The organism is Citrobacter sp. Cpo100, from assembly GCF_030332595.1.
Classification (GTDB): Bacteria; Pseudomonadota; Gammaproteobacteria; order Enterobacterales; family Enterobacteriaceae; genus Citrobacter; species Citrobacter portucalensis.
Genome location: NZ_JAOWHM010000037.1, coordinates 399,577 through 457,247, shown reverse-complemented (window position 1 = coordinate 457,247; position 57,671 = coordinate 399,577). Strand labels below are relative to the sequence as shown.

The 57,671-nt window shown below is 52.3% G+C and carries 50 protein-coding genes and 1 pseudogene (1 of these 51 running past the window's edge); 27 read left to right on the top strand and 24 right to left on the bottom strand.

The features are described from left to right. Positions 1-129 precede the first annotated feature (129 nt). The 3 genes from OGX96_RS17735 (at position 130) to OGX96_RS17725 (ending at position 2,628) form a co-directional block, all read left to right on the top strand. A complete protein-coding gene (locus OGX96_RS17735) occupies positions 130-1,845 on the top strand; it encodes an ABC-F family ATP-binding cassette domain-containing protein (RefSeq protein WP_286583753.1) in 1,716 nt (571 codons plus the stop codon). A gap of 220 nt (positions 1,846-2,065) precedes the next feature. After that, positions 2,066-2,344 carry a type II toxin-antitoxin system RelE/ParE family toxin gene (locus OGX96_RS17730; protein WP_048216313.1) on the top strand — a complete coding sequence of 93 codons (279 nt, stop codon included), beginning with the start codon at positions 2,066-2,068 and terminating at the stop codon, positions 2,342-2,344. After that, positions 2,344-2,628 carry a HigA family addiction module antitoxin gene (locus OGX96_RS17725; RefSeq protein WP_003833018.1) on the top strand — a complete coding sequence of 95 codons (285 nt, stop codon included), beginning with the start codon at positions 2,344-2,346 and terminating at the stop codon, positions 2,626-2,628. The genes OGX96_RS17730 and OGX96_RS17725 overlap by 1 nt, the downstream gene beginning before the upstream one ends. 41 nt (positions 2,629-2,669) lie before the next feature. Here OGX96_RS17725 and OGX96_RS17720 read toward each other — a convergent pair. From OGX96_RS17720 to fdnG, 4 genes and pseudogenes are all read right to left on the bottom strand, one after another. Continuing rightward, positions 2,670-3,270 (bottom strand): annotated as a pseudogene (locus OGX96_RS17720) (inorganic diphosphatase); the annotation flags it as partial. A gap of 129 nt (positions 3,271-3,399) precedes the next feature. Further along, a complete protein-coding gene (fdnI, locus tag OGX96_RS17715; RefSeq protein WP_003020054.1) occupies positions 3,400-4,056 on the bottom strand; it encodes a formate dehydrogenase-N subunit gamma in 657 nt (218 codons plus the stop codon). After that, entirely contained in the window at positions 4,049-4,933 is an 885-nt protein-coding gene (gene fdnH / locus OGX96_RS17710) for a formate dehydrogenase N subunit beta (RefSeq protein ID WP_003833024.1), read from the bottom strand. Before fdnH ends, fdnI begins: the two co-directional genes overlap by 8 nt. Before the next feature lie 13 nt (positions 4,934-4,946). After that, positions 4,947-7,994, bottom strand: a complete 3,048-nt coding sequence (gene fdnG, locus OGX96_RS17705; RefSeq protein ID WP_198802216.1) for a formate dehydrogenase-N subunit alpha — start codon at positions 7,992-7,994, stop codon at positions 4,947-4,949. A 288-nt stretch (positions 7,995-8,282) separates the two neighbouring features. On the opposite strand from fdnG, the gene yddG reads away from it, so the two are divergent. The 3 genes from yddG to OGX96_RS17690 all read left to right on the top strand — a co-directional run bounded on the left by yddG (position 8,283) and on the right by OGX96_RS17690 (position 11,235). Next, entirely contained in the window at positions 8,283-9,164 is an 882-nt protein-coding gene (yddG, locus tag OGX96_RS17700; RefSeq protein ID WP_048214181.1) for an aromatic amino acid efflux DMT transporter YddG, read from the top strand. Between the two features lie 461 nt (positions 9,165-9,625). Then, the gene (gene ompD, locus OGX96_RS17695) at positions 9,626-10,711 is read left to right on the top strand and encodes a porin OmpD (protein WP_048214180.1); all 1,086 of its coding nucleotides are present in this window, start codon (positions 9,626-9,628) and stop codon (positions 10,709-10,711) included. Between the two features lie 83 nt (positions 10,712-10,794). Continuing rightward, positions 10,795-11,235 (top strand): GFA family protein, encoded by a 441-nt coding sequence (locus OGX96_RS17690; RefSeq protein ID WP_003833032.1) that lies wholly within the window; start codon positions 10,795-10,797, stop codon positions 11,233-11,235. A 3-nt stretch (positions 11,236-11,238) separates the two neighbouring features. Here the strand turns inward: OGX96_RS17690 and OGX96_RS17685 are convergent, their stop codons facing one another. Beyond that, the gene (locus OGX96_RS17685) at positions 11,239-12,723 is read right to left on the bottom strand and encodes an MFS transporter (protein WP_198802226.1); all 1,485 of its coding nucleotides are present in this window, start codon (positions 12,721-12,723) and stop codon (positions 11,239-11,241) included. A 117-nt stretch (positions 12,724-12,840) separates the two neighbouring features. On the opposite strand from OGX96_RS17685, the gene OGX96_RS17680 reads away from it, so the two are divergent. From OGX96_RS17680 to OGX96_RS17650, 7 genes are all read left to right on the top strand, one after another. Beyond that, positions 12,841-13,419 carry a TetR family transcriptional regulator gene (locus tag OGX96_RS17680; protein WP_057068227.1) on the top strand — a complete coding sequence of 193 codons (579 nt, stop codon included), beginning with the start codon at positions 12,841-12,843 and terminating at the stop codon, positions 13,417-13,419. Positions 13,420-13,631: 212 nt separating this feature from the next. Further along, positions 13,632-15,017: a NarK family nitrate/nitrite MFS transporter gene (locus OGX96_RS17675; RefSeq protein ID WP_008784805.1), complete on the top strand. Its 1,386-nt coding sequence runs from the start codon at positions 13,632-13,634 to the stop codon at positions 15,015-15,017. Between the two features lie 96 nt (positions 15,018-15,113). After that, complete coding sequence (locus tag OGX96_RS17670; RefSeq protein ID WP_286583748.1) at positions 15,114-18,854, top strand: nitrate reductase subunit alpha; 3,741 nt, start codon at positions 15,114-15,116, stop codon at positions 18,852-18,854. Then, complete coding sequence (gene narH / locus OGX96_RS17665; protein ID WP_008784807.1) at positions 18,851-20,395, top strand: nitrate reductase subunit beta; 1,545 nt, start codon at positions 18,851-18,853, stop codon at positions 20,393-20,395. The genes OGX96_RS17670 and narH overlap by 4 nt, the downstream gene beginning before the upstream one ends. Further along, positions 20,395-21,090: a nitrate reductase molybdenum cofactor assembly chaperone gene (gene narW / locus OGX96_RS17660; protein WP_198802228.1), complete on the top strand. Its 696-nt coding sequence runs from the start codon at positions 20,395-20,397 to the stop codon at positions 21,088-21,090. Before narH ends, narW begins: the two co-directional genes overlap by 1 nt. Beyond that, positions 21,087-21,767, top strand: coding sequence for a respiratory nitrate reductase subunit gamma (narI, locus tag OGX96_RS17655; RefSeq protein WP_003833047.1), 681 nt, complete (start codon positions 21,087-21,089; stop codon positions 21,765-21,767). The genes narW and narI overlap by 4 nt, the downstream gene beginning before the upstream one ends. 99 nt (positions 21,768-21,866) lie before the next feature. Next, the gene (locus tag OGX96_RS17650) at positions 21,867-22,760 is read left to right on the top strand and encodes a PhzF family isomerase (RefSeq protein WP_198802230.1); all 894 of its coding nucleotides are present in this window, start codon (positions 21,867-21,869) and stop codon (positions 22,758-22,760) included. A 58-nt stretch (positions 22,761-22,818) separates the two neighbouring features. On the opposite strand, the gene nhoA is transcribed toward OGX96_RS17650, so the two are convergent. Next, positions 22,819-23,664: an N-hydroxyarylamine O-acetyltransferase gene (gene nhoA, locus OGX96_RS17645; protein ID WP_286583745.1), complete on the bottom strand. Its 846-nt coding sequence runs from the start codon at positions 23,662-23,664 to the stop codon at positions 22,819-22,821. 157 nt (positions 23,665-23,821) lie between these two features. Between nhoA and OGX96_RS17640 the strand changes: the two genes are divergently transcribed. After that, positions 23,822-24,394, top strand: a complete 573-nt coding sequence (locus OGX96_RS17640; protein ID WP_003833054.1) for a flavin reductase family protein — start codon at positions 23,822-23,824, stop codon at positions 24,392-24,394. 213 nt (positions 24,395-24,607) lie between these two features. Next, on the top strand, positions 24,608-26,584 hold the full coding sequence (locus OGX96_RS17635; protein ID WP_057068212.1) for an alkyl/aryl-sulfatase: 1,977 nt from the start codon (positions 24,608-24,610) through the stop codon (positions 26,582-26,584). Positions 26,585-26,621: 37 nt separating this feature from the next. Here the strand turns inward: OGX96_RS17635 and pptA are convergent, their stop codons facing one another. Both pptA and OGX96_RS17625 read right to left on the bottom strand, forming a co-directional pair. Next, entirely contained in the window at positions 26,622-26,849 is a 228-nt protein-coding gene (gene pptA / locus OGX96_RS17630) for a tautomerase PptA (protein WP_032943490.1), read from the bottom strand. Between the two features lie 34 nt (positions 26,850-26,883). Next, positions 26,884-27,888 (bottom strand): LacI family DNA-binding transcriptional regulator, encoded by a 1,005-nt coding sequence (locus OGX96_RS17625; protein ID WP_198802235.1) that lies wholly within the window; start codon positions 27,886-27,888, stop codon positions 26,884-26,886. Between the two features lie 319 nt (positions 27,889-28,207). On the opposite strand from OGX96_RS17625, the gene OGX96_RS17620 reads away from it, so the two are divergent. Both OGX96_RS17620 and OGX96_RS17615 read left to right on the top strand, forming a co-directional pair. Beyond that, on the top strand, positions 28,208-29,404 hold the full coding sequence (locus tag OGX96_RS17620) for an L-talarate/galactarate dehydratase (protein WP_198802237.1): 1,197 nt from the start codon (positions 28,208-28,210) through the stop codon (positions 29,402-29,404). A 74-nt stretch (positions 29,405-29,478) separates the two neighbouring features. Then, positions 29,479-30,789: an MFS transporter gene (locus OGX96_RS17615; RefSeq protein WP_008784815.1), complete on the top strand. Its 1,311-nt coding sequence runs from the start codon at positions 29,479-29,481 to the stop codon at positions 30,787-30,789. A gap of 69 nt (positions 30,790-30,858) precedes the next feature. Here OGX96_RS17615 and OGX96_RS17610 read toward each other — a convergent pair whose 3' ends face one another. After that, positions 30,859-31,476 carry a glutathione S-transferase family protein gene (locus OGX96_RS17610; RefSeq protein WP_198802239.1) on the bottom strand — a complete coding sequence of 206 codons (618 nt, stop codon included), beginning with the start codon at positions 31,474-31,476 and terminating at the stop codon, positions 30,859-30,861. A gap of 112 nt (positions 31,477-31,588) precedes the next feature. On the opposite strand from OGX96_RS17610, the gene OGX96_RS17605 reads away from it, so the two are divergent. After that, entirely contained in the window at positions 31,589-32,509 is a 921-nt protein-coding gene (locus OGX96_RS17605; RefSeq protein ID WP_198802241.1) for a LysR family transcriptional regulator, read from the top strand. 98 nt (positions 32,510-32,607) lie between these two features. Continuing rightward, entirely contained in the window at positions 32,608-33,597 is a 990-nt protein-coding gene (locus OGX96_RS17600; RefSeq protein WP_198802244.1) for a zinc-dependent alcohol dehydrogenase family protein, read from the top strand. A 35-nt stretch (positions 33,598-33,632) separates the two neighbouring features. Here OGX96_RS17600 and OGX96_RS17595 read toward each other — a convergent pair whose 3' ends face one another. The 7 genes from OGX96_RS17595 to OGX96_RS17570 are packed head-to-tail and all read right to left on the bottom strand — an operon-like array spanning position 33,633 to position 40,249. Beyond that, complete coding sequence (locus tag OGX96_RS17595) at positions 33,633-34,406, bottom strand: amino acid ABC transporter ATP-binding protein (RefSeq protein WP_008784819.1); 774 nt, start codon at positions 34,404-34,406, stop codon at positions 33,633-33,635. Continuing rightward, entirely contained in the window at positions 34,390-35,316 is a 927-nt protein-coding gene (locus tag OGX96_RS17590) for an amino acid ABC transporter permease (protein WP_008784820.1), read from the bottom strand. The genes OGX96_RS17595 and OGX96_RS17590 overlap by 17 nt, the downstream gene beginning before the upstream one ends. A gap of 9 nt (positions 35,317-35,325) precedes the next feature. Then, a complete protein-coding gene (locus tag OGX96_RS17585; protein WP_003833076.1) occupies positions 35,326-35,835 on the bottom strand; it encodes a GNAT family N-acetyltransferase in 510 nt (169 codons plus the stop codon). Positions 35,836-35,845: 10 nt separating this feature from the next. Beyond that, complete coding sequence (locus tag OGX96_RS22725) at positions 35,846-36,778, bottom strand: ABC transporter substrate-binding protein (RefSeq protein WP_502872647.1); 933 nt, start codon at positions 36,776-36,778, stop codon at positions 35,846-35,848. Positions 36,779-36,790: 12 nt separating this feature from the next. After that, positions 36,791-38,104, bottom strand: coding sequence for an LLM class flavin-dependent oxidoreductase (locus OGX96_RS22720; protein ID WP_502872646.1), 1,314 nt, complete (start codon positions 38,102-38,104; stop codon positions 36,791-36,793). A gap of 25 nt (positions 38,105-38,129) precedes the next feature. Then, the gene (locus OGX96_RS17575) at positions 38,130-39,251 is read right to left on the bottom strand and encodes an amidohydrolase (protein ID WP_286583738.1); all 1,122 of its coding nucleotides are present in this window, start codon (positions 39,249-39,251) and stop codon (positions 38,130-38,132) included. Then, the gene (locus tag OGX96_RS17570) at positions 39,251-40,249 is read right to left on the bottom strand and encodes an MsnO8 family LLM class oxidoreductase (RefSeq protein WP_198802246.1); all 999 of its coding nucleotides are present in this window, start codon (positions 40,247-40,249) and stop codon (positions 39,251-39,253) included. The genes OGX96_RS17575 and OGX96_RS17570 overlap by 1 nt, the downstream gene beginning before the upstream one ends. 514 nt (positions 40,250-40,763) lie before the next feature. On the opposite strand from OGX96_RS17570, the gene OGX96_RS17565 reads away from it, so the two are divergent. Then, entirely contained in the window at positions 40,764-42,305 is a 1,542-nt protein-coding gene (locus OGX96_RS17565; RefSeq protein ID WP_198802248.1) for a methyl-accepting chemotaxis protein, read from the top strand. A 280-nt stretch (positions 42,306-42,585) separates the two neighbouring features. Beyond that, positions 42,586-44,028, top strand: a complete 1,443-nt coding sequence (gene ansP / locus OGX96_RS17560; protein ID WP_048235338.1) for an L-asparagine permease — start codon at positions 42,586-42,588, stop codon at positions 44,026-44,028. Between the two features lie 41 nt (positions 44,029-44,069). Here ansP and OGX96_RS17555 read toward each other — a convergent pair whose 3' ends face one another. From OGX96_RS17555 to OGX96_RS17540, 4 genes are all read right to left on the bottom strand, one after another. Further along, the gene (locus tag OGX96_RS17555; protein WP_003020157.1) at positions 44,070-44,291 is read right to left on the bottom strand and encodes a YgdI/YgdR family lipoprotein; all 222 of its coding nucleotides are present in this window, start codon (positions 44,289-44,291) and stop codon (positions 44,070-44,072) included. 137 nt (positions 44,292-44,428) lie between these two features. Continuing rightward, positions 44,429-45,490 (bottom strand): 7-bladed beta-propeller protein YncE, encoded by a 1,062-nt coding sequence (yncE, locus tag OGX96_RS17550; protein WP_003833093.1) that lies wholly within the window; start codon positions 45,488-45,490, stop codon positions 44,429-44,431. Positions 45,491-45,742: 252 nt separating this feature from the next. Beyond that, on the bottom strand, positions 45,743-46,777 hold the full coding sequence (gene curA, locus OGX96_RS17545) for an NADPH-dependent curcumin/dihydrocurcumin reductase (protein ID WP_103285241.1): 1,035 nt from the start codon (positions 46,775-46,777) through the stop codon (positions 45,743-45,745). A 58-nt stretch (positions 46,778-46,835) separates the two neighbouring features. After that, positions 46,836-47,411 carry a helix-turn-helix domain-containing protein gene (locus tag OGX96_RS17540; RefSeq protein WP_003833097.1) on the bottom strand — a complete coding sequence of 192 codons (576 nt, stop codon included), beginning with the start codon at positions 47,409-47,411 and terminating at the stop codon, positions 46,836-46,838. A gap of 37 nt (positions 47,412-47,448) precedes the next feature. Between OGX96_RS17540 and OGX96_RS17535 the strand changes: the two genes are divergently transcribed. After that, positions 47,449-47,967 (top strand): GNAT family N-acetyltransferase, encoded by a 519-nt coding sequence (locus OGX96_RS17535; protein ID WP_048235335.1) that lies wholly within the window; start codon positions 47,449-47,451, stop codon positions 47,965-47,967. Then, on the top strand, positions 47,964-48,413 hold the full coding sequence (locus OGX96_RS17530; RefSeq protein WP_286583735.1) for a DMT family transporter: 450 nt from the start codon (positions 47,964-47,966) through the stop codon (positions 48,411-48,413). The genes OGX96_RS17535 and OGX96_RS17530 overlap by 4 nt, the downstream gene beginning before the upstream one ends. Before the next feature lie 64 nt (positions 48,414-48,477). Here OGX96_RS17530 and OGX96_RS17525 read toward each other — a convergent pair whose 3' ends face one another. Together OGX96_RS17525 and OGX96_RS17520 are read right to left on the bottom strand one after the other, a co-directional pair. After that, positions 48,478-48,711, bottom strand: coding sequence for a YdcY family protein (locus tag OGX96_RS17525; protein WP_003020183.1), 234 nt, complete (start codon positions 48,709-48,711; stop codon positions 48,478-48,480). A gap of 17 nt (positions 48,712-48,728) precedes the next feature. Continuing rightward, on the bottom strand, positions 48,729-50,327 hold the full coding sequence (locus OGX96_RS17520; protein WP_198802250.1) for an ABC transporter substrate-binding protein: 1,599 nt from the start codon (positions 50,325-50,327) through the stop codon (positions 48,729-48,731). 282 nt (positions 50,328-50,609) lie between these two features. On the opposite strand from OGX96_RS17520, the gene OGX96_RS17515 reads away from it, so the two are divergent. The 3 genes from OGX96_RS17515 to OGX96_RS17505 are packed head-to-tail and all read left to right on the top strand — an operon-like array spanning position 50,610 to position 57,062. Continuing rightward, a complete protein-coding gene (locus tag OGX96_RS17515) occupies positions 50,610-51,917 on the top strand; it encodes an SrfA family protein (RefSeq protein ID WP_198802251.1) in 1,308 nt (435 codons plus the stop codon). Positions 51,918-51,921: 4 nt separating this feature from the next. Beyond that, complete coding sequence (locus tag OGX96_RS17510) at positions 51,922-54,903, top strand: virulence factor SrfB (RefSeq protein WP_060683725.1); 2,982 nt, start codon at positions 51,922-51,924, stop codon at positions 54,901-54,903. After that, on the top strand, positions 54,900-57,062 hold the full coding sequence (locus OGX96_RS17505) for a virulence factor SrfC family protein (RefSeq protein WP_198802253.1): 2,163 nt from the start codon (positions 54,900-54,902) through the stop codon (positions 57,060-57,062). Before OGX96_RS17510 ends, OGX96_RS17505 begins: the two co-directional genes overlap by 4 nt. 19 nt (positions 57,063-57,081) lie before the next feature. On the opposite strand, the gene OGX96_RS17500 is transcribed toward OGX96_RS17505, so the two are convergent. Then, positions 57,082-57,255 carry a GhoT/OrtT family toxin gene (locus OGX96_RS17500; RefSeq protein WP_003020198.1) on the bottom strand — a complete coding sequence of 58 codons (174 nt, stop codon included), beginning with the start codon at positions 57,253-57,255 and terminating at the stop codon, positions 57,082-57,084. 192 nt (positions 57,256-57,447) lie between these two features. On the opposite strand from OGX96_RS17500, the gene yncL reads away from it, so the two are divergent. Beyond that, complete coding sequence (gene yncL / locus OGX96_RS17495) at positions 57,448-57,543, top strand: stress response membrane protein YncL (protein WP_071524268.1); 96 nt, start codon at positions 57,448-57,450, stop codon at positions 57,541-57,543. 119 nt (positions 57,544-57,662) lie between these two features. On the opposite strand, the gene OGX96_RS17490 is transcribed toward yncL, so the two are convergent. Continuing rightward, a protein-coding gene (locus OGX96_RS17490) for an AraC family transcriptional regulator (protein WP_111465548.1) crosses the window boundary here: on the bottom strand, positions 57,663-57,671 show its 3' portion. 771 nt of this gene lie beyond the right edge of the window; only the last 9 of its 780 coding nucleotides appear in the window; the start codon falls outside the window, past its right edge — the gene reads right to left on this strand; it ends in the stop codon at positions 57,663-57,665.

The window sequence follows — 57,671 nt, the reverse complement described above, 5'->3', positions numbered from 1 at the left end:
GTATCGTGCTGCGATAACTTCTGCTTGAGCGAAGCTAACTTCTGAATCCCCTTCTCTCGGGCTTACCGGGTTATCGTCAGCGATGTTTGACGGGGCGTTTTCACGCCTGTAACTCTTGAGTAAGCAACAATGAGCACATTACTAACCGCACAATCCTTACACGTTGATACGGCATTCGGCACGCTATTCGACGATCTTTCCTTTACCCTGAAAAAAGGCGACCGCATCGGGCTTATCGGTTACAACGGCTGCGGCAAAAGCACACTGTTAAAACTGCTCGATGGCACGATCTCGCCCACCAGTGGGGCAATCGCGCAGGCGAATCACTGCCATCTCGCGCGTGTAGAACAACATCTACCTGACGATATACTGCCGCTTACGCTGCAGGAAGCCGTTCTCGCTCAACTTCCCGAGCATGAACGCGCAGCTCAGCAGTGGCGGGTTGAAGCACTGCTTGCCGAAATGGGTTTTACGCCAGAGAATTTATCTCTTACAGCGCAAACGTTGAGCGGTGGCCAGCACACGCGCTTGCTATTAGCGCGGGCGCTGATGCGTAATCCTGACCTGCTGCTGCTGGATGAGCCGGGTAACCACCTGGATTTGCCTACATTACTGTGGCTTGAGCAGTTCTTACAGAACTGGTCTGGTAGTTTTGTGGTGGTTTCCCACGACCCGCAGTTGCTGGACGCGGTGACTCACGGAACCTGGATCTTGCGCGATCGCACCCTCCATGCGTTTGATCTACCCTGTAGTGCAGCGCGTCAGGCTCTGGCAGAAAGAGATGTCAGCGATGCTCTGCGCCACAAGGCTGAGCAAAAAGAGATAGACCGGGTGACTGCCAGCGCCAAACGGCTGGCAACCTGGGGGCGGGTCTACGACAACGAAGATCTCTCCCGCAAGGCCAAGCAGATGGAAAAACAGGTACAGCGCCTGAAAGAGGTGCAAACAGAAGTAACGTCAGGAAGTCAGTGGACACTAACATTGCAGGGTGATGCCCTGCGTGCAGATCGTTTGCTGGAGATGACCAATCTGTCTGTAGCCCCTGCTCCCGGTGCAGATACACTGTTTTCCATTGCCGGTATCCGGTTAAAAAGCGGCGATCGCGTGGCGATTGTCGGGTGTAACGGTTGCGGGAAATCATCGCTGTTAAGGCTTATCTGGCAACAGTTTCAGTCACAGCTGGCATCACCTTCACTGGTGTTACACCCGCGCGTTACCCTGGGTTATTACGACCAGACGCTGCATCAGCTTGCCGATAACGATTCATTGTTTGATGCGCTGGAAGCGTTTGCCCCGCAGCCAGAGATTCGCAAGATGGCGCTGATTAGCGCGGGATTTCCGTGGGTTCGTCATGCGCAGCGAGTCAGCACGTTAAGCGGCGGTGAGCGCTCCCGGTTACTGTTTGTTGGGTTGACGCTTGCGCGCTACAGTCTGCTGATGCTCGATGAACCGAACAATCATCTGGATATGGAAGGCAAAGAGGCGCTGGCAGAAACGCTGCAAAGCTATAACGGCGGCGTGTTGCTGGTCAGTCACGACCGGCAGCTTATCAGCCAAAGCTGCAACCGGTTCTGGTTAATCGACAATGGCGAACTCAGTGAATGGCACGATCTGGAGGCGGTCAATGCGCGTATTCGGGAAACGTCCGCGGAGATAACCGTTCCCAAAACGGTGGCCGAAGAGAAAACTGAAATAAGCGGTGACAGCGATAGATTGCTGGAACAACTTCTCGATCTTGAGCAGCGTCTGGCCGACGATCTCGCCCGCAAGCCGAAACATCAAAAACCGTTGTTACAGGCGCAATGGCGCAAGGAGATTGAACGTCTGAACGCACAACTGGAGTAATCTTTATTGCCGGATGGCGCAAGCTTATCCGGCCTACATCAGCAAAATGCGCGTGTAGGCCAGGCATCCGGCAATTCTTGCGTGACGCTTTCCAGTTATTCCCCTTCTCCCTTTTTCTTTTTGCACATTCGCCGCACAATTTTAAATATCGCAATCTTGGTGTTGCGTTTAACGGAACACTGATGGTAGTGTTCCTCTTGAAGGAACAAGGATGATACGGATGATCATGAACTTCAGGCACAAGGGATTGCGCGATTTGTTTCTTCATGGACGAACATCAGGCGTTATGGCGAAACATGTCCGACGATTACGACACAGACTTGCCGTTATTGATGCGGCAAGCAAGGTTACAGAGATCAATATGCCCGGTTATAAGCTACATCCTCTGGTGGGGGAACGCGACGGCATATGGGCAATTTCTGTTTCAGGTAACTGGCGTATTACGTTTGAATTCGTCAATGGCGACGCGTACATACTGGATTACGAGGACTATCATTGATGAAGATGGCAAATCATCCCCGTCCTGGGGATATCATTCAGGAAGCGCTGGAAGAACTCAATGTCAGCCTGCGCGAGTTTGCCAGAGCTATGGAGATTGCACCGTCAACGGCAAGTCGACTATTAACCGGGAAAGCGGCTCTGACGCCTGAGATGGCGATTAAACTCTCCGTAGTGATTGGCAGTTCACCCGAAATGTGGTTAAACCTGCAAAATACCTGGAGTCTGGCAGAGGCCCAAAAAAGCGTGGATATTTCACGTCTGCGTAAGCTGGCGGTACAGTGATATAAATGCCGGATAAACTTTTGTCATCCGGCATACCATTTATTGCTGCGTTTTTTTCTCTTTCCAGGCATCCCAGGCCTGTTTGATCTCTTGCTTTGCCGTAGCGGCGTCATTGAAACCGTTTAATTCGACCTTCTTGCGCCCTTCCGGCAGATCTTTGTACACGCGGAAGAAAGATTCCAGACGTTGAACTTCAATCTTGGGCAGATCGCTTAACTCTTTGATGTCGTCATAAGTGGGGTCAATTTTACTGGCCGGAACGGCGACAATTTTGTCGTCCTTTTCACCGCCGTCGATCATCTTCAGGACGCCAATAGCGCGCAGCTTAATCAACGTTCCCGGAGCAAGCGGCGCACGGGTATAAAAAATGACGTCCAGCGGGTCACCGTCACCGGCTAAAGACTGGGTGAGTGAACCGTAATTGGCGGGATAGGCAACCGGCATTGACTGGAAGCGATCGGCAACGATAAAACCGGTTTTGGCGTCGGTTTCATATTTAATCATTCCACCTGCCGGAATTTCGGTTACGGCATAAAACTCTTCCGGGTTGTTCTCCGGCTGAGGAAATTCGAGGATGTTCTGTGCCTGAGCTGAAGCACAAAGAAACACGCTGACTGCGAGTAATTTTTTCACCAGATGCATTGTCTTTTAACTCTTCTATTATCGGAAAGACAACACCTTACGTTCAGCAGATGACAGAAACATGACGTTTTTTTGGCAAAAAAATGGCGCTACCGATGTAGCGCCATTGCGTAGAGGGAACATCAGGGATTAGTTAACCCCCTCCTCGCTCTCTTTTTTCGCTTCTTGTCTTTCAACTTCGCGATACCAACGTGGGTGATGTTTCTTCGCCCAGCGACGGCTCACTTTCCCTTCAACCATGCCTTTAATCGATCCTTTCACCCAGAATGCCATATACATATGGATGAGGATGGCGTGCATCAGGATAATCCCCGCAGCCGCATGGATCAGCAGGCTATAGCGCACGACCTGCATCGGGAAGAACTGTGCAAAGTACGGACGCCAGATAATGATACCGGTAATCAGCAGCACGAAAATCATGCTCATAATCGACCAGAACATCATTTTCTGCCCGGCGTTGTATTTGCCCACATCCGCCACTTTGTGTTCATTGCCTTTCAGTACTTCCACAATGTTTTTCAGCCACGGAATATCTTTCTTATCCGGGATGTTGTGGTGCACAAAGCGTACAAACATGAACATCAGTGCCACGAAGATCAGTATGCCGAAGAACGGGTGCAAAATGCGTCCCATCTGCGGCGTACCGAAGGTTTGCGTCAGCCATTGCAGAGTCGGGAAGAAAAATGAAATCCCCGACAGCGCTACCAGGAAGAAGCAGATCACCACCGTCCAGTGACAGGCGCGGTCGATAAATTTCGTGCGCACAATCATTTTCGACTTACTCATGATGATCCTCCTCGTCGTCGTCCACTTCCTTATTCGGACCAATACCAATGTAGTGGTAAATCAGTCCGGCGAAGGTGGCGATAAATCCGGCAGCGGCCAGCGGCTTCAGCGCCCCTTTCCACAGATTGATAGAGGTATCTATCTGCGGGTCTTTTGGCAGGCCGTGATACAGTTCAGGCTGGTTGGCATGATGCAGAACGTACATGACGTGCGTGCCGCCCACACCTTCCGGGTTGTAAAGACCGGCATGTTCAAAACCGCGTGCCTTCAGTTTGGCCACACGCTGTTCACCCATTTCCAGCATTTCCTGCTTGGTGCCGAAATGTATTGCCCCGGTCGGACACGTTTTCACGCAGGCAGGTTCCTGCCCGACGCTGACACGGTCCACACACAGCGTACATTTATACACGCGGTTATCCTCTTTATTGAGGCGCGGAATATTAAATGGACACCCGGCAATACAGTAGCCGCAGCCAATGCAGTGCTCTGACTGGAAATCGACAATCCCGTTGGCGTACTGGATGATGGCCCCGGCAGACGGGCACGCCTTCAGGCAGCCCGGATCTTCACAGTGCATACAGCCGTCTTTACGAATCAACCACTCCAGCTTGCCGTTCTGTTCGGTTTCGGTAAACCGCATCACCGTCCAGGACTTGGCGCTGAGATCGGCGGGGTTGTCATAAACCCCGACGCAGTGGCCGACTTCATCGCGGATATCGTTCCACTCTGAACATGCCACCTGACAGGCCTTACAGCCTATGCAGGTGGAAACGTCGATCAGCTTCGCGACCTCTGCTTTGTAATCACGAGCCTGAGGTGGCGGCGTGATGGAGTTTGTTGCGGACCGTTTGATGATGTCCTGCGTTTCCATAGACATATGTTCGCCTCCCTTACGCCTTCTCGATGTTAACTAAAAACGCTTTGTATTCCGGCGTTTGCGAGTTTGCATCACCGACGTTCGGCGTCAGGGTGTTGGCGATAAAGCCTTTACGCGCGACTCCTTCAAAGCCCCAGTGGATTGGGATCCCAACCGTTTCTACCTGCTGACCGTTGACGTTCAGGGTACGCAGACGACGAGTGACCACGGCAACTGCGCGAATAAATCCACGTTTGCTGCTGACTTTCACGTGATCGCCGTTGTTGATCCCCTTCGCTGCCGCCAGTGTTTCGCTGATTTCCACAAACTGCTCTGGCTGGGCAATCGCATTCAACAATGCGTGCTTGGTCCAGGTATGGAAATGTTCGGTCAGACGATAGGTCGTCCCGACGTACGGGAAGTCCTGTTTCGTGCCCATACGGAGTTTATCCGCTTCGTACAGACGCGCTGCCGGGTTGGAGATCACATTCGGGTGCAGCGGGTTAGTGCCCAGCGGCGTTTCCATCGGCTCGTAGTGTTCCGGGAACGGACCTTCCGCCATCTTATCGATAGCAAACAGACGCCCCAGCCCTTCCGGCTGCATGATAAACGGATTGGTGCCACTGCCCGGTGCTGCGGTATTGAAGTCAGGGATATCGTTCCCCGTCCACTTCGTACCGTTCCACTGGATAAGCATGCGTTTTGGATCCCACGGTTTACCCTGCGGATCCGCCGAAGCGCGGTTATACAGCACGCGACGGTTCAGCGGCCATGCCCAGGCCCAGCCCAACGTATTACCGAGGCCTGACGGGTCGGCGTTATCGCGATTGGCCATCTGGTTGCCCTGCTCGGTCCAGCTGCCGGTATAAATCCAGCAGGATGATGACGTAGAACCATCATCGCGCAGCAGCGCAAAGCTGTTGAGCAACTGACCTTTCTTCGCAACCAGCACGCCGTTGGCATCATAGAGATCTTCCAGCGCATAGCCGTTGTTCTCTTTCGCCACTTCTTCGGAGTGCGGTTCGTCCGGCTGCTTATAGTTCCAGCTCATTTTCAGAACGGGTTCTACAGCTTTACCGCCTTCAGTGCGATACATGTCGCGCAGGCGGTGGTAAATACCGGCAAGGATCTCGCCGTCGTTGCGGGCTTCACCCGGTGCGTCCTGACCTTTCCAGTGCCACTGCAGCCAGCGGCCGGAGTTGGCGATGGAACCGTCTTCTTCTGCAAAGCAGGTAGAAGGCAAACGGAAGACTTCGGTCTGAATCGACGCCGGATCAACGTCGTTTGATTCACCGTGGTTCTGCCAGAACGTTGAAGTTTCGGTCACCAGCGGATCGATAACCACCAGATACTTCAGTTTGCTGAGGCTCTGCACCACTTTGTTTTTGTCCGGGAAGGACGCAACAGGGTTAAAGCCCTGACAGATGTAGCCGGTGACTTTCCCGCTATCCATCATGTTGAAGTATTTAATGACATCGTAGGACTGATCCCACTTCGGCAGCCACTCAAAGCCCCAGTCATTTTCTTTCTGCGCTGCATTGCCGTAGAAAGATTTCATCAGGCTGACGAAGAACTTCGGATAGTTGCCCCAGTAGTTAACCTGATCGGCCAATGTCGCTTTTGGCGTGTTTGCGGCCAGATAGGTTTGCAGGTCTGTCTGTTTCTCTGACGGCAGCGTCAGGTAGCCCGGCAGGCTGGTAGAGAGCAGACCTAAGTCGGTTAACCCTTGAATGTTGGAGTGGCCGCGCAAGGCGTTGACACCGCCACCTGCCATCCCCATGTTGCCGAGCAGCAACTGGATCATCGCCATGGTGCGGATGTTCTGTGCCCCGACGGTATGCTGAGTCCAACCCAGCGCGTACAGGAACGTGGTGGTGCGATCGGCTGCACTGGTGGAAGCCAGCACTTCGCAGACTTTCAGGAAGTCTTCTTTCGGCGTACCACAAATGTTTTCCACCACATCCGGCGTGTAGCGGGAAACGTGCTGTTTTAGCAGGTTCCAGACACAGCGAGGATGGCTTAACGTTTCATCGCGTTTCGCGTAGCCGTTTTCATCGAACTGGTAGTTCCAGGACGATTTATCGTATTGGCGTTTTTTCGCGTCGTACCCGCTGAACAGACCGTCTTCAAAAGCATAGTCATCCCGCACCAGCAGGCTGGCGTTGGTGTAATGCTTAACGTATTCAACGTTAATTTTGTTGTTTTCAATCAGGTACAGCAAGACGCCGGACAGGAACGTAATGTCCGTGCCGGAACGAATTGGCGCATAGATATCCGCCACCGAAGCTGTACGTGTAAAACGAGGGTCAACAACAATCAGCGTGGCATCATTGTTGTTTTTAGCTTCCATCGCCCAGCGGAATCCCACCGGATGTGCTTCAGCGGCGTTACCGCCCATCACCATCACGACGTTAGCGTTTTTAATATCAACCCAGTGGTTGGTCATCGCACCGCGACCAAATGTTGGAGCAAGACTTGCTACCGTTGGTCCGTGTCAGACGCGCGCCTGGTTGTCTACTGCCAGCATGCCGAGTGAGCGCACAAATTTTTGCGTCAGCATGCCGGTTTCATTACTTGCCGCAGATGCACACAGCATCCCGGTTGAAAGCCAGCGGTTTACCGTTACGCCCTGCTCATTCTTCTCAATAAAGTTGGCGTCACGGTCATTTTTCATCAGCTTCGCGATACGGGTGAATGCTTCATCCCAGCTGATACGCTGCCATTTGTCGGAACCTGGTGCACGGTATTCCGGGTAACGCAGACGGTTTTCACTGTGCACGTAATCCAGTAATCCTGCGCCCTTAGGGCATAATGCCCCACGGCTCACCGGATGATCCGGATCCCCTTCAATATGGTAAATCGACTCTTTGGCGTTTTTTGCTCCATCTCCCAGGCTATACATTAATAGCCCGCAACCTACGGAACAGTATGTGCAGGTGTTTCGGATCTCTTTGGCGCGTAACAGCTTATAGTTTCGCGCCTGAGCCAGTGCCATTTTGGGTGCAAAACCCAGAGCAGCTACTGTTGTTCCCGCCATACCGCCCGCGCAGATTTTAAAAAATTGTCTGCGGCTGACGTCCATTGCTTTCCTCTTTTTTGCAGGGATTCGTACAGGACATCTCTCAGATCGCGCCAGCGCGGCATAATTGAAAGATGACATGTACAACTTCGCGACGAAACTATCAGCTATATCCATATTTTTTTTGCGTCAAATCAATAACGAAACGGTTCCGCTACTAAATAGTGCACTTTGTTTAACCTTTGTACCCATAAGGGGGTAGGTGAAAGGTAATTAGTTAGCGCGCTACAGTGTAAAAGTGCTATAAATTTCAGCTTAAATTTTTGCCAGCACCATGGACAGACAATCAGAATGACAAAACAAAAAGCGACGTTAATTGGGCTCATTGCCATCGTGCTCTGGAGCACGATGGTCGGGCTAATGCGTGGGGTAAGTGAAGGGCTGGGTCCTGCGGGTGGCGCAGCTATGATTTTTTCGTTAAGCGGCCTGTTGCTGATTTTTACCGTTGGCTTTCCGAATATCAGAAAAATTCCTGTGCGTTATTTAATCGCGGGTAGCGTGCTTTTTGTTACCTATGAAATATGTTTAGCGCTGGCTCTCGGTTATGCGGCTACTCGTCACCAGGCTATTGAAGTCGGTATGGTCAATTATCTCTGGCCGAGTCTGACGATATTGTTTGCTATTTTATTTAATGGTCAAAAAACAACCTGGCTGGTAATCCCTGGATTAATTATCGCATTGACCGGGGTTTGTTGGGTATTGGGTGGCGAAAATGGCCTTAATCCTGGTGAAATTATAAACAACGTTGCCAGCAGCCCGCTGAGCTATTTCCTCGCCTTTCTTGGCGCATTTATCTGGGCAACGTATTGCACGGTGACCAATAAATACGCAAAAGGCTTTAACGGTATTACCGTATTCGTTTTACTAACGGCTGCAAGTTTGTGGGTTTACTATTTTATGACTCCTCAACCAGAAATGAATTTCAGCACTTCGGTGACTATTAAAATGTTCTCAGCGGCATTAACGTTAGGATTTGCCTATGCGGCGTGGAATATTGGCATTTTGCATGGCAACGTGACCATCATGGCCGTAGGTTCCTATTTTACCCCAGTGCTATCCTCTGCTCTGGCTGCTGTGTTACTCAGCGCCCCGTTGTCGCTATCTTTCTGGCAGGGTGCATTGATGGTTTGTGCGGGTTCGCTACTTTGCTGGTTGGCAACACGCCGCGCCTGAAAAAAAATCCGGGTTTTATCGCGCAAATCTAAAACCCGGCTACACTGTAATCAAATTAATGAATAATAAATGTTCATTCCACTTGTGGTTAATGTTTATTTTTGTTTAATTTAATGTTAAATAATTGGTGATTAATCAACTCCCGAAAATATTGCATGCTTATCTATATTCCTCAGTATGTATATATTATACCTGCGTGACTAACGCCATTTAAACCATAGACGGCACAATAGTCCCCTACGTAAATATACCCATTCAGATTTGTCACATATAAAGATTAATACAATCAGCTATATTATGTAGATCTGGATCACACAAATTCAAATATTTCGCAATATTATGAAACTTATTATTGAACTTATACCACTGCGTCATTTAAAAATAGTTTGCCATTGACGAACCCCTTCGTTTAGCAATGGTTTAGGAAACACACCAAGAAAAAATTATAAGGATTATTTAGAATGAAACTTAAATTAGTTGCAGTGGCAGTGACTAGCCTGTTGGCGGCAGGTGCGGTAAACGCAGCTGAGGTATATAACAAAGACGCAAACAAACTGGATATCTACGGTAAAGTTCACGCTCAGCATTACTTCTCTGACGACAACGGCAGCGATGGCGACAAAACCTACGCGCGTCTGGGCTTCAAAGGCGAAACTCAGATCAATGACCAGCTGGTTGGTTTTGGTCAGTGGGAATATGAATTCAAAGGTAACCGTACTGAATCCACCGGTGGTTCCAACAGCGACAAAACTCGTCTGGCATTCGCTGGTCTGAAATTCGCTGAATACGGTTCTTTCGACTACGGTCGTAACTACGGCGTAGCATACGACATCGGCGCATGGACCGACGTCCTGCCTGAGTTCGGTGGTGATACCTGGACCCAGACTGACGTATTCATGACTGGCCGTACTACTGGCGTTGCAACCTACCGTAACACCGACTTCTTCGGTCTGGTTGAAGGTCTGAACTTTGCTGCTCAGTACCAGGGCAAAAATGACCGTGACAACCTGAAAGAAGCTAACGGTGACGGCTTCGGTCTGTCTACTACTTATGAGTACGAAGGCTTCGGCGTAGGTGCTACCTATGCGAAATCTGACCGTACCGACAAACAGTCTGTAGGTAACGGCGGTTTCATGGCTTCCGGTAAAAACGCTGAAGTATGGGCTGCTGGTCTGAAATATGATGCGAACAACATCTACCTGGCAACCACCTACTCCGAAACCCGCAACATGACCACCTATGGTGGCTCCGGTGTTACTGGTATTGCAGATAAAGCACAGAACTTTGAAGCTGTTGCTCAGTACCAGTTCGACTTCGGTCTGCGTCCGTCCATCGCTTACCTGAAATCCAAAGGTAAAGACATCAACGGTTACGGCGACCAGGATCTGGTTGAATACGTAGACTTGGGTGCTACTTACTACTTCAACAAAAATATGTCCACCTTCGTTGATTACAAAATCAACCTGCTGGATGACAACAACTTCACCAATGCAGCGAAAGTGTCAACTGACAACATCGTGGCTGTTGGTCTGAACTACCAGTTCTAATTTTGTTGTAGTCTGAATACAAAGCCAGTCCTCCAAGGGCTGGCTTTTTCTCTTAATGTAGACTCGGTCATAAGGAGTATGCCGTGCAGACATTCACTGGTCGTTGTCTTTGCGGACAGAGTCATTTTACCGTTGACGTCGAAATGCTGGATGTCTATGCCTGCCACTGTACGCTGTGTCAGAAATGGTCAGGCGGCATCGCCATGTATCTGGAAGCCAGCGCTCACCCGCTGATGTCGCCAGAATCGGCAGAACCTTCGCACTTTCCTTCTTCAAATCGTGGTGAACGGTTCTTCTGTTCCGGCTGCGGATGCCCACTGTGGTTTACGTTGACGGACAGCGATCGCTACTTTATTCCATGGACACTTCTGGAACTTAATGAGGTAGATCGCCGCCGCCTGATATTAGCGGCAGAGATCTATACGGAAACACAGCCTGCGTTCTGGAGACTGACGGGGCAATACGCTCGACTGAGTGGGAAAGAAGTCGAAGAGATGGATTACCCCTGTCATTTAGCTCACTAGTTATTAACGTTGTACCTTTGCCAGACTGAACCACATTCCTATCGCTAATATGATAAGCATGCTGCCGGCGCTGCTTAAGGCCACGCTATGTGACCAGGTGAACGCTTCTCTGGCAGCCGTCAGCAATGCCTCACTCAGTGACGACGGGAGCGAGTGCGCCAGTTGTACCGCCTCCCCCATTGACGATGTGGCTCGTTCTACTTCCTGCGGATTAAGTCCGGCTGGCGGCAGAATCGATGCAGAAAAGCTACGGCTCAGCAGTAAGCCAAAGATAGCGATCCCAAGTCCTGCCCCCAGTTCATAAGCCATTGTCTCGATGGCGCCAGCGGCCGCGGCTTTTTCCGCCGGCGCTGCTGCCATGATAGCCGCCGTTGAAGCCAGGAGCGCACTGGCGGCGCTGAAGCCGAGCAAAGCCATCAAAATCCAGGCTTGTATCTGTTGGCTACTGAAATCCGTCATCGCCAGGCCGTAAAAACTGACGGCGCTCAGCGCCATGCCCGCCGTTGCCACACAACGTAATCCCAGGCGTGAAACCAACATACCGGCAATCGGTCCGCTGAAACCACTTGCCAGCATCACAGGCAGCATGAACAATCCAGCCCGATACGGTGTTAAACCGTGAACAAACTGTAGTTCCTGAGCCATCAGCAACTCAAAACCCACCAGCGTTATCATCGCGGTCATCGCCATCACTACACCGCTCAAGATAATGCGATGCGTGAACAGACGCATGTCAATCATCGGGCGGGCTGCCGCAAGCTGGATACGGACAAACTGCCACAACAGTAAAGCGCCGGTTAACAGCGTCAGGGCGATGGCAACGGTCGCCGTATGCCCTTTCAGCGCGGTTTTAGCGCTGTAAACCAACAGCAGAATGGCAACAATCAGCATTATCGCATGACCAAAATTTAACGATTGATCGCGACGTCCGGCCTGGCGCGGCACTAAGCGTGCGGTTAAAGCCATTACCACTAGGACAATCGGCACATTAATTAAGAATACAGACCCCCAGTAGAAGTGCTCCAGCAGCATCCCGCCAACCAGTGGGCCAAACGCCGCACCGCCGGAACCGACCGCTGCCCAGACGCCGAGCGCCATATTTCGATGCCGTTGCTCAGAGAACGTGGCGCGAATACCCGCCAGCGTTGCCGGAACAATCATCGCCGCGCCAATCGCCAATACCGCCCGGGTGGCAATCAGCCAGCTTGCGCTATGAGCAAAAGCGGCCGCCAGCGATGCGAGACCAAATAATCCACCGCCTAACAGCAGCAGACGTTTAAAGCCGATGCGATCGCCCAGCGCACCCATTGGCAATACCATACCGGCCATTACCAGGGAATAAATATCAATGATCCACAGCAGCTCGTTGCCACTGGCACCCAGCGTCATACTCAGCGTGGGCGCGGCAACGTGCAGCACCGTTGCATCAATCGCAACAGGGATGTAGACCAGCACAATAATGACTAACGTTAACCACTGACGAAACATAAAACTCCCTAACGAAACCAAAACTGGACACATGTCCAGCTTTAGCGATCCTACGGAAAATTGAACATATGTCCAACTTTTTGTTAGACTGCGATCTATACGGGTACAGGAGGAATGATGAGCTATCTAAATCGGGATGAACGTCGGGAAGTGATTCTGCAAGCAGCAATGCGTGTCGCACTTGAAGAAGGATTTTCCGCCATGACGGTTCGACGCATTGCTGCAGAAGCTCACGTCGCGACGGGCCAGGTACATCACCATTTCGCCTCTGCCGGCGAACTCAAATCCCAGGCATTTGTGCGCCTGATCCGCACCCTACTTGATGCCGAACTGGTCAGCGAAGACGCCAGTTTCCGTGAGCGACTGCATGCGATGCTAGGCAGTGAAGATGGTGGTCTGGAACCCTATATTAAGCTATGGCGTGAAGCACAGGTTGTTGCGGGTAAAGATCCGGAAATTAAAAGCGCCTACCTGTTGACCATGCGAATGTGGCACGAAGAAACCGCCAACATCATTACACAAGGACAGAAAGCCGGTGAGTTCTCATCCGCGCCTGATGCCGCCGACGTCGCATGGCGCTTAATCGCATTAGTCTGCGGCCTGGATGGTATGTACATATTAGGTATTGAGGAAATGGCCGATCCTGCATTCGATCGTCATCTTGATCGTATGATAACGCAGGAGTTATTTATTTGATGTAATAGATGGATTAACAATACATCTTTTATGTTTACAATTAGTAACACTTAAGCAACATGTAATTCTCCCATCACGCCGCGTTATTGCGCTTTTTTATCTATTCTTTCAGTCAATATTCCTAAAACTTTTCAATAGTTTCTAAAAAGAAGCCGCGCGGCGCTGCATGCGTTTATTTCTTTTTCATGAACGGCATGTGCATGGAGAATAATATGTCATCATCAAATGAGAAAAATAATCGTTATCTTTTAACTGACTGGAAACCAGAGAACCCCGGCTTTTGGGAAAATAAAGGCAAGCACATTGCGCGCAGAAACCTCTGGATATCAGTGAGTTGCCTGCTTCTTGCGTTTTGCGTTTGGATGCTGTTCAGTGCCGTAGCCGTCAATCTGAATAAAATTGGTTTTAATTTCACCACCGATCAACTGTTTTTATTAACGGCATTGCCATCTCTTTCTGGTGCAATATTACGCGTGCCCTACTCCTTTATGGTACCTATATTTGGTGGTCGTCGCTGGACCATTTTTAGCACGATTATTCTGGTTATTCCCTGCGTCTGGCTCGGATTTGCCGTGCAAAATACCGCTACTCCGTTTGGAGTATTTATAATCATTGCGCTGATGTGTGGTTTTGCTGGCGCTAACTTTGCCTCCAGCATGGGCAATATCAGCTTTTTCTTCCCCAAAGCGAAGCAAGGTAGCGCATTAGGCGTTAACGGTGGTCTCGGCAACCTCGGCGTCAGCGTGATGCAGTTGATCGCGCCACTGGTGATCTTTCTGCCCATATTTACCTTTTTGGGCGTACAGGGCGTACCGCAAGCTGACGGCTCGTTATTGTCGCTGGCCAATGCAGCATGGATATGGGTGCCGTTACTGCTGATAGCCACCGTGGCAGCGGGCATGGGAATGAACGACATTGCCAGCTCGAAGGCTTCAATTGCCTCCCAGTTACCGGTACTCAAGCGTTTTCATCTGTGGTTATTAAGTCTGCTGTATCTCGCCACCTTCGGTTCATTTATCGGTTTTTCGGCAGGCTTTGCCATGCTGGCGAAAACCCAGTTCCCCGACGTGAATATCCTGCAACTGGCGTTCTTCGGCCCCTTCATCGGCGCGCTTGCACGATCGGCGGGTGGTGTTATCTCTGACAAGTTTGGTGGTGTGCGTGTCACCCTAATTAACTTCATCTTTATGGCACTGTTCAGCGCCCTGCTGTTTCTCACTTTGCCCGGCTCGGGCGAAGGTAGCTTTATCGCGTTTTACCTGGTGTTTATGGGCTTGTTCCTGACCGCGGGTCTGGGCAGCGGTTCAACCTTCCAGATGATTGCGGTGATCTTTCGCAAAATCACAATTTATCGGGTGAAGCTGCATGGTGGTACTGAAGAACAGGCTCAGCGGGAAGCGGTAACCGATACTGCAGCCGCCCTGGGGTTTATCTCCGCCATTGGCGCTGTGGGGGGCTTCTTCATTCCTAAAGCGTTTGGCTCATCGCTGGCATTGACCGGCTCTCCGGTGGGTGCCATGAAAATATTCCTCGTGTTTTACATCGTCTGCGTGCTGGTGACCTGGTTGGTCTATGGCCGTAAATCACAAAAAAAATAACAAAATGGATACCGCAGGATCGGACATTTAGGTTGGCCGGATTAGGCCTGGAGTTCGATTCACCGTCGGCAATATTATCGAAGCAGGAGTTATGTCATGAGTAAACTGTTAGACCGCTTTCGCTACTTTAAACAAAAGGGCGATACGTTTGCCGAGGGGCATGGGCAAGTAATGCACACCAACCGGGACTGGGAAGACAGCTATCGTCAGCGCTGGCAGTTCGACAAAATTGTGCGTTCTACCCACGGCGTTAACTGTACCGGCTCATGCAGTTGGAAGATCTACGTTAAAAACGGGCTTGTGACCTGGGAAACGCAGCAAACCGACTACCCGCGTACTCGTCCTGACCTGCCAAATCATGAGCCCCGTGGCTGTCCACGCGGCGCCAGCTACTCGTGGTATCTCTATAGCGCTAACCGCCTGAAATATCCGCTGGTGCGTAAACGCTTAATCGAATTGTGGCGCGACGCCCTCTCCCGCCAGCCCGATCCGGTGCTGGCCTGGGAATCCATTATGAACGACCCGCAAAAATGCCAGAGCTACAAGCAGGTACGCGGGCGCGGTGGATTTATCCGTTCGAACTGGAAAGAGCTTAATCAGTTGATTGCTGCCGCCAACGTCTGGACGGTGAAAACCTACGGCCCGGATCGCGTGGTCGGCTTCTCCCCGATCCCGGCGATGTCGATGGTTTCCTATGCCGCCGGCACACGCTATCTCTCGCTAATCGGCGGAACCTGTCTGAGTTTCTATGACTGGTACTGCGACTTACCGCCCGCGTCACCGATGACCTGGGGCGAGCAGACCGACGTTCCTGAATCCGCCGACTGGTATAACTCCAGCTATATCATCGCCTGGGGCTCTAACGTGCCGCAGACCCGTACCCCGGATGCGCACTTTTTCACAGAAGTACGCTACAAAGGCACCAAGACGATTGCCATTACGCCGGATTACTCGGAAGTCGCTAAACTGTGCGATCAGTGGCTGGCCCCCAAACAAGGGACAGACAGCGCGCTGGCAATGGCGATGGGCCACGTCATCCTGAAAGAGTTCCACCTCGACAATCCCAGCGATTATTTCCTCAATTACTGTCGTCGCTATACCGACATGCCGATGCTGGTTTTACTGGATGCCCGCGAAGATGGCAGCTACGTGCCTGGACGCATGATGCGTGCTTCAGACCTTGTCGATGGCCTGGGTGAAAGCAACAATCCGGAGTGGAAAACGGTAGCCTTTAACAGCGCTGGCGAACTGGTTGTCCCGAACGGATCTATCGGTTTTCGCTGGGGGGAAAAAGGCAAGTGGAACCTGGAACCACTGGCGGCTGGCGCTGAAACTGAACTTTCTCTTTCGCTGCTTGGTCAGCATGATGAAGTGACCGGCGTGGCATTCCCCTATTTTGGCGGCAACGAAAACCCACATTTTCGCAGTGTAAAACAAGAACCGGTGCTGATCCGTCAACTACCGGTAAAACATCTTACCCTCGCTGACGGTAGCCGTTGCCCGGTGGTGAGCGTCTATGATCTGGTGCTGGCGAATTATGGCCTCGATCGTGGTCTGGATGACGTTCATAGCGCGCAAGATTACAGCGAAGTGAAAGCCTACACCCCGGCCTGGGGCGAGCAAATTACCGGTGTGCCACGCCGTCATATCGAACAGATCGCCCGTGAGTTTGCCGATACGGCGCACAAAACGCATGGCCGTTCGATGATCATTCTCGGGGCTGGCGTCAACCACTGGTATCACATGGATATGAACTACCGTGGCATGATTAACATCCTGGTGTTCTGTGGCTGTGTGGGACAAAGCGGCGGCGGCTGGGCGCACTATGTGGGTCAGGAGAAATTACGACCGCAAACCGGTTGGTTGCCGCTGGCCTTTGCGCTGGACTGGAACCGACCACCGCGTCAGATGAACAGCACTTCGTTTTTCTATAACCACTCCAGCCAGTGGCGTTATGAAAAACTCACCGCGCAGGAACTCCTCTCTCCGCTGGCCGACGCGTCGAAGTTTAGCGGACATTTGATTGACTTTAACGTACGTGCAGAAAGGATGGGCTGGCTGCCGTCTGCACCACAGCTTAACCTCAACCCTTTGACCGTTAAAGCAAAAGCCGAACAAGCAGGGCTATCTCCTGCGCAATACACCGCACAGGCGCTGAAGTCAGGTGATATTCGTTTTGCCTGCGAACAGCCAGATAACGGCCACAACCATCCGCGCAACCTCTTCGTCTGGCGCTCTAACCTGCTCGGCTCCTCCGGTAAAGGGCATGAATACATGCTCAAATATTTGCTGGGTACCGAAAGCGGGATCCAGGGGGAAGCGCTCGGTTCAAGCGAGGGTATTAAACCTGAAGAGGTTGAATGGCAGGCCGCGGCGATAGAGGGCAAGCTCGATCTGCTGGTCACGCTCGATTTCCGTATGTCCAGTACCTGTTTGTTCTCCGATATCGTTCTGCCAACCGCTACCTGGTATGAAAAAGACGATATGAATACCTCGGATATGCATCCGTTTATTCACCCGTTATCTGCGGCGGTCGACCCGGCATGGGAATCGAAGAGCGACTGGGAAATTTATAAAGGCATCGCCAAAGTATTCTCTGAGGTATGTGTGGGACACCTTGGACAAGAAACGGATGTGGTGTTGCAACCGCTGCAACACGACTCTCCGGCAGAGCTGGCGCAGCCGTTTGACATTCAGGACTGGCGCAAAGGCGAATGCGATCTCCTCCCGGGCAAAACGGCACCGAATATCGCCGTTGTGGAGCGAGACTACCCCGCCACCTACGAACGCTTTACTTCACTTGGCCCGCTCATGGACAAACTCGGTAACGGTGGGAAAGGTATTGCGTGGAATACCCAGGCGGAAGTCGATTTCCTCGGCAAGCTGAACTACACCAAGCGCGAAGGCCCGGCAAAAGGACGCCCGCTGATTGACACCGCGCTGGATGCATCTGAGGTGATCCTCGCCCTGGCACCGGAAACAAACGGTCAGGTGGCGGTGAAAGCCTGGGAAGCGCTGGGGGCGATGACCGGACGCGACCATACGCACCTGGCGTTGAACAAAGAAGACGAAAAGATCCGTTTTCGCGATATCCAGGCGCAGCCGCGCAAAATCATCTCCAGCCCCACCTGGTCCGGGTTGGAAAGTGAACATGTTTCCTATAACGCAGGCTATACCAACGTCCACGAGCTGATCCCATGGCGTACTCTGTCCGGTCGCCAGCAGCTGTATCAGGATCATGCGTGGATGCGAGCGTTCGGTGAAAGTCTGGTGGCGTATCGTCCACCTATCGATACCCGCAGCGTCAGTGAAATGCGCGAGGTTCCGCCTAACGGCTTCCCGGAAAAAGCGCTCAACTTCCTGACGCCGCACCAGAAATGGGGGATCCACTCTACCTATAGTGAAAACCTGCTGATGCTGACGCTGTCGCGCGGCGGACCTATTGTCTGGATCAGCGAGACCGATGCCAAAGAGCTGGGCATTGAGGATAACGACTGGATCGAAGCCTTCAACGCCAACGGTGCGCTCACCGCGCGTGCAGTGGTGAGTCAACGCGTGCCACCGGGAATGACCATGATGTATCACGCTCAGGAGCGAATCATGAATATCCCTGGCTCAGAAGTGACCGGGATGCGCGGCGGGATCCATAACTCGGTGACCCGCGTCTGCCCGAAACCCACGCACATGATAGGTGGCTATGCGCAGTTGACATACAGCTTCAACTATTACGGTACGGTCGGCTCTAACCGCGATGAGTTCATCATGATTAGAAAAATGAAAAATATTAACTGGCTGGATGATGAAGGTCGCGATCAGGTACAGGAGGCGAAAAAATGAAAATACGCTCACAGGTAGGCATGGTTCTTAATCTGGATAAGTGCATCGGCTGCCACACCTGCTCCGTCACCTGTAAAAACGTCTGGACCGGGCGTGAAGGGATGGAATATGCGTGGTTTAACAACGTCGAGACTAAACCGGGGATTGGCTATCCAAAAAACTGGGAAGATCAGGAAGAGTGGCAAGGCGGCTGGGTTCGCGATGTTAACGGCAAGATAAGACCGCGTCTGGGCGGTAAGATGGGCGTCATCACCAAAATTTTCGCCAACCCGGTAATCCCGCAAATCGATGATTACTATGAGCCGTTTACGTACGATTATCAGCATCTGCATAGCGCGCCGGAAAGCAAGAATCAGCCCACCGCGCGTCCGCGTTCGCTGATCGATGGTAAGCGGATGGACAAGATTATCTGGGGTCCAAACTGGGAAGAACTGCTTGGCGGCGAATTTTCAAAACGTGCCCGCGACCGTAACTTCGAGAAGATGCAAAAGGAGATGTACGGCCAGTTCGAAAACACCTTCATGATGTATTTACCGCGCCTGTGCGAGCACTGCCTGAATCCAAGCTGTGTCGCCACCTGCCCAAGCGGTGCTATCTATAAGCGTGAAGAAGACGGCATTGTGCTGATCGACCAGGATAAATGTCGCGGCTGGCGCTTGTGCATCAGCGGCTGTCCGTACAAAAAAATCTACTTTAACTGGAAGAGCGGTAAGTCAGAGAAGTGCATTTTCTGCTACCCACGTATTGAGTCTGGCCAGCCGACGGTATGTTCGGAAACCTGCGTTGGACGTATCCGTTATCTCGGCGTATTGCTGTACGACGCCGACCGCATCGAAGAAGCGGCCAGCACCGAGCATGAGACCGATCTCTATGAGCGTCAGTGCGATGTATTCCTCAATCCGCACGATCCGGCGGTCATTGAAGAGGCGTTAAAACAAGGTATTCCGCACAACGTCATCGAAGCGGCCCAACGTTCGCCAGTCTACAAAATGGCGATGGACTGGAAGCTAGCGCTGCCGCTGCACCCGGAATATCGCACCCTGCCGATGGTCTGGTATGTACCGCCATTGTCACCGATTCAGTCGGTCGCCGACGCGGGCGGACTGCCGCACAATGGCAACATTTTGCCGGCGGTTGAGTCGCTGCGAATTCCGGTTCAGTACCTCGCCAACATGCTCAGTGCGGGTGATACCGGTCCGGTGCTGCGCGCGCTGAAACGTATGATGGCCATGCGTCACTATATGCGTGCGCAAACAGTGGAAGGCGTGACGGACACCCGCGCGATTGAGGAAGTAGGTTTGACCGTTGAGCAGGTTGAAGAGATGTATCGCTATCTGGCCATCGCCAACTATGAGGACCGCTTTGTGATCCCGACCAGCCACCGTGAAATGGCGCGCGATGCCTTCCCGGAGAAAAACGGCTGCGGATTTACCTTCGGTGACGGCTGCCATGGCTCAGATACCAAATTCAACCTGTTTAACAGTAGCCGTATTGATGCCATCGACATCACCGAAGTGCGCGATAAAGCGGAGGGTGAATAATGCAAATCCTGAAGGTTATCGGCCTGCTGATGGAATATCCCGACGAGCTGCTGTGGGAGTGTAAAGACGACGCGCTGGCGCTTGTGGCCAGCGATGCTCCCATGCTTACCGAATTTAGCCAGGGATTGCTCAATGCGCCACTGCTGGATAAACAAGCGGAATGGTGCGAAATCTTTGACCGGGGCCGGGCCACCTCTCTGCTGCTGTTTGAGCACGTGCACGCCGAGTCCCGCGACCGGGGTCAGGCGATGGTTGATCTACTGGCGCAGTATGAAAAGGTCGGGCTCCAGCTTAACTGCCGCGAGCTGCCGGATCATCTACCGTTGTATCTGGAGTATTTAAGCGTGCTGCCGGAGGCCCAGGCCAAAGAAGGACTGCAGAACGTTGCCCCGATTCTGGCTTTGCTGGGCGGGCGCTTAAAACAGCGCGATACGCCGTGGTATCAACTGTTTGACGCCCTGCTGCTGCTTGCCGGAAGCCCTCTTTCAAGTGACAGTGTCACTAAGCAGGTTGGTGCTGAAACCCGCGATGATACCCGTCAGGCGCTGGATGCGGTGTGGGAAGAGGAACAGGTGAAGTTTATCGAGGATAACGCCACCGCCTGCGACAGTTCACCGTTACAAAACTATCAACGACGCTTTAGCCAGGACGTGGCGCCGCAGTATGTCGACGTCAGCGCGGGAGGCCCGAAATGATACAGTACCTGAACGTCTTTTTTTACGATATCTACCCGTACCTGTGCGGTACGGTGTTTATCCTCGGCAGTTGGCTACGCTATGACTACGGGCAATACACCTGGCGCGCCTCTTCCAGCCAGATGCTGGACAAACGCGGCATGGTGCTGTGGTCAAACCTGTTCCACATCGGCATTCTGGGGATCTTTTTCGGTCACCTGTTCGGCATGCTAACGCCGCACTGGATGTATGCCTGGTTCCTGCCGATTGCGGTGAAACAACAGATGGCGATGATTGCCGGTGGGCTTTGTGGCGTACTGACGCTGGTTGGTGGCGCAGGTTTGCTGGTGCGGCGTCTGACCAACCCGCGCATTCGTGCAACGTCTTCCACCGCTGATATTCTGATCCTTTGCGTTCTGCTGATTCAGTGTATCCTCGGCTTAACCACCATCCCGTTCTCCGCACAGCATCCTGACGGCAGTGAAATGCTGAAACTGGTTGGTTGGGCGCAGTCAGTGGTGACTTTCCAGGGCGGCGCATCTGCGCATCTGGATGGCGTGGCGCTGATTTTTCGCGTGCACCTGGTTCTGGGGATGACTATCTTCCTGCTATTCCCGTTCACCCGTCTGGTCCACGTATGGAGTGCGCCGTTTGAGTACTTCACTCGCCGCTATCAGATAGTGCGTTCCCGCCGATAATTGAACTCTGATGCCCGGTAGCGCTTGCGCTTACCGGGCCTGCATCGCTATCCCGCTTTTTGTACGTTATGATGCTTCTCCATTTCAGGGAGAACACTAATGAAACCACAGGTTTACCACGTCGATGCCTTTACCCCGGTCCCTTTTCGCGGCAACTCAGCAGGTGTGGTTTTACATGCTGATGGACTGAGTGACGCGCAGATGCAGCTCATCGCTCGCGAGCTGCGTCATTCAGAAACCGCATTTCTGCTGACCAGTGACGACAGCGATGTTCGCATCCGCTATTTCACCCCGACGGTCGAAGTTCCTATCTGTGGGCATGCTACCGTCGCCGCGCATTACGTGCGGGCCAGGGCGCTGAGTCTGGGTAACTGCACGGTCTGGCAAACCTCGCTGGCCGGACGTCATCGCGTGGATATTGACGCTACCGGGAACGACTATCGCATTAGCCTTGAGCAAGGTGAACCGGGTTTTGAACCTCCGCTGGAGGGCGCTGTTCGTGCCGCGATTATTGATGCGCTGCACCTGAGCGAAGACGATATGCTGGCAGGATTGCCAATTCAGGTTGCCACCACTGGGCATTCGAAAGTGATGATTCCACTGAAGCCCGAGGTGGATCTCGACGCCCTTTCCCCTGATTTACCGGCTTTGACCGCTATCAGCCAGCAAATTGGCTGTAACGGTTTCTTCCCTTTTCAAATCCGCGAGGGCGAAAACGCCACTGATGGCCGCATGTTTTCACCTGCTATTGGTATTGTGGAAGACCCGGTTACCGGCAATGCCAACGGTCCAATGGGCGCATGGTTGGTCCACCATGGGCTGATGGCGCATGATGGGAAAACGTTACGTGTTCAGGGGCATCAGGGCCGTGCGCTCGGGCGCGACGGGATTGTTGATGTGACGGTGACTATCCGTGAAAACCAGCCGGAAAAAGTCACCATTACCGGTTCGGCGGTGATCCTGTTTCACGCAGAATGGGCGATAGATTTTTAATTGTTCCCGAAGGCCGGATAAGGCGATGACGCCGTATCCGGCATGACTTCCGATGCCCCTATTTCCCCGTCTCCGGATGCGTATAAAACGCCGCCATGACCGTCGCCAGCTCATCTTCGGTAAACCCATGCTTCACGTCATCCACACCCAGTCCAAATCGTTCTTGCAACAACGCATACAAACTGGCGACATCAGGCAAATTAATCTGCTCTACCGCATGTCCATCCTGATAATGGGTAAAGTGAAAATTGGTTAACGTTAATTTCCCGCCGTCGGGCAGATGACGGCACATCAGCAGATGATGGCGAAAATGTGATTGCGGCCAGTGTGCGGACCAGAAGTTGCCCATCAGATAATCGCTCTGATGCTGCACGACCAGATCGAAACGATACATTGACTGCCAGTGTTCGTGATGACGGAACTGGAGGATCCAATCTTCACCTTCCTGAATCAGCCGATATTCGCCGTGTGGCGTCTTCTGCTCAGTGTTGGCCTGCAGACGAATTGGTGCTGTCAGAGTTTGCCCGCCAAAGCCAACGTCGGCGATCCACTGCTCTCCCTGCAATTCAACCAGCAACAAACGATGCGTGCGCGGCGGCAGACTTGATGGATTTGCCAGTACCACGCGACCGAGAAGGCTACGTACGTTAAAACCGATTTCGCGTAGCGCGCGTTCAAACACGCCGTTCTGTTCAAAGCAATAACCGCCACGACGCGCCGTTACCAGCTTCTCTTCCAGCGACAAATCGTCAAGCTGCATCTCTCTTGGCAGTAATACATCCAGGTTTTCAAAGGGAATTGCGCTGTTGTGCAGTAGATGTAGCGCTTGCAAGGTTTCAAGGTTGACGTTGGCCGAACCTGACCAGCCAATACGGGCAAAATAAGCGGTTAAAAAAGGCGTCATACGGAGTTCCTGTTCGATTAATGCAGTACTTATAACGTATTTTTCGTTTTACGCTGTCGATTTTGTGCGTTGTTAATTCCTGTGAGGCGACAAAATCGCTAATACCGTTAATATCTATGTTTATTGTGGTGTGTTATCTCTCAGCCAAGGAGCATCCATGAGCCATTTTCGTCCGATCGAATTAAAACATGCCAGCCGGCTACTCAATCATGGCCCAACGATATTGATAACCAGCCGGGATGAGCATACCGAGCGGCGAAATGTGATGGCTGCGGCATGGTCAATGCCCGTGGAATTTGAGCCGCCGCGGGTAGCAATTGTTGTTGATAAGACCGCCTGGTCGCGGGATCTCATTGAACGTAGCGGTAAATTCGGCATCGTTATTCCGGGTATCGCCGCCGTCAACTGGACCTGGGCCGTAGGCAGCGTTTCCGGTCGCGTGGAAGATAAATTCAACTGTTACGGCATTCCCGTGGTGCAAGGACCCGTGCTAGGTTTACCGCTGATAGAAGCGAAATGTCTGGCCTGGATGGAGTGTCGCCTGTTGCCAGCCACGGCGGCACAGGAAAAATATGACACTCTGTTTGGGGAAGTGGTCTCCGCTGCCGCTGATGAGCGAGCCTTCGTGGAAGGACGCTGGCAGTTTGATGATGGCAAGCTCAATACTCTGCATCACCTTGGGGCAGGAACGTTTATCTCCAGCGGGAAACGCATTATCGCAGGTGAATGATAGTATGCTAACGGATGGCAGTTCTGCTCTGTCATCCGCAACTGCTTTCTTAAAACTTCTGAAAAACCAGTTAGATAAATTACTCTGCCTTCCTTGCCTAATCATTCATGTGAATTATAGTTAATCTTGCACTAACTCAAATACCTAATCAAAACGCTATCCGTCAAAGCAGCATCCCCAACTGTACTTTTGAAGTGTCAGAGAGGTTTTACGATGCAACTTAATAGAATCGCACAAAGTTTTATACTTGCTGGGTTACTCACATCGTTTTCTGTTCCTCTTATGGCCGCTGAAGCCCCCAAAGACGCTACAGCCGCCACGCAACAAGCCAACAACGCGCTTTACAATCAACTGCCCTTCTCCGATAACACCGACTTTACCGACGCCCACAAAGGCTTTATCGCCCCACTCCCGCAGGACGTGATCAAGGGCGAGCAGGGAAATGTTATCTGGAATCCGCAGCAATACGCGTTTATCAAAGAAGGCGATAAAGCCCCGGATACGGTAAACCCGAGCCTGTGGCGTCAATCTCAGTTGATCAACATCAGCGGGCTGTTTGAAGTAACGGATGGTGTTTACCAGATTCGTAACCTCGATCTGTCAAACATGACCATTATTGAAGGTAAAGAAGGCATCACCGTTGTTGACCCGCTGGTCTCGGCAGAAACGGCCAAAGTCGGGATGGATCTTTACTTTAAAAACCGCGGTAAAAAACCGGTTGTTGCAGTGATTTATACCCACAGCCACGTTGACCATTACGGCGGCGTACGCGGCGTTGTCGATGAAGCCGACGTTAAAGCGGGCAAAGTGAAAGTTTATGCGCCAGCCGGCTTTATGGAAGCAGCGGTCGCTGAGAATATCATGGCCGGTAACGTCATGAGCCGCCGCGCGAGCTACATGTACGGCAACCTACTCAAACCTGATGCCAAAGGCCAGGTCGGCGCGGGACTGGGAACCACGACCTCCGCGGGAACCGTTACCCTGATTGCGCCAACAAATATCATTGAGAAAGATGGACAAAAAGAGGTCATCGATGGCCTGACCTATGACTTCATGCTGGCCCCGGGTTCCGAAGCACCGTCGGAAATGCTGTGGTACATCGAAGAGAAGAAACTGATTGAATCCGCAGAAGATGTTACCCACACCCTGCACAACACCTACTCCCTGCGCGGAGCCAAAATTCGTGAGCCGCTGCCGTGGTCCAAATACATCAACGAAGCGATTGTGCGCTGGGGTGATAAAGCCGAAGTGCTGATGGCGCAGCACCACTGGCCAACCTGGGGTAATGACAAGGTGGTCAGCCTGCTGAAAAGTCAGCGCGATCTGTATCGTTACATCAACGACCAGACGCTACGCATGGCTAACGAAGGTCTGACCCGCGATGAAATCGCTGCCAACTTTAAGCTGCCGGACTCACTGGCACATACCTGGGCTAACCGCGGTTACTATGGCTCCGTGAGCCATGACGTTAAAGCGACCTATGTGCTCTATCTCGGCTGGTTTGACGGCAACCCGGCAACGCTGGATGAGCTGCCGCCGGAAGAGTCTGCGAAGAAATTTGTCGACTACATGGGTGGTGCGGACGCCATTTTGCAGAAAGCAAAAGCCGACTATGACCAGGGCAACTACCGCTGGGTGGCACAGGTGGTAAGCAAAGTCGTGTTTGCCGATCCAAATAACCAGGCCGCGCGTAATCTGGAAGCAGATGCGCTTGAGCAACTGGGTTATCAGGCTGAATCCGGCCCGTGGCGTAACTTCTACCTGACCGGCGCGCAAGAGCTGCGTAACGGCGTGGTCAAAGGCCCAACCCCGAATACCGCCAGCCCGGATACCGTTCGTGCTATGACGCCGGAAATGTTCTTCGATTATCTGGCAGTGCATATTAACGGACAAAAAGCGGGTGATGCGAAGTCGGTGTTTAACATCGATCTTGGCAGTGATGGCGGTAAATATAAGCTTGAGCTGGAGAATGGCGTCCTGAACCATACCGCCAATGCCGAAGCGAAAGATGCCGACGCCACTATCACGCTTAATCGCGATACGCTGAACAAAATCATCCTCAAGGAAGTGACGCTGAAACAGGCACAAGACAGCGGTGACGTGAAGATAACCGGTGACGGCGCCAAGCTTGATGCCATGCTCGGCTATATGGATAAGTTCGAATTCTGGTTCAACATCGTTACGCCATAAGCACAACGAAAACGGGCGGAAATCCGCCCGTTTTTTCTTACATACTGTAGCCAGGTTTTTTAATTAATCTCGCCATCTGCGGCACAATTTCCTTATCCCACACGGCCTGCCACGCCTCTGGCTCAACTTCATTGAGCGCCACGCTGACTGAACTGTCTTTGCTTTGCAAATGACGAATAATAACCTCGGTAATATCCGCCGCCAGGGCGGTTTTCTGTTCGTCGGTAAGAGAGCGAGGAAAACATTTAATATCAACGTGCGGCATAGCAGATTCCTTATTGTTTTGGGTTGCAGGTAACTTATGCGGACTCTCGTTCTACCAGATGAAAACCGACATCAATAATATCGTCTTCACGCGGAATTTGTTCGATACGATCGGCAAGCAGTGAGGCAGCACGTTGCCCGATGGCCCGTCTGTCGACGCTGACGGTGGTGATGGCGGGCCGATTGCTGGCAGCAAAATCCAGATCGCCAAAACCGATTACCGCCAACTCTTGCGGCACGCGTATACCGCGACTTTCGGCCTCCATGATCGCCCCCTGGGCTAGCGTATCAGAGCTACAGACAATGACATCAAACTCGCGATCCGCCAATAGCTGCGTTAATCCAGAGCGTCCCAATGCCAGAGAGGCCGGTAGCGGGACGTCCACCTGTGCGTCAGCAGCAATACTATGACGACTCAACGCATCGCACAGTCCTTGTTTACGCTGGCCTGCCCGGCGATCGGCAGTCCATAACAACCCCGGACGTCGATAGCCTTTATTCAGCAGATAGTCTGCCACCGCTTGCCCGACCTTTTCATGCGAAAAACCGACCAGCATATCGATGGGTGTTGGGGTTAAATCCCAGATTTCCACGACCGGGATGGCCGCATTAAGAATCACTTTTTTCAGCTCAGCGGTATGATGAATACCGGTGAGTACTACACCATCCGGGCGACGAGAAAGCAGCGTCGCCACCAGCTCCGCCTCTGTTTGCGGCGTATAACCCGACACGCAGAGCAAAATGTGGTATCCGCGTTCTGCCAGTTCATCACTTAATGACTGGATGGTATCGACAAACATATTGTTGTTAATTTGCGGAATAACCACGGCGATAAGCTTGCTGCGACGCGACGCCAGTCCCCCAGCCAGTGCGTTGGGAATATAGCCGGTGGCGCGCACCGCCTGCATCACTTTTTCAACCGTTTTCGGGCGCACCAACTGCGGGGTATTCAACGCCCTGCTCACCGTCATGGGTGACAATCCCGCGGTACGGGCAACATCTTCCAGCGTGGGAGCGCGCGGTGGTTTGGGATTTTTCACTGTCGATGCCCTTGTCAAAAATCGCTGATTTATCCTGGCATTATTCATCATGATTTTGGCTATTGCCAGCGTTGCTCAGTGATAACGCAGGGAAAACAGCAGCTTAGTTAATTATCGCCACTCACAATGATAGCGCAATCACAATGATTTGTGCATTTCTCCATAAAGTACTGGAATGTGACGTCGTTTATAATTTACCACCCTTCTCTCTCTGAATTTGTGAGCAATTGTTCAAATCGCAGTCAATTCGCTGGCACAGTGATTGCGCTAACATTAAAAATGATAGCGCAATCATTTGTTATCACCAGGAGAGAACAATATGTCTTTAAGTGCCAATTCCGATGCCGTGACCTATGCCAAATCGGCTAACGCTAAAACCGCAGCAGAAACCGGTGACCGTATTGAATGGGTAAAACTGTCTCTGGCTTTCCTTCCTCTGGCAACACCCGTGAGCGATGCCAAAGTGCTCACCGGTCGCCAGAAACCGCTAACTGAAGTCGCCATAATCATCGCCGAGATCCGCAGCCGCGACGGGTTTGAAGGCGTGGGATTTAGTTACTCCAAGCGGGCTGGCGGCCAGGGAATCTATGCGCATGCCAAAGAAATTGCCGATAACCTGTTAGGCGAAGATCCAAACGATATTGACAAGATCTACACCAAGCTGCTGTGGGCTGGCGCTTCCGTGGGGCGCAGCGGCATGGCGGTACAAGCCATCTCCCCTATCGATATCGCATTATGGGATATGAAAGCCAAGCGTGCAGGATTGCCGCTGGCAAAACTGCTTGGCGCGCATCGGGACTCCGTGCAGTGCTACAACACCTCCGGCGGATTCCTGCATACGCCGCTGGATCAGGTGCTAAAAAACGTGGTTATTTCCCGTGAAAACGGCATTGGTGGTATCAAACTCAAGGTTGGTCAGCCAAACTGCGCCGAGGATATTCGCCGCTTAACCGCGGTGCGTGAAGCGCTGGGGGATGACTTCCCGCTAATGGTCGATGCCAATCAGCAGTGGGATCGGGAAACCGCCATCCGTATGGGACGTAAAATGGAGCAGTTCAATCTAATCTGGATTGAAGAGCCGCTGGACGCCTACGATGTTGAAGGTCACGCCCAACTGGCCGCCGCGCTTGATACCCCGATTGCCACAGGTGAAATGCTGACCAGCTTCCGCGAACATGAACAGCTGATCCTCGGCAATGCCAGCGATTTTGTGCAGCCCGATGCACCGCGTGTGGGAGGGATTTCACCGTTCCTGAAAATTATGGACCTGGCGGCTAAACATGGTCGCAAACTGGCTCCGCACTTCGCTATGGAAGTTCACCTGCATCTGTCCGCTTCTTATCCGCTTGAGCCATGGCTGGAGCATTTCGAATGGCTGAACCCGTTATTTAACGAACAACTTGAGCTACGCGATGGCCGGATGTGGGTTTCCGATCGTCACGGTCTGGGCTTCAGCATCAGCGAGCAGGCGCGCCGCTGGACGCAATTAACCTGCGAGTTTGGCAAACGTCCTTAATTAATTTGGCGGGTAAGCAATACCCGCCCTCCTCCCCTACAAAAACGCTCTCAAGCTTATGAAAGGAGTGGGTGATGAACACAATAATAAAGCGTACAAAAGTGCGTTACGGCATTCTGATATTTCTGTTTCTTGCGACCGTATTTAATTACGCCGATCGCGCGACGTTATCCGTCGTGGCGCCGATTATGAGCAAAGAATTAGGTTTTGATCCTGAAGCAATGGGGCTGGCCTTTTCTGCCTTCGGTATTTCTTATGTCATTATGCAACTACCCGGCGGCTGGCTGCTGGATCGCTATGGCTCGCGTCTGGTATACGGCTGCGCACTGATTGGCTGGTCGCTGGTGACTATGTTTCAGGGCACCATTTATCTGTACGCCAGCCCGCTTGTCGTATTGATTATCTTACGATTACTGATGGGTGCGATTGAAGCTCCGGCCTTTCCGGCCAATAGCCGATTAAGCGTGCAGTGGTTTCCTAATAACGAACGGGGCTTTGTTACCTCTGTCTATCAGGCCGCGCAATATATCTCGTTAGGGATTATTACGCCGCTAATGACGATTATTTTGCATAATCTCAGTTGGCACTTTGTGTTTTATTACATTGGGGCAATAGGCGTTATTCTTGGCATCTTCTGGTTGGTCAAAGTCAGAGACCCTATGCATCATCCAAAGGTGAACCAGCAGGAAATTGACTATATTCGGGAAGGCGGTGGTGAACCGTCGCTGGGTAATAAAAAAGAACCACAGAAGATTACCTTTGCGCAAATTAAAAGCGTCTGCGTCAACCGCATGATGATTGGCGTATATATCGGACAGTTCTGCGTGACATCAATTACCTGGTTCTTCCTGACCTGGTTCCCTACTTATCTGTATCAGGCGAAAGGCATGTCGATCCTCAAAGTGGGGTTTGTCGCCAGTATCCCTGCCATTGCCGGTTTTATCGGTGGATTATTAGGCGGTGTTTTCTCCGACTGGCTTTTAAAGCGCGGCTACAGCCTGACGATTGCCCGTAAGCTGCCGGTTATCTGCGGAATGCTGCTTTCCTGCGTCATCGTTATCGCCAACTACACCTCGTCAGAATTTGTGGTGATCGCGGCGATGAGTCTGGCGTTTTTCGCCAAAGGTTTTGGCAATCTGGGATGGTGCGTACTTAGCGATACCTCGCCAAAAGAAGTGCTCGGTATTGCAGGTGGCGTTTTCAATATGTGCGGCAATATGGCCAGTATCATCACGCCACTGGTGATCGGCATCATTCTGGCGAATACCCAGTCTTTTGATTACGCCATTCTGTACGTCGGTTCGATGGGGCTGATTGGCCTGATTTCTTATCTGTTTATCGTGGGTCCATTGGATCGTATTACGCTGACCCCTTCTGTCGCGTAATTTAAAACTTATGGCGATAGTTCGCCCGCTGTTCCGGGATTTGCACTCCTGCGGAACAGCGTTTTTTACTCAAATAATCTTATTGCTTTTCAGTACGGTACGCAGCCTCGGATGCTGACAAACCGCATCGGCGATGGCGCTAATATTCGGCGTGTTGTCCTGAAACCAGTCATGCCCTGGTCCCCAGGTGCGAATAACGGCAATGTAAATGTCCAGCAGTGTTAGCTGATCCCCAAATGCGTACGGCTCGGCGCTTAGCTGGTTGTTCAGCCACATATAGAGGGATTTACGGTACTCAATACAGTTCTTTTTCAACTGCGCCGGGGCGTCCGGTACCCATCGGTCAGGATAATCGGCATAGGTAAACGTGGGATAGACATTTGCCACCAACCATATCAGCAAACGCTGAAACTGCTGGCGTTCGGCATGTCCAACGGGGGGTGAAAGTTCAGGGCGACGATCGAGGATCATCAGCGCGATCGCCGCCGTTTCCGTCATCACGCTGCCATTTTCCAGTACCAGCGTGGGCACCTGGCATAGTGGATTCATTGTTTTAAGCAACTCCCGCGAAGGACCATCGCTGTCAAAACCGTCCACATCAATAAAGCTGTAAGGGATCTCCGCCAGTGTGAGCATCACTTCACTGATGGCCGATCCCCAGCCCGGTACCCCATAGACCTTAATCATGCTGCAACCCCCAACGTTAAAACCCTAAGTGTAGAGCAGCATTCGGCAACCTATGCAGACATGATTATTACTTTCATAATAACAATGGTCGAATACCGGGAGAGAATAAGCAATGCGTTCCAGTATGTTTGAATACATGAACATTTTTGTACAGGTTGTTGAGCAAGGTGGATTTGCCAGAGCCGCAGATGTGTTACATCTGCACCGCCCTGCGGTGACCAAAGCTATCCAACATCTTGAAGACGATCTGGGGGCAAAGTTGCTTAACCGCACGACTCGTAAAGTGAGTCTGACAGAAGAAGGTGATGCCTTTTACCAACGCACAAAAATCCTGCTCAGTGACGTTGATGACATCATGGCTTCTTTTTCACCTGCCCGCCCGCCGCGCGGAAAACTCAGGGTTAATGCACCTCTGTCGCTGGCGCACTCCGTGTTAGTTCCTGCGCTGAAAGATTTCCAGTCGCGATATCCTGACATCGAGATGGTACTCACCTCCACCGACCGTAGAATCGATATGCTTGCCGAAGGCATCGACTGCATGATCCGTATTGGCGAGCTACAAGATTCGACCTTGATCTCCAGGCGGCTTGGTGAGGTCAAAATGGTGACCTGTGCTTCACCGGATTATCTGCAAAAACAGGGGGTGCCGCAGGTACCAGAGGATTTATCCCGACACCAGGCGCTTAACTTTTTTAGCGAGCGTCATCGCGAAGCGCTGGAATGGACCTTCGTCAATAGAGGTAAAACCGAATCGTTCACCCCCGCAGGGCGGATAAGCGTTGATAACTCCGATATTCTGTTGACCGGCTGCTTATCTGGACTCGGCATTATACGTGGCGTTCATGCTGTCCTTGCACCCTATCTTCAGTCAGGCCAGCTTGTTGAGGTGCTGGCCGATTATACCGGAGAATCAAAACCAGTTTCGGTGCTTTACCCGGACAGACGTCATCTCGCCCCTCGGGTTCGGGTATTCATTGACTGGTTATGCGAACTTTTTAGCCAACAAAAACCGCGGCTTCAGGGATTATTATAAAATAAGTAATAGTGAAGTTCCGCAACAACGGTTTTTCACTCTCATCTGAGTCGTTAAATTGTGCAGACCCAATACAGAACAATTTACTGAGGTCTGCTATGTCTAAGGTCGTAGTTTTTAATCAAATTGGTGGCGCTGAAGTCCTGAAGATTCAGGAGATGCAGGTTCCCGCGCCTGATGCAAATGAGGTTCAGATCCGCGTGCGGGCTATTGGTATCAACCGTGCGGAAGTTATGTACCGCACCGGACAGTATATTTACCAACCTAATTTCCCGGCGCGACTGGGTTATGAAGCTGCCGGAGTCATTGAATCAGTGGGAGACAACGTACGTGAGTTTGCACCTGGCGATTACGTTAGTGTCATCCCGGCATTCAGCTTTCATCAATATGGAATGTATGGTGAAGTCGTTAATGCCCCCGCTCACGCGGTCGTAAAGCATCCACAAAACCTGAGCTTTACCGAGGCTGCTGCCAGTTGGATGATGTATGTGACCGCTTTCGGTGCGCTGGTTGAATATGCGGATATTAAGCCCGGTGATAACGTGCTGATCAATGCTGCTTCCAGCAGCGTCGGACTGGCGGCAATTCAGATTGCTAACATGCGGGGAGCAAAACCGATTGCGATGACACGGACCAGTGAGAAACGTGATCAGCTGCTGCAACTGGGCGCGGCAGAGGTTATTGCAAGCCAGGAGCAGGATCTGGTGACCGAGATTCAGCGGATTACTGAGGGTAAAGGAACCCGCGTGGTGTTCGATCCGGTCGGTGGCCCAGCGGTGGCAAGAATTGCCCAAGTGATGCCAGCCGGTGGGCTCTTTTTCCAGTATGGTTCGCTTGATTCACGTGACCTTTCTATCCCGGTCATTGAGATACTCGGTCGCCATCTGACCTTCCGCGGCTATGAGATTTTTGAAATCACCACGGACGCAGAAAAACTTGCGCGGGCGAAACGGTTTATCTTTGAAGGATTGCAGTCTGGCCAGCTCAAGCCGCTGATTGATAAAACCTTTGCCTTTGATGATATCGTCGAAGCACATCAATACATGGAAGCCAACGGCCAGGTAGGCAAAATCGTCGTCACTCTGTAACCTCTGTGCGGCACAGCCTTGTGCCGCAATGTGTCTCAAAGCACTTTCGACAAAAACTGCTGAGTGCGCGTGTGGCGTGGATGATTCAGCACTTGCTCGCTGCTGCCCTGCTCGATGATTTTGCCATCGACCATAAACACCACCTGATCCGCCACTTCCCGGGCGAAGCCAATCTCATGCGTTACCACAACCAGCGTGGTTCCCGACTTCGCCAGCGCTTTAATGACATCCAGTACTTCACCGACCAGTTCAGGATCCAGTGCAGATGTAGGCTCATCAAACAGCATGACACGCGGATTTAACGCCAGCGCACGGGCAATAGCGATACGCTGCTGCTGACCTCCGGATAAGTGACGCGACCAGGCATCGGCTTTATTCCGTAACCCTACCGCATCAAGCAGAGTTAATGCCCGCTCGGTGGCGGTTTTACGCGTTGCCAGTCCGTGCGCAATGGGCGCTTCAATCAGATTCTCCAGAACCGTTAAGTGCGGGAACAGATTAAAGTTCTGGAACACATAGCCGACGTTAACACGCTGGCGCAAAATTTCCGCCTCTTTCAGCTCATATAGCTTGTCTCCCTGCCGACGATAGCCAATGTAATCGCCATCGATTTGAATAAACCCCTCATCGACGCGTTCCAGATGGTTGATGGTCCGCAAGAGTGTGGATTTCCCTGAACCGGACGGGCCAAGAATAACCGTTACCGTACCGGGAGGGATCTCCAGCGACACATTATCCAGCGCTTTGTGGCGACCAAAGTATTTGCTAACGCCGGTAATAGAAATATGGCCTTCAGGCGAGCGGGACATGGACGGCCTCCTGCTGTGGACGTTGACGACTGCGTTTTTCTGCACGACTCACCCGGGCTGTGTTGATCGCTGAACGTCGTTCGCTGCGTGCCAACGCACGTTCAACCAGGTGCTGAATTAACGACAGGACGCTGGTGATCACCAGATACCACACCGCACCCACCATCAGCAGCGGGATCACTTCCTGCGTGCGGTTATATATCATCTGGATGGTGTAGAACAGCTCCGGCATTGCCAGCACATATACCATCGCCGTCCCTTTCGCCAGGCTGATGATTTCATTGAATCCAGCAGGCAAAATGGTGCGCAGCGCCTGCGGCAGAATAATCCGCAGCGTACGTCGCCCTGCTGGTAAGCCCAGTGCTGCCGCTGCCTCGTACTGACCGTGATCGACCCCTAAAAATCCACCCCGAATAATTTCAGCGGTATAGGCGCTTTGCACCAGCGTCAGGCCAACCACCGCAGTGGAAAACTGACCGAGTACATTGATGGTCTCAAAACTTCCCCACTGAATGGGAGTGAACGGAATACCAATCGTCAACGTGTCGTACAGATAGGAGAAGTTGTACAAAACGATCAGCACCACAATCAGCGGTAACGAACGAAACAGCCAGATGTACCCCCATGCCAGACCGTTCAACAGCCAGGAAGATGAAAGCCGTGCCAACGCCAGCAGACCGCCGATGACAATACTCAACAGCGTCCCGATCAGCGTCAGTAACAGCGTTTGCCCGAGGCCGGACAAGATAACCGGATCAAAGAACCAGCGGGCAAACACGCTCCATTCCCAGCGCGGATTAAACGCCACGGACTGAAGAATTACCGCAAGGGCAAATAAGGCAATGACCGCGCCTACGGTACGCATGGGATAACGTGCCGGTACGACTCTAATGCTATCTGTCGTTTTCATTTTCTCTCCTCAGGCGATTCTGGCCTGACCGGCAATAGTCAGCAGTTTGGTAAAGCGCAGTCGTCCATCAAACGGCGGCAGGCTGTACTCTTCGGGATCGCGCGTCGTATCAAATTGCGGATCGTAGCCCTGGCTTAAATAAAGTCTGACGGCCTCCGGCTGGCGAAATCCCGTGGTCAGATAAATCCGGCTGTAGCCTGCGAGCAGCGCTCTACGTTCCAGTTCCTGCACCACCCGCGCCGCCAGCCCCTGCTGACGCAGGCTGCTTTTTGTCCAGATACGCTTAATCTCGGCGGTGTCCTTGTCGTAAGGTTTGTAAGCCCCGGTGGCGATAATTTCGCCGCGGCGCTCCAGTACCACAAAAAGTCCCTGCGGCGCCAGATACCATTCGGTCAGTTCCACTTCAGCGTCGCGAGAAAAGTAATCGCCATAGCGGGCGGCATATTCACCGAACAGACCGTTCAAAATGGGCTGCAGCTCGCTGGCTTCCGGTGAGAGCACGCGAAATTGATCGCTCACGATGACCTCCTTAGTCGCCTAAACCGGCCGGGTTGATTTCAGATTGTGGAATGCGTTCCACCCCTTCTCCCCAGCGATTCAGCACCTTGTCATAGTCGCCGTTGCCAATCACGCCGTTGAGGGCGGTTTGTACCGGCAGAACCAGACCGCTGTCTTTTTTCAGCGTCACAGCGATATGTGCCGCTTTTGGCCAACCGCCATCAACGCTACCCACTAATTGCGTTTTACCGTTGAGTGCAGCTTTCCACGCGCCGATTACATTAGGACCGAAGTAGGCATCGGCGCGGCCCGACTGTAGGGCCAGGGTTTGCGCGGCATCATCTTTGGTATACACCGGCGTAAACGGCTGTAACCCTTTCTTCATGTTCTCATCGTTCCAGGCCAACAGAATGGCTTCCTGATTAGTCCCCGAACCGACGATAATGCGTAGTCCTGCGATATCTTCCGCCTGCTCGATTTTCTTCAGCTTGCTACCGGTTTTGACATAAAAGCCAAGAGAGTCCTTCCGATACGTCGCGAAATCGAATTTTTCTTTGCGTGCTTTGGTGACGGTAATATTGCTGATCGCGGCATCGTATTTGCCGGAAGTGACGCCCAGCGGCCAGTCTTCCCATGACGTAGGTACAACGTTAAGTTCCAGCCCCAAACTGTCAGCCACCAGACGCGCGATATCCGCCTCGCTGCCGATCAGCGTTTTATTGTCATCGGCAAAGACGGTCAGCGGCGGCTGGCTGAGCCCGGCAATCGCCACGGTGAATTTACCCGGTACGGCCAGGTGCAGGTTTGCGGGCAACTGCGCAATCGCCTGCGGATTCTTTGCTGTATTGATCGGCGCTTTATTGGCTTCCAGGCTTACGCCGGTGCCGTTAATCGTCACCTCATTTGCCCAAACGGTCGCGCTGAAAGCCAGTGACAGCGCGAGAAATACTGATTTTTTCTGCATAGCGTTTTTCTCTTATTGTGTGAATTGATTTGCAGGTATCGCTAATCCCAGGCTTGCGCGCAGGGTCGTACCGGGATATTCATGGCGGAACAGGCCGCGCGCCTGAAGCACGGGGACAACCTGTTCGACAAAACGCGGGAAGGTATCCGGCGTTCCGCCCTGGATGATAAAACCGTCTGCGGCTTTTTCGTCGAACCACTGCTGCAAGCCGTCGGCAACCTGTTGTGGCGTGCCGCTGAAACGCGGACGTGGACTGGCCGCTTCCAGAGCAACCTGACGAAGTGTTAAACCACGCTCGCGTGCGTTGCGTTTGATCTCATCAGTCGTACTGCGAAAGCTGTTTTGTCCGAGAGAGCCCAGATCCGGGAACGGTGCGTCCAGCGGATATTGGGCAAAATCATGATGTTCAAAGTAGCGGCCAAGATAGTTCAGCGCGTCAGTAACGGAGACCAGCGCAGCGGTAGTCTGATACTGCTGCTCAACGTCCTCTGCGCTGTCGCCAACAATAACGCTGACGCCCTGGAATATATGCAGTTGATCGGGATGTCGTCCGGCGACTTCCAGCTGGCTTTTTACATCCTGATAGAACGCTTTAGCCTCTGCCAGCGACTCCTGATGGGTAAAAATGGCATCAGCATGCTGCGCCGCTAATTTCTTGCCATCTGCTGAAGCTCCCGCCTGAAATATAATCGGACGGCCTTGTGGTGTACGCCCAATATTTAATGGCCCAGCGACCTGGAAATAATTTCCATGATGATTAAGCGTATGCAGTTTTTGCGGATTAAAAAATTCCCCACTTGTTTTATTACGGGTAAAAGCATCATCTTCCCAGGAATCCCACAGCCCTTTCACTACCTGTAAATATTCATCAGCAATACGATAACGCTGGGCATGCTCTGGATGCTGAGCGCGAGAATAGTTTTTTGCCGATCCTTCCAGAGGCGACGTCACCACGTTCCAACCCGCGCGCCCCTTGCTGAGATGGTCCAGGCTAGCGAACTGCCGTGCGGTCGTAAACGGCTCGCTGTATGATGTGGACATCGTGCCAACCAGCCCCAGATTCGTGGTGATACTGGCCAAAGCGGATAATACTGTCAGCGGCTCAAAACGATTTAAAAAGTGTGGGATTGATTTTTCATTAATATACAGACCATCGGCGACAAAAATAAAATCCAGCTTCCCTTTTTCCGCAATAAGCGCCGTCTCTTTGACAAAATCAAAATTAATACTGGCATCAGCCTGAGCCGCCGGATGGCGCCATGCGGACATATTTCCCGATGCGCCATGTAGAATAGTGCCGAGCCGTAGTTGCCGATTTTCAGCCATAATAACCCCTACCCAACAGGTAAACTTAAAGGTGTGCGAATGCCGTTTTTGCTAACTGCGCAAAGTAGTGCGCGGCAGGTTCAATTAAACGCTCGTCCGGATTAAATCCCGGGTGATGTAATCCGTATTCACTGGCGCTGCCAATACTGACAAATGCGCCAGGTGTATTTTGCAGGTAGACGGCAAAATCCTCCCCGCCCATATGCAGGTCGGCATGGTGGGTGGTATAGCCTGACTGTTTCGCCACCGCGGTGGCAATATCGGCCCAACGATCATCATTTACCAATGCGGTTGGTCCCGCATGCCAGATTACGTCGATTTGTGCGCCAAAGGCGTGGGCAAATCCGGCGGCGATGTCATTAACGCGGGCCTTAACCTGCTGCTGTACCTGGGTTCGGTGCGTTCTGAGTGTCCCTTCCAGCTCAACGGACTCCGGCAGTACGTTCCATGTGTTTCCCCCCTGAATACGGGTCACGCTGAGCACCACCGAATCCAGCGTGTTTATGTCGCGGCTGGCAACGCTTTGCAGCACCGTTACCAACTGGCTGGCGAGCAGGATGGCATCTTTACCTTCATGCGGACGCGCCGCATGTGCGCCCTTGCCATTAATGCGCAGTACGAAGCGGTCGACATTGGCATAAAATGCGCCGCCGCGTGTGGCAAATTCGCCCACTGGCAAACCGGGCTCATTGTGCATACCGAAAATAGCCGCTACGTTTTGCAGCGCACCGGCGCGGATCAACGTTTTTGCGCCGCCGAAACTCTCTTCAGCTGGCTGAAACAAAATACGTACTCGCCCCGGTAAGGTTATTTCCTGCTGTTTTAGCAGCAGTGCTGCACCAAGCATGACGCTGGTATGGACGTCATGCCCGCAGGCATGCATCACGCCCGGCGTGAGTGAACGAAACGGAACATCGGCGCTTTCTTCTATCGGTAGCGCGTCGATATCCGCCCGCAGCGCGATGACATCTTCTCCCTGACCAATTTCCACGACCAGACCGATTTTCAGCTCGAACGGCAGAATGTCGACGTCCGCAGCATGCAACCAGGCGTGAATGCGCGCCGTGGTTGCTTCCTCCTGCAGGGAAAGCTCCGGATGCTGATGTAGTTCACGACGCCAGTCGATAAGCGTTGAGCCGAGAGTCATCAGAGCACCTCCACGGCGTTATGGGCTTGCGCTAACAAACGCAGCGATGTCAGACGCGCATGCCCTTGCGCCACTGGCGTGTCGATAATGAACTCGTCAATGCCAAATTGCGTATGCAGAGCATTCAGCTTTGCCATCACCTCCTGAGCGGTGCCGTGTAGCAACGCCTGCTCACGACGCGCGATTTTGCGTGGTGGGCTGCCAGACTGAGCGGCAAACGCCAGCGCCTGTTCTTCGCTGGCTACCGTGACACGTTGACCATCTTCCAGCTCCACGCCCCAGATTTGTACGTTTTCCGCCAGTTGCGCAGCGGTGTCGTAACTGTCAGCCACAATTACCTGCACGGCGACTATCGTCGGGCGTGCACTGTGGGTCTGCCAGAAGGACAAAACGTCATGCAATAACGCTTTGTCACCATTGAGGTGCGCTGCGAAGATGAAATTCCAGTCGGATTGCGCTGCTAACTGCGCGCTTTGCACACTGGCTCCCAGTACAAACTTTTCCGGTGGTATCGGTGGAATTGGCGTCGGGAATACCGTTTCCCCGCTTTCCGTTCCACGCAGCACCAGCCAGTCGTTAAGCAAAGAAAGCTGGTCGGCAAAACTGCCTTTTTCTTCCTGATGCAGCCCATGCTGTAACGCCTGGGTCGACAGCGGTAAGCCGCCAGGGGCTTTCCCTACGCCGAGATCAACACGTCCAGGAGCCAGCGATGCCAGAAGATTGAAGTTTTCCGCCACTTTGTACGGGCTGTAATGTTGCAGCATTACGCCGCCGGAACCTACGCGGATATGCTGGGTTTGCCCGAGGATCCAGGCGATCACCAGCTCCGGCGATGGGCTGGCCAGCTGTGCCGTATTATGGTGTTCCGCGATCCAGAAACGATGGTACCCCCACTCTTCTGCCAGTTGCGCCAGGCGCAACGTACGGGAAAGCGCGGTCGCGGCAGTTTCACCTTCACCGATGGGGCTTTTATCCAGAATACTCAGGCGATATGACATGTTACGAGCCTATGTTTGTTAACATGTCTTTATTATTAATTTATCAAATAGCCATACTGAAACATTTAATTCACATTTGCTCAGCTAAAAAGTAGATAACAGCCCCTGTCGCTGCCAGGGTTAAAATTTGGATCGCCCAGTACTGGTTGTAACACTAAACAGAAAAACACCCGCAATTAATAGCCTACAAAATATAATAGGGTCGTTGGCATCACGGTAATAACATCAAAATCATTTCATGCCAGTTTTCTTTTTACGAAAAGGTTTTTTAACGCGATTTACGTTAAGTCAGTTTAAACGACTTGTCACGTTATGCGCTTGTATTAATTGTTTCACTTTTATGACACAGGATGAATGATTTACATAGGAATTTTTATTTTAACTACTTCCACAGAATTGATGATTAGTAGAGAATGCAACGTTCTTATTAAAACGGTTTAAAACAGATTTTAATATCCCCCGATTTTATTGCGGGGATTTTTGTATGGATTATACATAGCACCATGGGACCTCTATGAAAAGTAACATGCCCGTTACACAAATTGAGCACGCACTTAACGATAAAGCGACGCTGCTTTCTACGACAGATAAAGAAAGTCATATTACCTACGCCAACTCCGCGTTTATTGATGCCAGCGGATTTAACGAACACCAGTTAATGGGCGAACCACATAATATTATTCGCCATCCCGATATGCCTCCCGCGGCGTTCGCCGATATGTGGTACACGCTACAGCAGGGAGACAGCTGGACGGGGATGGTGAAAAACCGTCGACAGAATGGCGACCATTACTGGGTTCGCGCCAACGTTACGCCAGTCTGGCACAATGAAAAACTCACCGGCTACATCTCGGTGCGTACCGTTCCTTCGCGCGATGAAATAACTCAAAGCGAAAGCTTATATCAAAAAATTAATAATCAGCAGCTTAAAGGGTTTCGTCTTTTTAAAGGCATTATCATTCGTCGCGGAATATTGTCATGGGCATCAATGTTTAAATGGCTGAGTATTAGCCAGCGCGTCAATTATTCTTTAGGGGTAATCGCCCTGCTCGCTGTGCTATTTCTCTTCGCTTCTGTTAATCCATTTATTCAGGCGGGAGGGTTATTGTTCTTATTTCTGATGCTTGCTATTTACCTTAAGTATCAAATTTGTCAGCCAGTTAATACGCTACTGACGCAAATGAAGAAAGTGGTATCCGGGAGAAAACCTGATAACTGTCATTTAAATCGGGTGGATGAGATCGGAATGCTGATGCGTCTGATTAATCAGTCCGGGCTTAATCTGAATTCCCTGGTCGATGATGTCAGTACGCAAATATCCGGTATTCGCGCCATCAGTCAGCGGGTATCAAAAGAAGGTACGGCGCTGCACAAGCGTTCAGAAGAAACCTCCGCCGACCTGCAACAAACCGCTGCCGCCATTGAAGAAATTGGTAGCGCGGTACAGCAAACTGCTGAGACTGCGGCTCATACTATGACCATGGCCGATAAAACCAGCGCCAATGCGGCAGAAGGCGGCGATATTATGAAACAAACTATCGCCATGATGCAGGCGATATCGCGTGACAACGGGCAGATAGTCGACATCATCGGCGTTATCGACAGCATTGCTTTTCAGACTAATATTCTGGCGCTCAATGCCGCGGTTGAAGCAGCACGAGCCGGGGAGTCCGGGCGTGGTTTTGCCGTTGTGGCGGCAGAGGTCCGTAATCTGGCGCAGCATTCGGCGTCTGCAGCAAAAGAGATCAAACAGCTGATTGAGAAGAATGTCGCTAACGTTAACAGCGGTGTCAAAATGGTGGAGCAAACGGAAACGCATCTCACTGGGATGATTGGCGATGTCCTGCAGATGTCGATGATGATCAAAGATATTAGTCTGGCGACGCGTGAGCAAACCCAGGCGCTGGATCTGATTAACGATTCGATTTCACGCGTTGGCACCATGACAAACAATAACGCCGAGATGGTGGAGCGTGTCACCGATGCTACCGCCGATCTGACTCAACGTTCATCGCGCTTACAGCAGGCCGTTCAGGTCTTTGGCGTATCAGCATAACCTTACGGCGCTTATCGGGTGAATGTCTCGATAAGCGCACACCTCTCCACGTATTTACGCCCTTCTCTTTTATTGGCTGAATCGAGGCCACACCGCGCCAGTGCTGGCTGTACAAAAATGCTGAATTCTTGTTATCGGGGCTTTGCGGAACCGAACAATTGAATGTAGGATGCTCGGCCGGCAGTTTTCCCCCATAACACAATGAAGGTTAAGGCTGTTTTCGCCGCAGCAGGTGCGGCAAAAAGGATTTTGTATTTTTGTCAGGTCAACAGGAAAAGTAATGAACACAAACAACACGCAAGCCGCGGAACAACATGCGGCGAAACGACGCTGGTTGAATGCCCACGAAGAGGGGTATCACAAAGCGATGGGTAATCGACAGGTACAAATGATCGCCATTGGCGGCGCAATTGGTACCGGGTTGTTTTTAGGGGCTGGCGCACGCTTGCAAATGGCGGGTCCTGCTTTGGCGCTGGTTTATCTGGTGTGCGGTATTTTTTCGTTCTTTATACTGCGTGCGCTTGGTGAACTGGTTTTACATCGCCCTTCCAGCGGCAGCTTTGTCTCCTATGCTCGCGAATTTTTAGGTGAGAAAGCCGCCTATGTGGCTGGCTGGATGTACTTCATCAACTGGGCGATGACCGGCATTGTCGATATCACCGCGGTGGCGTTGTATATGCATTACTGGGGCGCATTTGGTGATGTACCGCAGTGGGTGTTCGCCCTCGGCGCGCTGGCCATTGTCGGCACCATGAACATGATCGGCGTGAAGTGGTTCGCGGAGATGGAGTTTTGGTTTGCGCTGGTCAAAGTGCTGGCGATTGTGATTTTCCTGGTGGTGGGTACCGTCTTTTTAGGCACTGGAAAGCCGCTGGATGGTAACGCCACCGGTTTTCACCTGATCACCGACAACGGTGGATTCTTCCCACATGGCCTGCTGCCGGCGCTGGTACTGGTCCAGGGGGTGGTTTTCGCGTTTGCCTCCATTGAACTGGTGGGAACCGCTGCTGGAGAATGCAAAGATCCGCAAACCATGGTGCCAAAAGCGATCAATAGCGTTATCTGGCGTATTGGTCTGTTCTATGTGGGTTCTGTCGTGCTGCTGGTTCTGTTACTACCGTGGAATGCCTATCAGGCGGGGCAAAGCCCGTTTGTTACCTTCTTCTCCAAACTGGGCGTGCCGTATATCGGCAGTATCATGAATATTGTGGTGCTCACCGCGGCGCTTTCCAGCCTTAACTCTGGGCTGTATTGCACCGGGCGTATTTTACGTTCCATGTCGATGGGCGGATCGGCGCCTAAATTCATGGCTAAAATGAGCCGTCAACAAGTACCCTGGGCTGGGATCCTCGCCACGTTGGTCGTCTATGTCGTCGGGGTATTTCTGAACTATCTGGTACCGTCGCAGGTGTTTGAGATCGTGTTGAACTTCGCGTCGTTGGGCATTATTGCGTCGTGGGGCTTTATCATGGTCTGTCAGATGCGTCTGCGCCGGGCCATAAAAGAAGGTAAAACGGCAGACGTCAGCTTTAAACTGCCGGGCGCTCCGTTTACCTCGTGGCTAACCCTACTGTTCCTGCTGAGCGTACTGGTGCTGATGGCGTTTGACTATCCAAACGGCACCTACACCATCGCGTCATTACCATTGATTGCCATCCTGCTGGTTGCAGGCTGGTACGGCGTACGTAAACGCGTCGCGGAAATCCACCGCACCGCGCCGTAATGGCTGAAGGCCTGACTGGTTAACCCTTCAGGCCTTCATTTTTAGTTCGCTTCAATCAACTGCGCTACATCGTTGCTGTTAATTTCCCGCGCATTTCCATCCTGATCGGTATAGCTGGTCATTCCCGTATCTTTATCCAGTTTTGGCTTACCCTGGGTGGTGATGGTTTGTCCGCTTTTGGTCGTCATGACGTAATCGGTGGTACATCCTGCAAGGGTAAACAGCATTACGCCTGCACAAAGACAGATAAATGGCTTTTTCATGGTATTCCCGTGTTATTCAGTTAGCCGTTGAGGGCGTAGTGTAAGTCCCTGAAGTGACTCGGGCTACTGGCGGGGTGTAACGAGGCGTATCGTGGGGTTTAGAGAAATGACAGGAGGGGTTTCCCCCTCCGGATGTTTTATAGCGCAATACGAATAACATCGTCCGGCTGAGTGGCTTCCTGCTCGCGGGTAGATTTCTGTTTCACGCTGACGTACAGGGTTTTACCATCGGCGGAGAGCGCCAGGCTATTCGGGAACGTTGGGGTCTCGAATGTTTTGACGACTTTATAGCTTTTCGCGTCGATCACACTCACTTTACCGGCCTGGCGATGAGTCACGTAGGCTTCATTACGCGTTGGGTTGAACAACACGGCCAGGGATTCCGGCGCGGCTACTTTTGCCAGTACATTGCCATTACGGGTATCGATTACCAGCACTTCCGCCGCTTTAGAGTCGGTGACAAATGCGCGGTTGCCCGCTGTGTCCAGGCTCAGGTTGATAAAGAAATGCTCTTTCCCGTCATCCAGCAGTTTTTTGCGGCTGAGAATTTTGTTAGTGGCGGTGTCAATGGTAATAAATTCACCGTCGGCATTGGCGGTGTACAGGCGTTTAGCCTTGCTGTCGACAGCCAGAGCGGTGCTCATTTTGCCGGTATTCTGGATGGTGTCCTTCAGCTTGATCGTCTCACCGTCCACCACCCAAATCACGCTCTCTTTACCAATACCGCTAATGTATACCGTGTTGGTGGCATCATCGGCGACCAGCTCACGCGGCTGCAGCGGGCGAACGTCTTCAGAACGCTTACGCGCATCCAGCACCAGACGTCCTTTCACCGCACCGGTTTTGGCATCCATCGCCGTAACCGCGCTGTTTACCGTGTTGCCGAACCATAGCGTTTGCGTGGCGTTGTTGATGGTGGCACCAAATGGTTTGAGATCGTTATGAATCACCTGGGTCACTTCGAGGGTGACCGGGTCAAGACGATAAACCACCCCGCCGGTATCCAGTTTGCGGCTCTGTGAGGTCGCCAGCCACAACGCGTTCTCTTGCTGGCTGTACGCCATTTCATAGGCGCCTTTGCCGACGGCTTTGCGCAGCAGTTCTTCTGCAGCCTGCGTAGTAAAAGATGATGCAACGAGCAGTGAACCTAACAGTAAAGAACCACGCAGACGCGGCGAAAACAGATGACGTAAAGACATGACGACTCCCTTTGATAAATTCGTTTGTTACTGCTTCACATAGCTTCAATGAGCAAAATCATGGTTTTGCCTTTTTAAGAATGAGAATAGTAATCATTATTTATCTCAATGTGGAGTGTTTATTCGCTTTCGGGTAGTAACCTTCTTATTTTCTCCATGAATACCAGATAACGACATTGGCATTTTACCAGGCCTACATTTTGTACGAAGCAGGCCTGGTTACAGGCATTCACCGTCTTCCACCTTTACGCATCAATCCTCAGCAAGACGAATCACTACCTTGCCGAAGTTTTTGCCGGTCAGCAGACCGATAAAGGTTTGTGGCGCATTTTCCAGACCGTCGGTCACCTGCTCGCGGTAGTGGATTTTGCCCTCTTTAACCCAGCGCCCCATCTCCCGCTGAAACTCATGAATACGGTGTCCATAATCCTGACCAATGATAAAACCCTGCATGCGGATACGCTTTTTCAGCAGCGTTGCCATTAACAGCGGTAATCTGTCAGGTCCGGCCGGAAGCGACGTTGCGTTATAACCGCTGACCAGGCCACAAAGCGGGATGCGCGCTGAGGTGTTGAGTAACGGCAGGACAGCATCAAATACTTTTCCTCCGACGTTTTCGTAATAAATATCAATACCCCGCGGACAGGCTTTTGCCAGTTGTTGCGCAAAATCTTGTGCGTGGTGATCGAGACAGACATCAAACCCCAATACCTCGGTGGCATGTCGGCATTTCTCTGCCCCACCCGCCACACCGATCACCCGACAACCCTTAAGCTTACCGATCTGCCCGACCGTTGCGCCAACCGGCCCGGTTGCGGCAGCTACCACCAGCGTTTCCCCCGCTTTTGGCTGACCGATATCCAGCAGGCCCATATAAGCGGTAAACCCCGGCATACCCATAACACCCAGCGCCCAGGAGGGATGCTCGGGATGATCGCCAAGCTTCACCAGCCCGTTTCCGTCGGAGATGTCATAGTCCTGCCAACCGCTGTAGCTCAATACCCATTCGCCTGGCTGGTAGTCCGGATGGTGGGATGACACCACGCGACTTACGGTACCCCCCACCATAACACCACCAATCTCTACTGGTGGTGAGTAAGATGGCTCATCGCTCATGCGGCCACGCATGTAGGGATCAAGGGAAAGATAAACGGTGCGCAACAACATCTGGCCTTCGCCCGGTGTTGCGACTTCATCTTCTTCAAGACGGAAGTTCTCTGGGACTGGCGCGCCATGTGGACGGGAAGCCAGTACCCAACGACGGTTACGATTAGTCTGTTGACCCATGATGTACTCCTCTGCTTTTGGCATGAATCCATCAATAGTAGCAGCCTGTTCCTGCTATTTAGCTGACGACGTGGTTTAACCGCACAACCAGGTAAACGCAGGGTTGCGCGGTTTCATTGATAAACCGACAGTCATTCGGCGGGCCAAGTTCCAGGCAATCACCTGCCTGCATTTCATGGCGTACGTCCCCTTCGACAAAGACTAATTCTCCCTGCTGTAACCAGATAAGTTGTCTGGCCTGCACATAGGAAGAGGCTGGCATCGGGATATCACTTCCGGCGGGTAATTCGATCTGCACCAGATCGATAGGCAGATCGCTGCGCGGTGAAACATGGCGACGCAGATAGTGACTTTGTGGATCGTGCCAAACAGGCTGATCGACGAATCGCAGCAGCTTGCCCTCCTGCATTTCAGCCCGCGCAATCAGGGTAGACATGCTGATGCCAAACGCGCCGGAAAGCCTGCCCAGCAGCGTAGCCGTTGGACTACTCTCGCCGCGCTCTATTTTATGGATCATGGCCCGCGACACACCCGCGCGCTCGGCAAGTTCCGTGAGTGACCAACCGCGAGATTCCCTCTCAATGCGAATTCTTGCACTGATCCGTTGATTTATGCTGTCTTCAATAGTATTCATATTGTAATACTATAGTGAACAACCCCTGAGGTTCAACATGTCAATTCGATTTGCCAGCAAAGAAGACTGCGCCGCCATTGCAGAAATCTACAACCATGCGGTACTGCATACGGCGGCTATCTGGAACGATCAAACGGTCGATGCCGAAAACCGTATTTCCTGGTATGAAGCCCGCCAATTGATGGGGTATCCGGTGCTGGTGAGTGAAGAGAATGGCGTGGTTACGGGATACGCCTCCTTTGGCGACTGGCGTAACTTTGATGGCTTCCGTCATACCGTTGAACATTCGGTGTATGTTCATCCTGAACATCAGGGAAAAGGGCTAGGACGGGCACTGCTCAGCAGACTGATAGACGAAGCCCGCGCATGCGGCAAGCATGTGATGGTGGCAGGTATTGAGTCTCAGAATCAGGCATCACTGCATCTGCACAGCTTGCTGGGTTTTAAAACCACCGCGCAAATGCCGCAGGTTGGAACCAAATTTGGGCGTTGGCTGGATCTGACCTTCATGCAGTTACAGCTAGACGATCGCCGCGATCCGGATGCCCGTAGATGAACCAGACGCTGACCCTCTCCTTTCTGATTGCCGCAGGTATTGGTCTGGTGGTGCAAAATACCTTGATGGTACGCATCACCCAGACATCCTCGACGATCCTCATCGCCATGTTGCTTAACTCGCTGGTCGGGATCGTGCTGTTTGTCAGCATACTGTGGTTTAAGCAAGGAGCTGTGGGATTTGGAGAACTGGTATCCAGCGTGCGCTGGTGGACACTCATCCCCGGATTGCTGGGATCGTTCTTTGTTTTCGCCAGCATCAGTGGGTACCAAAATGTGGGGGCCGCTACCACTATCGCGGTGCTGGTGGCTAGCCAGTTAATCGGCGGGCTGGTGCTGGATATTCTACGTAGTCACAGCGTGCCGCTGCGGGCGCTGGTAGGTCCGGTCTGTGGCGCGGTGCTGTTGGTCATCGGGGCGTGGCTGGTGGCGAGACGTTCATTTTAATTGCCTGACGGCGCTTCACTTATCAGACCTACAGAACGTGCCTGTAGGTCGGATAAGTGAAATATCAGAGGATTGTGCCGCCTTTGGTCAACTGTTCGCGACGGGCTTCCATATCTTCTTTATGCTGACGGCCATGATGTGCGATAGCCGTACGCAAACGCTGTTGCTGGGTATAGCGATCTTCCCGGCTCAACGCGACATCATCGCTGAGCTCAATCAGCAATTCATTCATATGCGTAATGACGCTCTCTTCAATGGCGGCATCAACACGTGCGCTGACCTCATCCAGATGCGACATAACCTCTCCTTAACTCATTAATTTAATTTTGCTTTTGAAAAATCACTGCCCATCAGGCTGACGCTGTATCCGCTGACGTTGCTGCGCGTAGCATAGAACGTTTTACCGTTTGCCAGGGCTATCCACGGAGCCTGCTGGTAGAAAATCTCTTGCGATTGCTGGTAAAGCGCGGCGCGCTCTTCCGGTTTACTCACCAGCTTCGCCTTTTGAACCAGCGAATTATACTCTTTATCGCACCAGCGCGCGGCGTTAGATCCGGTTTTTATGCTGTCGCAGCCCAGCAGCACATCGGCGAAATTATCCGGATCGCCGTTGTCTGACATCCAGCCAAACAACGCGGTGTCATGCTCACCTTTACGCATTCCGGAGAGATATTCCCCCCACTCGTACGACACAATTTTCGCCTTCACGCCCACCTTTGCCCAGTCGCTCTGGATCATCTCAGCAATCCGTCGGGAGTTCGGGTTGTAAGGGCGCTGAACCGGCATTGACCACAACGTCGCTTCAAAGCCGTTTTCCAGCCCCGCCTGCTTCAGCAGATCTTTCGCCTTTTGCGGGTCGTAAGCGTAATCCTGCAGATCTTTATTGAACCCCATCATATTCGGTGGAATCGGCGATTTTGCCACCGTACCGGAACCTAAGAAGACGGCGTTAATAATGGCCTTTTTATCGGTCGCGTAGTTTAGCGCCTGGCGCACCAGCACGTTATCAAACGGTTTTTTCTCGGTGTTAAACGCCAGATACCCGACGTTTAGCGCTTCAACTGAATGCAGCGTCAAATCTTTATTCTTTTTAATCTCGTCAAATTGTACGGGGGCTGGCGCCGGGATTATCTGGCACTCATTGGTTTGCAGTTTTGCCAGCCGCGTCTGGACGTTTGGCGTGATGGAGAAGATCAGGTGCTTTGTTGGAACGGTGCCATCCCAGTAGTTAGGGTTAGCGAGATAGCGGATTTGCGAGTCCAGCTTGTACTGTTGCAACACGTAAGGCCCGGTGCCAATCGGCCAGTTATCGACGTTTTCCGGGGTGCCTTTTTTCAGCATCGCATCGGCATATTCCGCAGAAAGGATAGAGGCAAAATCCATACCCCAGTCGGCAAGAAACGCAGCATTAGGTTCATTGAGGACAAACTGAACGTGATAATCATCGACCTTCTTCACTTCTTTAATCAGTTTATCCAGACCGACATCGTTAAAGTATTCGTAGCTTCCCTGAGAAACTTTGTGATACGGATGATCGGCATCTTTCTGTCGTAATACCGAGAAAATCACGTCATCAGCGTTGAAGTCGCGGGTCGGTTTAAAGAATTTATTGCTGTTGAATTTCACGCCCTGACGCAGGGTAAACGTGTAAGTCTTACCGTCCGGGGAAATCGTCCAGTCCGTTGCCAGAGACGGTATCGGGGTATTCTTTACCGGATCAAAGTTGATGAGTCGGTTGTAGAGCACTTGTGAACTGGCCACAAATGAGGGACCGGAACTGGCAATTTGCGGGTTAAATGACTCCGGCGATGCTTCAGAGCAGTAGATGATGGTGTCAGTATTGGCCGCGAACGCAGCGCCTGACGGTAAGACGGTGCTGAGAGCCAGCGCGAGTAACGTTTTCCTTGCAATCATGGTTATAAGCCTTCTTATTTTATTATTAACCGAGATATCAGAGCATAGCTGACAAAAACTGACCAATAACAAATCACTATCAGGTTATTCTAATCCGGTGTATTTCGCTGAATAATTCATCACCCTAAGCGAATTAATTTCCCTTAAGTCTTTTTCAAAACGTCAAGATTTTTCCCGGCACTCTATGCCATGAAAATTAGCCCCTTTTTGCCTCTCTTTCGCCGTTTGCTCGCTTTTATAAAACGTAAAGTAGATACGTGAAGAAGTCTAAGGGGTAACAACGTGGCAAAAACTCTCTTGCGCAGCGGCAATTTGGATGACTATCAGGCCGTGGGCGGCGGTGGTCAGGCCGTGTTTGATTCAGCATTGCAAATTCGTGAAACGCTTCGTCTGCGTAAACAGCAGGCGATGGTGGATTGTCTGGCGATCCCACAAATTAACGACAACGGCGATCGGGTTGACTGGTATTCCCCGATAGAAGGGAAAGCCGTGGCGTGGAAAGCCGCTGATGAAGAGGCTCGTTTTCGGGCACTGCGCTATCTGGGAAGCACGCTGGAAAACGCGGCGGCCCTGAGCCGTAAAAGTCTGCAATCGGGGAAAACCTCGCTACAGCTGTTTGGCTCGCTGCTCGAAAAAGCCATCCAATTTCCCGGTGAAAATCACGTGTTTCTGGTTGATGGCAAACCCGTTATTACGTTCTGGGGCTTCGTCAATTTGAATGAAAATCCCCGCGACGATGTGCTCGACTGCCTGCGCATTGCCGATGTTCCTCCTGTGGTTACCGTAGCAGAGCCAGAACAGGAAGAAGAAATCGCACCGGAAATTACCTTTGCCGAGGCCGATGCCCCCTTACTGACGCCGGTCGTTGATCTGCCAAAACCGGCTGAACCAGAACCTCAACCCCCGGTCATTGTTAACGAACCTGAAGTTACTGCGCCGCCGGTACAGGAGAAGCCCATACGCCGCCTGCCGCTGTGGAGCCTGCCCGTTGCCGCAGTGATTATTGCAGCCATTGTTGGACCGCTGCTGTGGAAGCAACAGACCATCCAGCCCGTACCCGCAGCCGCCGCTGTTGAAGTCGCTAAGGTTGATATGGCACCGCTGCCAGCACTGACGTCTGCACTGCCCCTGCATCGTGCTGAAGTGACTCCCGCTGCGAAGAAAGAGAAACCTGCCGAAGGACCAGTGGTGATCGCCGCAATTCCAAAAGATGCGCTGGTGATGGATGCCAACCAGATGAAGGCAGGAACGACGCGTTTTCTCAACGGTAACTGGCGCGTCATGGTCGATGTTAAAGATCCGGTGAGCGGCAAAGCGCCGTCGCTGCGCTATCAGATCCAGGCCAATAAAGGCACTGCGCGCGTGGTTCATGGTGACAACATTGTTTGTCGTGCCGAGATTTTCTCTGGTTTGCACCAGTCGGGTGAATTAATGATTAAGAGTCGCGGCAATGCCCGTTGTACCGACGGTTCACGTTATCCGATGCCTGAAATTACCTGCAAAGCGGGAACCAATGACGTCGCCGCCTGTACCGCGCGTTATGACGATCACGCGGAAATCCCTCTGACGATCAAAAAGATAGGTGCCTGATTTTATGTTGGTGAATCTGTGTGATTACAAACAGAGCGTGACGCTCATCGCCAATAGCGGTGTGCAATTTCTGGATTTCGGCCTCACGCCGCAGGAATCTGCGCACCATGGACGCTTTGTGCGCAAAACGGCAAACGGTCCGCTACTGAGACTAGACTTCGATCTGACGTCAGGACGCTATACCCTACCGGGCAGCACCGGCGCGCAACCCGAAGTGGTGAAGCCGGAAAGTACTCAGACGCTGCACTATTCGCTGGACGTGCTCGACGGCGTCTGGCTGCCGCTGCCGTTTTTGCGCTTTAACCCGCCGCGTACGTTTGTTGAAGGCCCGGATAACTGGGCACGCGTGCAGGTGCGAAAGCTGCCGCAGCCGGACAGCGCGGGCAACACCCACCGTGTTACCGTAGCGCTGGACAGCCAGCTTACTGAAAATGCCCCTGCGGCGTTAACCCCCAACGAAAATGATCTGCTTAACGGTACACGGTTTGCGCTGGCCTGGCATGACAACGAAATTGCTGATTTCCTTGACCAGACCTGGATTGACGGCTGGTTGCGCGAATCTTTTATGCACCATGTCACCCAACATGAGAACCGCTCAGAACAAGAGATCCAGCAGGCGCTGCGTAACTTTGAATACCAGGCGCACTGGCTGAATGTGCTGACCCTGTTAGGTGAGCAGCTTTCCGTCCCGGAAGTGAAACTGGTTACGCACACCCTTAGCACACCCGCCATTCCCGTCGATCTTATTTTGGATATCGGTAATACCCATACCTGTGGTGTCCTGATTGAAGATCACGGGGATGCCAATGACGGGCTGCGTCAGACCGCTGAATTGCAGGTCCGTTCGTTAAGCGAGCCGCAGTTCCTCAACGATCCGCTATTCACCAGTCGGCTGGAGTTTTCCGAAGCGCGGTTCGGTAAACAGCACTTTTCCGTTGAGAGCGGACGTGATGACGCCTTTATCTGGCCGTCGATTGTACGTGTGGGTGATGAAGCCCGTAAGCTGGCGATGCAGCGTATGGGCACCGAGGGCAACAGTGGGATCTCAAGCCCGCGCCGCTATCTGTGGGATGAAACGCCGGTGCTGCATGACTGGCGCTTTAGCCAGATGAATGGCAAAACCCAGCGCGAACCGCTGGCTACCGCCTTCCCGCTGATGAACCTGATGAACGATGACGGGCAGCCGCTGTTCAGCCTGCCGCAGGACGATCGTCTGCCAGTGTTCTCACCACAATACAGCCGCAGCACGCTGATGACGCATATGCTGTGCGAAATACTGGCCCAGGCGCTGGGGCAAATTAACAGCGTAGCGACGCGTTTGCGCCTCGGATTCCCGGCGTCTCCTCGTCAGTTGCGGACGCTGATCCTGACCCTACCGTCGGCGATGCCCAAACAGGAGCGCGAGATTTTCCGCCTGCGCATGTTTGAAGCTATTGCCCTGGTCTGGAAAGCAATGGGCTGGCACCCGCAGGATGAAGACTTCACCACCCGTAAGCAGCAGGAAAAGAGTGTGGTTCCCGTACCTGAAATTCAGATGGAATGGGATGAAGCCAGTTGCGGGCAACTGGTGTGGCTGTATAACGAGGCTATCTCACACTACGATGGCCACACCGAATCGTTCTTTAACGCCCTTGCCCGCCCAGACCGTTTGCCGGAGCCTGGTGAGACTAAAGGCCGTGCACTGCGCGTGGCATCGATCGACATTGGCGGCGGGACAACGGATATGGCCGTCGTTCATTACCAGCTTGATGACGGCGTTGGCGCGAACGTCAAAATTACCCCGCATCTGCTGTTCCGTGAAGGTTTTAAAGTTGCGGGCGATGACATGCTGCTGGACGTGATTCAGCGCTGCGTGTTGCCTGCACTGCAAACCCGCTTACAACAGGCTGGCGTGACCGACGCCGCCGCATTGCTGGCCACGCTATTTGGCGATTCCGGGCGCATCGATACTCAAGCAATTCTGCGTCAACAAACGGCATTGCAGCTCTTTATGCCGCTTGGTCATGCGGTCCTCTCTGCCTGGGAACAAAGCGATATTAACGATCCGGTCGCCGGACTACATGCCACCTTTGGGGAACTCCTGAGTCAACAACCCACGCGCAACGTGATGAACTACATCCAACAGGCTATCGATCATGCGTTGCCAGCAGGGTCGCCAGCGTTTGATGTTCTGAGCGTGCCGTTACAGGTACAGTTCAGGCAGTTACAAGAAGCACTATTGGCGGGGCAATTTACCCTGACTTCCCCACTGCACGCGGTTTGTGAGGCCATTTCACATTATCGCTGCGATATCTTATTAGTGACCGGCAGGCCCGCCTGTTTACCGGGTGTACAGGCGTTGATCCGCCATCTGCAACCTGTTCCGGTTAACCGTATGATCTGGATGGATAACTACCGCGTGCATGAGTGGTATCCGTTCAGCCAACAGGGGCGGATTGGTAACCCTAAATCCACCGCTGCTGTAGGCGCTATGCTGTGCAGCCTGGCGCTGGATTTGCGTTTGCCACGTTTTAACTTTAAAGCTGCCGATATAGGCGCTTACTCGACCGTACGCTTTCTCGGTGTGCTGGATAATACGGTCAATACCCTGCGCGATGAGAACATCTGGTATCACGATATTGATCTGGATAAACCTGGGGCGAAGCTGGATGCCCGGTTGCATTTCCCGTTACGTGGCAACGTGACGTTAGGATTTCGGCAACTGGCAAACAGCCGCTGGCCTGCCACGCCGCTGTATACGCTCAGCATAAACTCTGCCGAACTGGCAAAAACTATCGCCGGAGATGGCGTGTTGAATGTTCGGCTGCAGCTACGCGGCGGCAGCAAAGAAAGTGGCCCGGAATTCTTCATCCTGAGTGATGCCTGGTTACAGGATGGCACCCCCGTTGCCGCCAATGCCTTAACGTTAAAACTGAATACGCTGGCAGACCGTCGCCATAGCGGAAGCCATTACTGGATTGATAGCGGGAGCGTGTACCTGAAATGAGTAAGATGTTAAATACCGCGCAGGCCGCCATCGAGTGGGTGGTAGATACCCGTCAACGTGCGGCGCGTCTTGATGATGAAGCGGATGCCCTGCTGGCACAGCTTACGCTAGCCGCAGTGAGTGAATCTGCGTTGAAGGAGACCTTTTCATCGCAAGGATGTATAGGGTTATACGGACACTCACAATCGGCAAAAGCACATCTGCTGGCGGCATTGTGCTGCAATGCCACTGGCAAAGTGAATATTGTTACCCCGGATCGCAGCTTTGATTATTTCTCGCATATTAATCCGGGCCATGCACCAACCAATATGGCGATCCGCTTTACGCGCGATGAAAATCCGCATGATAGCGAATGGCCGTTGCGTCTGCGATTACTCAGTGAAGCCGAACTGGTACAGCTATTTATCGCCCAGTTCAGCGCGCTCCCGGGCAACCGACAGGTCGAGAAATCGATTATTGAGGCGCGCCTGGAAAAATGGCAAACGCTGCGTCAACGTCACCCGGTGCCGGGCATTACCGCACATGATGTTGCGGCAATTGGTCGTTTCTGGCGCTCCTGCGTACCGGCAAACCAGCAGCAAATTGACGATGCACTATGGTATCAGTTTGCCACGTTGCTGCCCGCACTTGACCTGACTACCCGGGCAAACGCCTGGGCGTTACTGTGGGGAGAACAACCAGAGCTGACGCAGCAGTGGCTGGCGCTGGCGCACACGTTGCAACAAACCGGACACGCGCAAGAATTAGCGGCCCCGCTGAGTCTGCTGGTTGATCATTTTGGTTTACCGGCCGAAAGTTTCCTGACCCAGGTGGCATTGACCAGCAATAATGAGACGCAAAGCGATGTGGTGGTTCATCCGATTGAAAATCATCAGTTGCTCAATGCGGTCAGTCTTTCTTTGTCGTCACTGGCGCTGCTCACGCGCGAGCTGGTCCTGACGGTTGAAGACTCGGTGCTGGAGAATGTCGATCTGCTCGATATTCCCCTCGCCCCGGATGCTCATCCTAACCCACTGTGGCAGGCAAAATTAGGCTGGATTCTGGAACATTATCGCCAGCACCTGCAACCGGATGTGCTCTTAATCTGCAACGCGGTCTCTGCCCGCGCCCAGACGCCCGCCATCACCCGCAAGCTGTTGGGCTGGGTCAACGATACCCAACCTGTTCATGATGCCGCATTACCGGGCGTGGTTTGGGCCATTACCCCGCAGGATGCGCGTTTTAGTACCCAGCAAAACCTTGATGAATCCGTGCAGCAATTGATGGGCAAGCCCGGGCTGCATTGGGGTACGTTGCAGGCGCTGGATAAACATAGCTTACAACGTCTTGTCGAATGGCTGACTCAGGCAACCTCACCACAGCAGCGCCAGGCCAGGTTGACTTCTCTACGCGAGCAGCATCAACAGCGCATCCGCGAAACGCTGATAAGCTGGATTAATCCCGCTCAAGCTGAATCGGATAGCCACGAGTCGGTGATCCGCCAGTTACAGGCGCAAGCGGCAAAACATGGCGAACTGCTGGATGGTTTGCTCCCGCCGATGCGCATTTTTGAGTCGCTGCTGCGTATTCAGCAACCACGCGAGGAGCAGGTAAGCGGTTTATTTAATGAAGAGATTGACCTGTTTGCCGAAGTGCGTGACACACTACACTCGCCGGAAAGTCAGGAGACCGGATATCAGGCACACAAAATGTGGATTAACCACGTGCGCCAGTGGTGTCGCGATGAAAATAATGCCCGCCGTTTACGACTCGATCCCCGTACGTTAAGGCAGGTTGCCGACATTCTCGTCACCACCAGCTATCGCCTGGAGATGCCACAACGCTTACAGCGCATTATGCAGCGAGAAAACGTCTGTGCCGCGCAGCTACACGCCGATATTGGTGATTTTATTACCTGGCTTGGATTTGCCGACGTTGCTGAGGAACAGCGCCCTGCCAGCAGGATCCAAAAAGGATCGGCTATTTTTAGCGCGCCGAAGCAATCGCCGATGCTACGCCTGACGAAGCTGGATGAACAACCCTCGCATGGTGCAAGCCGTTACGTTTACGACTGGCTGGTTGCCTTGTACACCCGTGCGAATGAGAATGCGGGATATCAGCACCCACAGGATGTCTCTGAAACCGACAAAAAACGATTAGATGCCCTGCTTTTCTCCTGAAACGGCGTATACGCCGTCATCAGAAAAGAGAAAACATCAGCGCAACGGGAAAACTCATCGGCCAGGTCGCCCCGACTAATACCGCGCTAAGAAAGCGGATCCGCTTTTTATCGCGGGAAAGAAACCAGGTGATGATTGCCGTGATGACGGCCATCACCGCATAAAAAACCAACATTTTTTGGTATAGGGACATTTAAGGCATCCTGGCCAGAAGAGAAAATCGCGCGCAATATGCTATTTTTCATGACTCACATCAAGTTTTATTAATTAATTTAAGAAAAACGGCTGTAAAACAACCCATTTTCATTATGTTCAGAATTCGTACTATTGCGGATAGTTATAAGCCGTACTATACCCATAAGGGTTAAAACGAAAGGTGGCAAAAATGAATGTTTCCAGTAAAACTGTGGTGCTGATAAATATATTTGCTGCTGTAGGACTTTTCAGTCTGATATCCGCAAGGTTCGGCTGGTTTGCTTGATGTAACGCTTCTTGATTAATTGCAGCGTCCGCTGGCAGAGAGGATCTTCTCTCTGCCATCAGTAAACAATCTTCCCACTCTGCTATCACTGGGTAAATTATCCTTAATATGTAATACCCCTAATCCTT

Excerpts from the sequence above, each read along its gene's own strand:
- narH (WP_008784807.1), top strand. The coding sequence starts at position 18,851 with ATGAAAATACGCTCACAGGTAGGCATGGTTCTTAATCTGGATAAGTGC.
- fdnI (WP_003020054.1), bottom strand. The coding sequence starts at position 4,056 with ATGAGTAAGTCGAAAATGATTGTGCGCACGAAATTTATCGACCGCGCC.
- OGX96_RS17565 (WP_198802248.1), top strand. The coding sequence starts at position 40,764 with ATGAAAAGTAACATGCCCGTTACACAAATTGAGCACGCACTTAACGAT.
- OGX96_RS17615 (WP_008784815.1), top strand. The coding sequence starts at position 29,479 with ATGAACACAATAATAAAGCGTACAAAAGTGCGTTACGGCATTCTGATA.
- ansP (WP_048235338.1), top strand. The coding sequence starts at position 42,586 with ATGAACACAAACAACACGCAAGCCGCGGAACAACATGCGGCGAAACGA.
- OGX96_RS22725 (WP_502872647.1), bottom strand. The coding sequence starts at position 36,778 with ATGCAGAAAAAATCAGTATTTCTCGCGCTGTCACTGGCTTTCAGCGCG.
- OGX96_RS17590 (WP_008784820.1), bottom strand. The coding sequence starts at position 35,316 with ATGAAAACGACAGATAGCATTAGAGTCGTACCGGCACGTTATCCCATG.
- OGX96_RS17640 (WP_003833054.1), top strand. The coding sequence starts at position 23,822 with ATGAGCCATTTTCGTCCGATCGAATTAAAACATGCCAGCCGGCTACTC.
- OGX96_RS17525 (WP_003020183.1), bottom strand. The coding sequence starts at position 48,711 with ATGTCGCATCTGGATGAGGTCAGCGCACGTGTTGATGCCGCCATTGAA.
- OGX96_RS17535 (WP_048235335.1), top strand. The coding sequence starts at position 47,449 with ATGTCAATTCGATTTGCCAGCAAAGAAGACTGCGCCGCCATTGCAGAA.
- OGX96_RS17605 (WP_198802241.1), top strand. The coding sequence starts at position 31,589 with ATGCGTTCCAGTATGTTTGAATACATGAACATTTTTGTACAGGTTGTT.
- OGX96_RS17540 (WP_003833097.1), bottom strand. The coding sequence starts at position 47,411 with ATGAATACTATTGAAGACAGCATAAATCAACGGATCAGTGCAAGAATT.
- OGX96_RS17510 (WP_060683725.1), top strand. The coding sequence starts at position 51,922 with ATGTTGGTGAATCTGTGTGATTACAAACAGAGCGTGACGCTCATCGCC.
- OGX96_RS17575 (WP_286583738.1), bottom strand. The coding sequence starts at position 39,251 with ATGACTCTCGGCTCAACGCTTATCGACTGGCGTCGTGAACTACATCAG.
- OGX96_RS17500 (WP_003020198.1), bottom strand. The coding sequence starts at position 57,255 with ATGTCCCTATACCAAAAAATGTTGGTTTTTTATGCGGTGATGGCCGTC.
- pptA (WP_032943490.1), bottom strand. The coding sequence starts at position 26,849 with ATGCCGCACGTTGATATTAAATGTTTTCCTCGCTCTCTTACCGACGAA.
- OGX96_RS17600 (WP_198802244.1), top strand. The coding sequence starts at position 32,608 with ATGTCTAAGGTCGTAGTTTTTAATCAAATTGGTGGCGCTGAAGTCCTG.
- curA (WP_103285241.1), bottom strand. The coding sequence starts at position 46,777 with ATGGGTCAACAGACTAATCGTAACCGTCGTTGGGTACTGGCTTCCCGT.
- OGX96_RS17505 (WP_198802253.1), top strand. The coding sequence starts at position 54,900 with ATGAGTAAGATGTTAAATACCGCGCAGGCCGCCATCGAGTGGGTGGTA.
- ompD (WP_048214180.1), top strand. The coding sequence starts at position 9,626 with ATGAAACTTAAATTAGTTGCAGTGGCAGTGACTAGCCTGTTGGCGGCA.
- OGX96_RS17635 (WP_057068212.1), top strand. The coding sequence starts at position 24,608 with ATGCAACTTAATAGAATCGCACAAAGTTTTATACTTGCTGGGTTACTC.
- nhoA (WP_286583745.1), bottom strand. The coding sequence starts at position 23,664 with ATGACGCCTTTTTTAACCGCTTATTTTGCCCGTATTGGCTGGTCAGGT.
- OGX96_RS17530 (WP_286583735.1), top strand. The coding sequence starts at position 47,964 with ATGAACCAGACGCTGACCCTCTCCTTTCTGATTGCCGCAGGTATTGGT.
- OGX96_RS17570 (WP_198802246.1), bottom strand. The coding sequence starts at position 40,249 with ATGTCATATCGCCTGAGTATTCTGGATAAAAGCCCCATCGGTGAAGGT.
- OGX96_RS17725 (WP_003833018.1), top strand. The coding sequence starts at position 2,344 with ATGAAGATGGCAAATCATCCCCGTCCTGGGGATATCATTCAGGAAGCG.
- OGX96_RS17680 (WP_057068227.1), top strand. The coding sequence starts at position 12,841 with ATGAGCTATCTAAATCGGGATGAACGTCGGGAAGTGATTCTGCAAGCA.
- narW (WP_198802228.1), top strand. The coding sequence starts at position 20,395 with ATGCAAATCCTGAAGGTTATCGGCCTGCTGATGGAATATCCCGACGAG.
- OGX96_RS17620 (WP_198802237.1), top strand. The coding sequence starts at position 28,208 with ATGTCTTTAAGTGCCAATTCCGATGCCGTGACCTATGCCAAATCGGCT.
- OGX96_RS17595 (WP_008784819.1), bottom strand. The coding sequence starts at position 34,406 with ATGTCCCGCTCGCCTGAAGGCCATATTTCTATTACCGGCGTTAGCAAA.
- OGX96_RS17610 (WP_198802239.1), bottom strand. The coding sequence starts at position 31,476 with ATGATTAAGGTCTATGGGGTACCGGGCTGGGGATCGGCCATCAGTGAA.
- OGX96_RS17555 (WP_003020157.1), bottom strand. The coding sequence starts at position 44,291 with ATGAAAAAGCCATTTATCTGTCTTTGTGCAGGCGTAATGCTGTTTACC.
- OGX96_RS17735 (WP_286583753.1), top strand. The coding sequence starts at position 130 with ATGAGCACATTACTAACCGCACAATCCTTACACGTTGATACGGCATTC.
- OGX96_RS17670 (WP_286583748.1), top strand. The coding sequence starts at position 15,114 with ATGAGTAAACTGTTAGACCGCTTTCGCTACTTTAAACAAAAGGGCGAT.
- OGX96_RS22720 (WP_502872646.1), bottom strand. The coding sequence starts at position 38,104 with ATGGCTGAAAATCGGCAACTACGGCTCGGCACTATTCTACATGGCGCA.
- yddG (WP_048214181.1), top strand. The coding sequence starts at position 8,283 with ATGACAAAACAAAAAGCGACGTTAATTGGGCTCATTGCCATCGTGCTC.
- yncL (WP_071524268.1), top strand. The coding sequence starts at position 57,448 with ATGAATGTTTCCAGTAAAACTGTGGTGCTGATAAATATATTTGCTGCT.
- yncE (WP_003833093.1), bottom strand. The coding sequence starts at position 45,490 with ATGTCTTTACGTCATCTGTTTTCGCCGCGTCTGCGTGGTTCTTTACTG.
- OGX96_RS17650 (WP_198802230.1), top strand. The coding sequence starts at position 21,867 with ATGAAACCACAGGTTTACCACGTCGATGCCTTTACCCCGGTCCCTTTT.
- narI (WP_003833047.1), top strand. The coding sequence starts at position 21,087 with ATGATACAGTACCTGAACGTCTTTTTTTACGATATCTACCCGTACCTG.
- OGX96_RS17675 (WP_008784805.1), top strand. The coding sequence starts at position 13,632 with ATGTCATCATCAAATGAGAAAAATAATCGTTATCTTTTAACTGACTGG.
- OGX96_RS17520 (WP_198802250.1), bottom strand. The coding sequence starts at position 50,327 with ATGATTGCAAGGAAAACGTTACTCGCGCTGGCTCTCAGCACCGTCTTA.
- OGX96_RS17685 (WP_198802226.1), bottom strand. The coding sequence starts at position 12,723 with ATGTTTCGTCAGTGGTTAACGTTAGTCATTATTGTGCTGGTCTACATC.
- fdnH (WP_003833024.1), bottom strand. The coding sequence starts at position 4,933 with ATGTCTATGGAAACGCAGGACATCATCAAACGGTCCGCAACAAACTCC.
- OGX96_RS17730 (WP_048216313.1), top strand. The coding sequence starts at position 2,066 with ATGATCATGAACTTCAGGCACAAGGGATTGCGCGATTTGTTTCTTCAT.